At 55.8% G+C, this 41,551-nt stretch carries 38 protein-coding genes; 14 read left to right on the forward strand and 24 right to left on the reverse strand.

What is annotated here, in order from left to right; genetic code table 11:
- The first annotated feature begins 120 nt into the window (after nt 1–120).
- On the forward strand, nt 121–1,485 hold the full coding sequence (locus tag ACR0BI_RS21355) for a HAMP domain-containing sensor histidine kinase (protein ID WP_170766195.1): 1,365 nt from the start codon (nt 121–123) through the stop codon (nt 1,483–1,485).
- 184 nt (nt 1,486–1,669) lie between these two features.
- Here ACR0BI_RS21355 and ACR0BI_RS21360 read toward each other — a convergent pair whose 3' ends face one another.
- From ACR0BI_RS21360 to ACR0BI_RS21380, 5 genes are all read right to left on the reverse strand, one after another.
- Complete coding sequence (locus ACR0BI_RS21360; RefSeq protein ID WP_170766193.1) at nt 1,670–2,341, reverse strand: response regulator transcription factor; 672 nt, start codon at nt 2,339–2,341, stop codon at nt 1,670–1,672.
- Nucleotides 2,342–2,437: 96 nt separating this feature from the next.
- Nucleotides 2,438–4,021 carry a sensor histidine kinase gene (locus ACR0BI_RS21365; RefSeq protein ID WP_480563002.1) on the reverse strand — a complete coding sequence of 528 codons (1,584 nt, stop codon included), beginning with the start codon at nt 4,019–4,021 and terminating at the stop codon, nt 2,438–2,440.
- Nucleotide 4,022: 1 nt separating this feature from the next.
- Nucleotides 4,023–5,552 carry an ABC transporter ATP-binding protein gene (locus ACR0BI_RS21370; protein WP_170766189.1) on the reverse strand — a complete coding sequence of 510 codons (1,530 nt, stop codon included), beginning with the start codon at nt 5,550–5,552 and terminating at the stop codon, nt 4,023–4,025.
- The gene (locus tag ACR0BI_RS21375) at nt 5,549–6,613 is read right to left on the reverse strand and encodes a DUF1611 domain-containing protein (RefSeq protein WP_170766188.1); all 1,065 of its coding nucleotides are present in this window, start codon (nt 6,611–6,613) and stop codon (nt 5,549–5,551) included. The genes ACR0BI_RS21370 and ACR0BI_RS21375 overlap by 4 nt, the downstream gene beginning before the upstream one ends.
- Before the next feature lie 219 nt (nt 6,614–6,832).
- Nucleotides 6,833–7,243, reverse strand: coding sequence for an EF-hand domain-containing protein (locus tag ACR0BI_RS21380; RefSeq protein WP_237212756.1), 411 nt, complete (start codon nt 7,241–7,243; stop codon nt 6,833–6,835).
- 771 nt (nt 7,244–8,014) lie between these two features.
- Between ACR0BI_RS21380 and ACR0BI_RS21385 the strand changes: the two genes are divergently transcribed.
- Both ACR0BI_RS21385 and ACR0BI_RS21390 read left to right on the forward strand, forming a co-directional pair.
- On the forward strand, nt 8,015–8,332 hold the full coding sequence (locus tag ACR0BI_RS21385; protein ID WP_480562926.1) for an NIPSNAP family protein: 318 nt from the start codon (nt 8,015–8,017) through the stop codon (nt 8,330–8,332).
- 418 nt (nt 8,333–8,750) lie between these two features.
- Nucleotides 8,751–9,737: a LysR substrate-binding domain-containing protein gene (locus ACR0BI_RS21390; RefSeq protein WP_353010864.1), complete on the forward strand. Its 987-nt coding sequence runs from the start codon at nt 8,751–8,753 to the stop codon at nt 9,735–9,737.
- Between the two features lie 8 nt (nt 9,738–9,745).
- On the opposite strand, the gene ACR0BI_RS21395 is transcribed toward ACR0BI_RS21390, so the two are convergent.
- Nucleotides 9,746–10,642: a LysR family transcriptional regulator gene (locus ACR0BI_RS21395; RefSeq protein WP_480562927.1), complete on the reverse strand. Its 897-nt coding sequence runs from the start codon at nt 10,640–10,642 to the stop codon at nt 9,746–9,748.
- 184 nt (nt 10,643–10,826) lie between these two features.
- On the opposite strand from ACR0BI_RS21395, the gene ACR0BI_RS21400 reads away from it, so the two are divergent.
- The 3 genes from ACR0BI_RS21400 (at nt 10,827) to ACR0BI_RS21410 (ending at nt 15,105) form a co-directional block, all read left to right on the forward strand.
- On the forward strand, nt 10,827–12,224 hold the full coding sequence (locus ACR0BI_RS21400) for an aspartate ammonia-lyase (protein ID WP_480562928.1): 1,398 nt from the start codon (nt 10,827–10,829) through the stop codon (nt 12,222–12,224).
- A complete protein-coding gene (gene cuyB / locus ACR0BI_RS21405) occupies nt 12,221–13,654 on the forward strand; it encodes a cysteate racemase (protein WP_480562929.1) in 1,434 nt (477 codons plus the stop codon). The genes ACR0BI_RS21400 and cuyB overlap by 4 nt, the downstream gene beginning before the upstream one ends.
- Nucleotides 13,655–13,806: 152 nt before the next feature.
- Nucleotides 13,807–15,105, forward strand: coding sequence for a dicarboxylate/amino acid:cation symporter (locus ACR0BI_RS21410; protein ID WP_353010870.1), 1,299 nt, complete (start codon nt 13,807–13,809; stop codon nt 15,103–15,105).
- Nucleotides 15,106–15,597: 492 nt separating this feature from the next.
- Here the strand turns inward: ACR0BI_RS21410 and ACR0BI_RS21415 are convergent, their stop codons facing one another.
- The 14 genes from ACR0BI_RS21415 to ACR0BI_RS21480 all read right to left on the reverse strand — a co-directional run bounded on the left by ACR0BI_RS21415 (nt 15,598) and on the right by ACR0BI_RS21480 (nt 26,866).
- Nucleotides 15,598–16,578, reverse strand: a complete 981-nt coding sequence (locus ACR0BI_RS21415) for an ATPase, T2SS/T4P/T4SS family (protein ID WP_480562930.1) — start codon at nt 16,576–16,578, stop codon at nt 15,598–15,600.
- Nucleotides 16,575–17,999 (reverse strand): TraB/TrbI/VirB10 family type IV secretion system protein, encoded by a 1,425-nt coding sequence (locus ACR0BI_RS21420; protein ID WP_480562931.1) that lies wholly within the window; start codon nt 17,997–17,999, stop codon nt 16,575–16,577. The genes ACR0BI_RS21415 and ACR0BI_RS21420 overlap by 4 nt, the downstream gene beginning before the upstream one ends.
- 2 nt (nt 18,000–18,001) lie before the next feature.
- Entirely contained in the window at nt 18,002–18,724 is a 723-nt protein-coding gene (locus ACR0BI_RS21425) for a TrbG/VirB9 family P-type conjugative transfer protein (protein WP_480562932.1), read from the reverse strand.
- Nucleotides 18,725–18,729: 5 nt separating this feature from the next.
- Nucleotides 18,730–19,410, reverse strand: coding sequence for a VirB8 family type IV secretion system protein (locus tag ACR0BI_RS21430; RefSeq protein WP_480562933.1), 681 nt, complete (start codon nt 19,408–19,410; stop codon nt 18,730–18,732).
- A gap of 17 nt (nt 19,411–19,427) precedes the next feature.
- Nucleotides 19,428–20,441 carry a TrbL/VirB6 family protein gene (locus tag ACR0BI_RS21435; protein ID WP_480562934.1) on the reverse strand — a complete coding sequence of 338 codons (1,014 nt, stop codon included), beginning with the start codon at nt 20,439–20,441 and terminating at the stop codon, nt 19,428–19,430.
- On the reverse strand, nt 20,441–20,866 hold the full coding sequence (locus ACR0BI_RS21440; protein WP_480562935.1) for a hypothetical protein: 426 nt from the start codon (nt 20,864–20,866) through the stop codon (nt 20,441–20,443). The genes ACR0BI_RS21435 and ACR0BI_RS21440 overlap by 1 nt, the downstream gene beginning before the upstream one ends.
- Nucleotides 20,867–20,874: 8 nt before the next feature.
- Nucleotides 20,875–21,642, reverse strand: coding sequence for a type IV secretion system protein (locus ACR0BI_RS21445; RefSeq protein WP_480562936.1), 768 nt, complete (start codon nt 21,640–21,642; stop codon nt 20,875–20,877).
- Complete coding sequence (locus ACR0BI_RS21450) at nt 21,639–22,751, reverse strand: lytic transglycosylase domain-containing protein (RefSeq protein ID WP_480562937.1); 1,113 nt, start codon at nt 22,749–22,751, stop codon at nt 21,639–21,641. Before ACR0BI_RS21450 ends, ACR0BI_RS21445 begins: the two co-directional genes overlap by 4 nt.
- Complete coding sequence (locus ACR0BI_RS21455) at nt 22,748–22,957, reverse strand: hypothetical protein (RefSeq protein WP_480562938.1); 210 nt, start codon at nt 22,955–22,957, stop codon at nt 22,748–22,750. The genes ACR0BI_RS21450 and ACR0BI_RS21455 overlap by 4 nt, the downstream gene beginning before the upstream one ends.
- On the reverse strand, nt 22,954–25,383 hold the full coding sequence (locus ACR0BI_RS21460) for a VirB4 family type IV secretion/conjugal transfer ATPase (protein WP_480562939.1): 2,430 nt from the start codon (nt 25,381–25,383) through the stop codon (nt 22,954–22,956). Before ACR0BI_RS21460 ends, ACR0BI_RS21455 begins: the two co-directional genes overlap by 4 nt.
- Nucleotides 25,322–25,600, reverse strand: a complete 279-nt coding sequence (locus tag ACR0BI_RS21465) for a VirB3 family type IV secretion system protein (RefSeq protein WP_480562940.1) — start codon at nt 25,598–25,600, stop codon at nt 25,322–25,324. Before ACR0BI_RS21465 ends, ACR0BI_RS21460 begins: the two co-directional genes overlap by 62 nt.
- Before the next feature lie 15 nt (nt 25,601–25,615).
- Nucleotides 25,616–25,897: a TrbC/VirB2 family protein gene (locus ACR0BI_RS21470; protein WP_480562941.1), complete on the reverse strand. Its 282-nt coding sequence runs from the start codon at nt 25,895–25,897 to the stop codon at nt 25,616–25,618.
- A 17-nt stretch (nt 25,898–25,914) separates the two neighbouring features.
- Nucleotides 25,915–26,472: a lytic transglycosylase domain-containing protein gene (locus tag ACR0BI_RS21475; RefSeq protein ID WP_480562942.1), complete on the reverse strand. Its 558-nt coding sequence runs from the start codon at nt 26,470–26,472 to the stop codon at nt 25,915–25,917.
- A gap of 79 nt (nt 26,473–26,551) precedes the next feature.
- Nucleotides 26,552–26,866, reverse strand: coding sequence for a hypothetical protein (locus ACR0BI_RS21480; RefSeq protein WP_480562943.1), 315 nt, complete (start codon nt 26,864–26,866; stop codon nt 26,552–26,554).
- A gap of 132 nt (nt 26,867–26,998) precedes the next feature.
- Here ACR0BI_RS21480 and ACR0BI_RS21485 point away from each other — a divergent pair, with 132 nt between their 5' ends.
- A complete protein-coding gene (locus ACR0BI_RS21485) occupies nt 26,999–27,577 on the forward strand; it encodes a hypothetical protein (RefSeq protein ID WP_480562944.1) in 579 nt (192 codons plus the stop codon).
- 255 nt (nt 27,578–27,832) lie between these two features.
- Here the strand turns inward: ACR0BI_RS21485 and ACR0BI_RS21490 are convergent, their stop codons facing one another.
- From ACR0BI_RS21490 to ACR0BI_RS21505, 4 genes are all read right to left on the reverse strand, one after another.
- Nucleotides 27,833–28,552: a TetR/AcrR family transcriptional regulator gene (locus ACR0BI_RS21490; protein ID WP_480562945.1), complete on the reverse strand. Its 720-nt coding sequence runs from the start codon at nt 28,550–28,552 to the stop codon at nt 27,833–27,835.
- Nucleotides 28,553–28,595: 43 nt separating this feature from the next.
- Nucleotides 28,596–30,146, reverse strand: coding sequence for a TRAP transporter large permease (locus ACR0BI_RS21495; protein WP_480562946.1), 1,551 nt, complete (start codon nt 30,144–30,146; stop codon nt 28,596–28,598).
- Nucleotides 30,139–30,660, reverse strand: coding sequence for a TRAP transporter small permease subunit (locus ACR0BI_RS21500; RefSeq protein WP_480562947.1), 522 nt, complete (start codon nt 30,658–30,660; stop codon nt 30,139–30,141). Before ACR0BI_RS21500 ends, ACR0BI_RS21495 begins: the two co-directional genes overlap by 8 nt.
- Before the next feature lie 155 nt (nt 30,661–30,815).
- On the reverse strand, nt 30,816–31,898 hold the full coding sequence (locus ACR0BI_RS21505; protein WP_480562948.1) for a TRAP transporter substrate-binding protein: 1,083 nt from the start codon (nt 31,896–31,898) through the stop codon (nt 30,816–30,818).
- A 580-nt stretch (nt 31,899–32,478) separates the two neighbouring features.
- Here ACR0BI_RS21505 and ACR0BI_RS21510 point away from each other — a divergent pair.
- The 7 genes from ACR0BI_RS21510 to ACR0BI_RS21540 all read left to right on the forward strand — a co-directional run.
- Nucleotides 32,479–33,858, forward strand: a complete 1,380-nt coding sequence (locus tag ACR0BI_RS21510; RefSeq protein WP_480562949.1) for an aldehyde dehydrogenase family protein — start codon at nt 32,479–32,481, stop codon at nt 33,856–33,858.
- Nucleotides 33,859–33,907: 49 nt separating this feature from the next.
- A complete protein-coding gene (locus ACR0BI_RS21515; RefSeq protein WP_480562950.1) occupies nt 33,908–35,542 on the forward strand; it encodes an acetolactate synthase large subunit in 1,635 nt (544 codons plus the stop codon).
- Nucleotides 35,543–35,650: 108 nt separating this feature from the next.
- The gene (locus tag ACR0BI_RS21520) at nt 35,651–36,040 is read left to right on the forward strand and encodes a VOC family protein (RefSeq protein ID WP_480562951.1); all 390 of its coding nucleotides are present in this window, start codon (nt 35,651–35,653) and stop codon (nt 36,038–36,040) included.
- On the forward strand, nt 36,041–36,712 hold the full coding sequence (locus ACR0BI_RS21525; protein WP_480562952.1) for an SDR family oxidoreductase: 672 nt from the start codon (nt 36,041–36,043) through the stop codon (nt 36,710–36,712).
- A gap of 33 nt (nt 36,713–36,745) precedes the next feature.
- Entirely contained in the window at nt 36,746–37,714 is a 969-nt protein-coding gene (locus ACR0BI_RS21530) for a DMT family transporter (RefSeq protein WP_480562953.1), read from the forward strand.
- Nucleotides 37,715–37,838: 124 nt separating this feature from the next.
- Nucleotides 37,839–39,089 carry an LVIVD repeat-containing protein gene (locus ACR0BI_RS21535; RefSeq protein ID WP_480562954.1) on the forward strand — a complete coding sequence of 417 codons (1,251 nt, stop codon included), beginning with the start codon at nt 37,839–37,841 and terminating at the stop codon, nt 39,087–39,089.
- A gap of 1 nt (nt 39,090) precedes the next feature.
- On the forward strand, nt 39,091–41,551 hold a 2,461-nt coding region (locus tag ACR0BI_RS21540; RefSeq protein ID WP_480888644.1), incomplete at its 3' end, for an FAD-binding and (Fe-S)-binding domain-containing protein.

Raw genomic sequence — 41,551 nt, forward strand, 5'->3', positions numbered from 1 at the left:
TTCCCCATACTTTTATTCCAATATTAGGTACAACCGTCGGATCACGCGCTTGGCTGGCCAGAATAGGTTTGTTTTTTCGAATCTGGATGTGGTCTTCACTATCACCGGATGAAGAGACTAATGAAACGCTCAAACATAGTATCTGGGGCAGCGTTTACCACAGCGTTATATGCAGCAGTGGTGATACTGCTTTCCGTTACAGCATTGGCATTTTTGACATTCGAAAGAATTCGTGGCGACCTGCAGCGGGAAATGGACTCGTTGTTAATCGACGAAATGCGTTTCATTCAGGAAATTCTGGACGACAACGACAACGATTCCGATGTCGTACAAGCGATCGATGATGCGACCCTCTGGTTGCCGTTCGACACCAGTTTGATCGGCCTGTTCGATAGCCAAGGGACGCGTCTGGCTGGAAATATCGATAATTACCCCTCCTTTCGAGGTTGGGGAGAAATCGAAGATGATGGCATAAATCTGGGCGGTGAAAAACGTATCCATCGGGTAAATGTGCAAACCTACCGTGGCTTTGTAATCGTGGTTGGTCGCGATCTTGCATTTGTGAAAAGCACACTTCGTTCGTTGGCATGGTCCTTGGTCGCAATCGGATTTGGAGCAACGTTGTGCACTTTATTAGTTGGGTACGTCTCCAGCATAAGAACATATCGCAAACTCGATCAAATGGCGAAGACGCTGAACAAAGTCTCAAAGGGTGAAGTAAGAGCGAGGCTTTCAGTCGGCAAAAACAACGATCAGATAGACCGGGTTGCGCGGCTGATGAACGGCCATCTCGACAACCTGACAGCATTGATGTCGACGACTCGATCAGCCGCTGCCGCCATTGCGCATGATCTGAAAAACCCGCTCACTCATGCTTATATCGCACTTCAGGAAGCGAAGGATTCCCTACAATCAGATGGTCAATCTTTAGAGCCGATTGACAAAATTCAATCTGAACTTGATCGTCTCAAATGGACCTTCGAAACAGTTTTACGGATCAACCGTATCGAAGAAGGTAACAGTCCCAAAGCTTTCAGCTATCTGAATTTGAACAGACTGGGTCGAGAAGCAGTTGAGAACATGATACCACTTGCGGAAGTTAAGGGCCAAAGTCTCAGTTTTGTGGAGAACCAATCAGGACGTACACTAATCGAAGGCGATGAAGGTATGCTGAAACAGCTTTGTGCAAACCTTTTGCAGAACTCAATCGATCACTGCCCGCAACATTCCAATGTTCGCCTGACCGTTGAACAAGATGAAAACTCCATTACGCTCTCGGTTGTTGACGATGGCCCCGGCGTTCCCGAAAACACACTGGGTAAGCTTTTTGTTCCGTTTTATAAGCTTGAAAGCGAGCGAAACAGTGTTGGCAATGGTTTGGGTTTAGCACTGGTGAAGGCAATTGCAGACCATCATTCAGCGCTCTTGACGGCTACAAATAATTCACCTGGGTTGGCAGTTTCTATTCAATTTGAAATTGCGTAGCGGCTTATCAAATATTGTTTGGCGTGCTGCGTTCTCTTGCACAGAATGGGCAAGAGAATTCTGTGGGAGTCTTCTTTTCAAGTCCTGAGATCGCTCAAGAACCGGAGCAAGGGTATTCGACCTTCCACAAATCGTAGGGCTCTTCACTGGAGGTACCTCTCCGACGGATCCACAAACGAAGTATTCAGCTCATACGATAGCCGACATTTCTGAGTGTCACGATCCGCTGACCTTCTGCACCGATTTTACGTCTGAGGCGCCCGACATATACATCGACAACATTGGTCAATGGATCTTCATTCATGCCCCAAACCGAATTCAAAATCCGCTCTCTGGATAAAACGCGCCCAACATTGGTTAAAAACAAAAGGAGAAGATCGCGCTCTTTTTTTGACAACTGGATTTCTTGACCATCAACAGCAACCTGAAGGGATTGCCTGTCAAATGTAAGTGCTCCGCAAGTAATCACAGTGTTGCTGAGGTCATCTGCATAGCTGTTGGCGCGGCGGTGCAACGCTTCTATCCGAGCGATGAGTTCGTCGAAATCAAAGGGTTTAGGAAGATAGTCGTCTGCACCAATCTTCAATCCTTCTACCCGTTCCTCAGAACTATCCAAGGCGGTCAACATCAGGATAGGGATCTTTGACTTTCGGGCACGTAGCTTGCGACACACATCTTGTCCCTGAATTCCCGGTAGCATCAGATCCAACAAGATAATATCATAATTGCCGGAGGCTACGTGCTCCAAGGCATCTTCCCCGCTTGGCGCATGATCAACGGACCAACCTTCAGCAGACAATCCGCGGCGTATGAAGTCAGCTACGCGGGTTTCGTCCTCGACAAGTAGAATATTCATAGCGTGCCTCAGTTTTCTTTCTGTCTGAAACCGTGTATTTGCAAAGCTGCGTGAGGTATTACCGGTATTGCAATTTGTTTCTGAAGCAGACAGGCATTAGCCCGTTTCTCGTTGAACATCGGATTGTACAATTTTCATTCGGGGTGCTTTGGGCAACGTTATAATGATTTGCAGCCCGCCCTCCTGGCGATCTTGAAGGTCAACAGTCCCTCCATGGGCTTCAACAATCGACTTAACGACCGGAAGCCCGAGGCCGCTTCCCTCGATACCCTGCCCCGAGGCGTTTGAGCCCCGAAAAAACCGATCGAACGCCTGGGACTTTTCCGCTGCACTCAGTCCGGGACCGTCGTCTTCGATTGTAATCGAGCAAGACGCGAGCCCTGCTTCCAATGTTGCGCTGATTGTTGGGCCTCCGTATCGTCGTGCATTTTGCAGCAACGCGAGTACTGACTGGCGAAGCCGAACCTCATCCACCGAAGCCATCACCATACCTTCCGGGCTTTCGACCTGAACCGGATCAGGAAACATCGCCACGGCATCCCGCACCACCTTTCGTAGGTCCGTTTCCTTGCGATCCAGCCTAAGTTGACCCGCCTCGAACCGAGCGACCGTTAGCATGTCATCAACGATTTGATTGGTGTGCTTTGCGGAATCGCGAATACGGGCGAGTGAATCGGAAGTATCCTCTGACAGCGTGTCTGATGTCCTTAAAGTAACGTCGGCCTCTCCAAGGATAATTGCCAGTGGTGTCCGTAACTCATGACTAATATCGGCCATCAATCGTTTGCGGTTCTCTTCACCCCTCTCAAGCTTGTCGATTAGTTGTTGAAGTTCGAATGTTCTAGCGGCGACCGTATCTTCAAGTTGCCTTTTTTGCTCGGCGCGACTTGCTTCGCGGGCAGCCAAGCCTTCCGCCATGCTATTCAGAACAGTGCCTAATTCTCTGAATTCACGGCTACCACCAAGATCTACGGGCTTCGAATAGTCGGCCCTGCGCAGGCGCCCAACGCCGTCTGCAAGCAACGTAAGTGGTTTTCTGATTTGGCGGTTGAACGACACAAGGGCCACCAGTAACACACCTATGGCGGCAAGAACGATCACGTAAACCAATCGCTCATTCCATTTTCGAAAGGTTGCTGCTTCGGCCAAGACTTCTTCAACCTCCTCTACTTCTTCATCAAGCGCAGCCTGAATTTTTTGATCAAGTTCATCGTCAATATCCCCGTCCAGCAGAGCGGCCAGTCGCTCGATCCGCACAAATGTCTCAATCGGGCTACCTACCTCTGAAAGGTTTGCGATAGCTGCGTTGACGGCTTCTATGTCGTCTTCGATCTCATCAAGAAGCTCCAGTTCCTCGAACTCCTCTTCGCCCACCATCTGGATTTCCCGGGCAATGGTTTTTCGGATTGCATCCAAAGTCTGGGCGATTTTCTCCTGCAGCTCTACTTCGCTTACCCCATCATCCCGATCGCCAATTAGGAGTGCGTCACCGTGTTGCTTGAACAGGCGGTACAGATCCGCCTCAAGCCTCAGATGCAGGCCATATGACTCTTGAGCCAGTGAAATCCGGGCATCCCACCATCGGGTTTTTTCAAGGCTGTACAGGGTAAGGCCCGCAAGCCCACCCAAAAAGCCGACCAGAACAGCAGCATAGATTCCAAACAGAGTAGACGAATGCATATCAACAGACCTTTGATTTTTGCTTCAAACTAAGCGGAGTGGCGTCTTCGGCCAATACAATGGTGGCTGACGAAAACTCTTGCAGAGACTCAAGCAACTCGACCCTGTGATGCAGGCAAGACGTCCACCTGATAGACGCGATGACGATGACGTCAGCTTTGCCAAGAACAGCGCGCACGAGATCCAATTGCAGGGTCTGAAGTGGCAACAAACCTTTACCGTTCTCCGCCAAGCATTGATCAAGGCCACGAGGCGCCGCGAGGAGATCGGACAGGCCAAAAATCCGCATGACCGTTGCTATCTTCAGGTCGCTCGGGCGCCTCCGACAGCTCAGCGTTGCAGATCGGCGCAAACTTCCCTGAAGTCCAACATGGTTATCTCCGATAAAGGCGATTTTCGGAGCAACTACTCGCCCACCATAACGGACATCGACGCCATCGTTTGCGTCGAGCCCGGCAATGATACGCGCGAGGCTGTTTGCATGTTTGTCTGTTAGTTTGGAAACTGATCCGGGCGAGGCCACAAATGAGATAGGCACCCGGTCGAGTTCTCCGGTCACCTTGATGGAAACCGGACCGTTTTGATTTGTTGCAGATCTGGTCACCACTGGTTCCGAAAGCAGTCTTTCGGCTTTTTCACGGGCGACCCTCCACGCGCAATACTGGTCCCACGCCCCGGCCAGATTTTGCAACGGCAGGGCAATCAACGCCAATACCGACAGGCAAGCTGCAACTGTCGACGGTGCAATGGCGTGCCGACTGGCTTGCCAGAGCATCAGCAGACCGGTTAACGCGACACCCAGTTGCAAGACTGCCTGAAGGCTGGTTGTTCTACCGCGACGAGCCAGCGCATCACTGCGCAGTGATGCGCCCTGTCTATCAAGCTTACGCAATTCACGGTCGGTCCGACCCATCAGGTCCAGTTCGGGCGCGATAGAAATGCGTTCAATCATGGAAATGGCGATGTTGGCGCGATTTCGACGAAGTTTTTGATGGCGCCGGGCAAGATGCCAGGCTAGCAACCCCATCGCGACCAGTGCAACACTCAGCGAGGCGACACCATTGATCGCAAGCATAGGGTTGAGGAAATACAGAATGGAAGCCGCGCCAGGTATCACAATCATTGCAGACCAAGCATCCGGTAATCCGCGACCAAACCAAAGTCGCGCTGCAGACAGGTCACCAACAAACCTAAGGGACAATGCGCCAACGCGGCGTTTTTCATGTCGGGACTTTGGAAGTTGCGCGATCTTCCGATACAGCGTCCGGCGCAATGAAATTGCGTAACTCTGGCCAAGCGCTTCTGCGCGATATCGTGATAAGAGCATACATGCCGCCGCAACGGTACCGGAGATCGCCAGTTGCAAGACAGTATTCGTTGCGAGTGCATCTCCTGCGTGAAGCGCCGCAAAAGCATCCCGTGTGGCAAACGCTGCGAAAGCCAGCGCAATAGCCTGCATGATGCCACAGGACACCACGAGGACCGCATCAATGATGCGGTCCCTTGTGGCCAAACTAGGGAGGGGGGTCATGCGGCCACATCTTCTGGTTCGCGCCGCATCAGCGGCGTAACATATTGGGCGATTATCGCTGGCGACCAAAGATCTTCGCGCGATAAAATCGGGCGGCCGGTTACCTCTGCTGCTTCGGCGGCGGCCAATGGGGAACAACTGACCATCCCGGATACCGCAAATGGGCTGAGACCCACTTTGTTCAGAACGGTTACACCGCCCAATGCACTCAGCGCGTCCGGCGCAGCGAATAAAATGCCGTCCAATCGATCCCGAATGCGTGAGGACTGTAAGATAGCCCGCGTTTCCTGTTGAAACACACCATCGGCAATCTCAACAACTACAACTTCGGCACCACGAGACGCTGCAGTTGCGACCAGTGTATCAAATCCGGATTCGATCGCTGCAAGTGGCATCCGATAAGTGGTGGCCATACCAACATCCGTGAAATCGAGGGCCGGCGCACCGCCATCTTCGAAACTGTTGAAGTCACCGAAGGCTCCGGTTCCGGTGGCTTTTACACCGGCGACGGCAACTCCAGAACGCATAAGCCCATGGCCAAGGCTTGATGCGGCTGTAGTTTTTCCTGAGTTCATCGACGCACCAAACACGCCAATAACGGTTACTTGGTCATTGGCTGGCAGCGACGGCAGCGCATAGTCTGCTACGTTGATCACCTGACCCTTTGCATCGGTCAAAAGGCCGATGGGCTTCAATCGTGTTGGTTCGTCCATGCGGACATGGGCGGCGTCTACGCGACCTGCGACGCCGCCACCAGCGACAAGATCGATAAGATCATCATCAATCACCGCGCTGGCAAGAAACTGGTCTGGTGCGTACCGGTCGCCCAGAGCCAGAACAACGTAATCGCCCGGGTAGCTGACTGAGGCGCGACGTTCCGCCAATTGGATTTTCTTGTGATGACCGATCTCGGCGATCTCACAGAGGATAAGATCCCCTGCTTTTGCAGTATTCAACTGCGTGGAAAGCCCATGTACATCGGACCGATCAACTCTGCGGGTTGTAAATGCCCATTTTGCGACTTCGCAGGCAACAGGCGAGACTTGTGGAAACTGTGTCATGCTTTGCTCCGTGACTGGCTGTTCAGTGAAATCGTTTTGCCAGAGTGATGTGAGAACAATTGCAATGTGGAATGAAGGGATGGCATGCGTTCGAATGAACAACAAATGAACACTTTTTCAGGGATCCACGTTTCTGCCTCAAAGCATTCTTATGCTAGTTCGATCTCCTGTGTGCTCTTGTGAGCAGCCACTTAGAGAGTGCAAACGAACGGTCTTCGGTCAGTCATCATCCCCGCCGTCGTCACCACCTCCACCGTCATCCCCGCCATCATCGTTGCGATCGTCGCCCCGGTCATCGTCTCTGTCATCGTCTCTATCCCGTTCTCCAGACCCTCCGTTGTTGGCTCCGCGATCATCTTGCCCTTCCTTTTGATCTCCACGACCGCTGCGGTCATCAGAGCTACCTATCTTGTTTTTTGTGCCCCTGCGTAACTCATTGATCGTGATGCGGTTGTCTCGGTTGCGGTCAATGTCCTCAAGAAGTCTGCGCGCACCAACTTCTCCAAATGCGGCGGTCAGCTCATTCAAGCTCAGGACACCGTCAGAATTCGTGTCAACAGACCGAAAACTGGCAGTTTGCGCAGCTGCTTTGTTGAACTGGCTGTCGCCAATCAAAAAGGTGAAAGCCATTAAAATGACGCAGGTCGTGTAGCGGAAAATCCCCAACTTGCGGTGTGCTGACTTACTTCCAGTCTTTGTCACAGACGGTCCCCTGCTCGTCGGTTGTTTATGTGAACCAACGTTACTTAATTCCAGTAGGACAATATGGCTCGCAGAGATGAATAGGGCATATAGGTAATATGAACGTTGGATGAACGGTGTTTTCCATGCGAAAAGAAGGCTTGGTTTTGTTGATTGGAAACCTCTCGGTATCAAATCAAGAGATCAGAGCCGCAGGAACAGAAAATGCAGTTTTTTCAGTTTACTACCGGCAAAATTCGGAGGGCAGTTGCTGCGCAATTGCCGCCTTTGGTCCTTACGAAATAACCTTCTTGGCCTCTAAACCTAGGTATGTTCGATCAATCGGTTCTCGAAGCCAAAAACGTGGGTTCGTTTCAAGCAATTCAAAAGGTCTTCGGTAAACTTGCAATTTTCATAACTCAATCAGAGGTATTCTCCACGAAATAAGTCCACTGCTTCTTTCACATTGAAGGTCTGATCTTATCCGGCAGCCATACTATTTTGCACGAACCGCGAATGCCTGCTTCCTGCCAGAGAAGTATTTCGCCGCGGTCGCAAAGCGCACAAAGCGGTCATTCGAGCGGACAATACCACCGGCAGGTTTGTCCCGCATTGCCGCCCTAGGCGACTATCCTATGATCCCCATGCCGTGAACGGAAGAGAGCACACCGAGAGACGTCAAGCGGCTTCTCTCGCATGAGGCAAGCAAAGGAGACGATTATGCCGCTATACGAACGTCGTACTTATCAGGTGCGTATTGGCCAAATGCCCGAACTCACCGCGCTCTATCGTGAGAAAGCTTGGCCCGTCGTCGAGGCGGCCGGTCTCGCAAAACACTGCGTGGGCTATTTCATCACTGACACCGGAGCGCTGCATCAGTTGGTGCACATTTGGAGGTTCGAGGATGACGCTGAGCGCCGCAATTTCTGGGAGAAGCTCCTAGGCATCGACGCTTTCCCCTTAGTCGAGATACGGTCGCTTCTAGTCAGTCAGGAGAACCAGCTTATGCGCGGCGCGGCTTGGGGCCCGGTGGCTTGACGTGTTGGGCAAACGGTAACCCTGCCCGCCGAGCCAATATTTGGGCGAGTTGAACCCAACCGAAAGTCCCAAATAGCCGCTCCGAGCCCACAGCAGAAGCCTTTGAATTTCGCTGCCAGCGCTCGTAGCAAGATAATTGCCGCAGGCACGAGTGTGGCACTGCTGCAAGGCGACGGGAACAGCTGCCATTTAGCCGAAGTGTTCAAAATCTGCTGTGAGTGGAAGCACTGTGGTTTTTTCCAAAAGAGCTAATAGCTCGGCGCTGCAATACGGAGAGCAACGCTACTGTTGGCGTGCGGCAAAGTGGAATTCTTAGCTCAATTGGTACCGGCCTTTGCGCAATACACGTCTTTGGTCAAGGTCCATACGGAAGGACGCCAAAACGCATTCGGTATTCTTCGCAACACGATTGCAATGTTTGCAACTCATCCTTCCCTTGCCAACGGTTACAATTACTTGTGATCTATGGAGCAGACCTATGGAAGTTGATTGGCTGGAAGATTTTCTCGCCTTAGCCACGGCGGGTGTTTTCGCAAAGGCCGCCCATAGCCGCAGAGTCAGCCAATCTGCATTTACAAGACGTATCAAAAATCTGGAACACTGGGTTGGCGCTCCGCTTTTTGACCGCAGTGTTCACCCGGTCGTACTGACATCAGCAGGAGAGTCATTTCGTTCGACGGCGTGTCAAACACTCAACGCGTTGCAACAGGCTCGGGCAGAGCTGACTCAGCTTTCAGGCGTTGCCGGAGAAGTGCTGAAGTTTTCGGTTCTGCACACGATCTCTATATCATTTGTTCCTTCTTGGATCAGGAGAATATCCAAGTCCATCGGCCCGGTCAGGACCAATTTCGTCGTCGATAATTTTTCAGACTGTGTTGAGACACTGACCGCAGGCAACGTTGACTTCATGCTGAGCTATGACCATGCCTCAATGGCGGTACTTACCGAGAATTCGTGGTACCCATCCATCACGGTCTCTGATGATTGTCTGGTTGCTGTCTCCCGCGCCGATACAGACGGCACAGCGCTATTTCACTTTGACCAGAAGGGTCGTCTGCCCTTTTTGTCCTACCCCTCGGAGAGTTTTCTCGGCCGTTTAAGCCGAGACGTGATTGAACGGGCCGATTTGGCTGACAGGCTGGACACGCAAAGCGAAAACTCGGTTGCCGAGGCGCAAAAGGCGGCATGCCTTGAGGGGCTAGGCGTTGCCTGGCTTCCCGAGATGGCCATCAAATCCCAGCTTGACGATGGAACTCTTGTGAGGATCAGCCATCCCGATGCAGAGCATCAGATGCCGATCAAGCTGTTTCGTAACATGCAAACAAGCCGCCCTGCTGTCGAGCGCTTTTGGACATTGGCCAAAAACTCAAGTGTCGATTTTGAGATCGCAGAAGTAGCACTATGAGATCGGAGCTACTGTGGCTTTTGGCTGAGCCTCCAGAACCGTTCCAGTTGCGGTCTGGACCGTTCGATTGAACGATAGAGTTTGACGTATATCTCAACTTCGAAACCTGGCATGCTCACCTTCGTCAGTTTGCCTTCAGCCAGTTCGCGTTGCACGGATACTTCTGGGAGAAACGTAACGCCGTGCCCTTCGAAACACGCCGATTTGAGCGCCTCCGCAACAGAGTTTTCATAGGTCGGAGACAGGGTATCCTGTAAGTTGCCCCGATTCAGGCAGACTTGTGATATGCGCCCTAGGAAAGTGTCGGGTGGGTAAGACAGGTAAGGTACTTCGCCCGGTTCATCCAGGCTGAACACAGGTTCGTTTCTGGAATTCACAGCGCTGACAGCGATAATTTTATCCTTGGCAATTGTCGTTGAGGGGTATCGGGCTTCATCCGATATCGTCGGTACAGAAGGATGTGAATAACACAGCATGAAGTCTGCGCTGCCATTGAGTATAGCCTCGGCGCAACCAGAGAAATTCTCGGCAACCAGCCGTGTTTTTACAGGGCCAAGGTAGCCTGTCATCTTGCCCAGCCAAGCCGGAAAGAATGAGATCGCCAGTGTATGCAGGGCCACAAAGTCCAGTGTATCGGCTTCGCGGCGCGACAGGCTGCGGATGTCATCCTTTGTCAGGGTCAGTGCACTTACCGTATCAATTGCGGTCTGTCGGAACGCCTTGCCCGCAGCGGTGAGTTCTACCGGGTGAACGCTTCTGTCAAACAATGGGGTACCAGCCCAGTGCTCTAGGTTCTTGATGCGCCGGGTGAAGGCGGATTGACTGATGTTGCGGGCATCAGCCGCCCTTGCAAAGACACCGGCGGTCGCAAGGGCCAGAAAATCCTCAAGCCAATCAATCTCCATGTCAGGTTCTTTCTGGTGGCATGGTCATAAGACCATATACTGTTGCAAGTTATGCAATGATGATGCGCCAATAGCGTTGGCGCTGCAACAGTTGAAATCTTAGCTTGCGGAGCAACCCCAATCCACATCGGGGATGTGACCGCTCTTTTTCGGGCACATAAGATTTCAAGCGAAAGGCCGTTGGATGACCACAACTCGAACCGAAACGGACAGCCTGGGTGCAATCAGTATTCCGCAGGCTGCTGCATGGGGGTGTCAGACCCAGCGCGCATTGGAGAACTTCCCGATCACGGGGGTTGCGATCAGTCATTATCCCGAACTGATCACAGGGCTGGCGGCGGTCAAAAAGGCCTGCGCGCTTGCCAACAAGCAGCTTGGAGAGCTTGCCGACCAAAAAGCTGATGCCATCGTCGCGGTTTGTGATGAAATCCTGGAGGGTCAGCATCACGAACACTTCGTTGTCGACGTTATGCAAGGAGGCGCAGGCACATCCACTAATATGAATGCCAACGAAGTTATTGCGAATCTTGCCCTACAGAAATTAGGGCTGGAAATTGGTGAATACCGCCACCTTCATCCAAACGATGATGTAAACCGCTCTCAGTCCACAAATGACGTCTACCCGACTGCGATCCGGCTGGCAGCTCTCGCCCGGATCAGCCCGCTCATTGAAGCGATGCATTCTCTTAGTAAATCTCTGATGGCAAAAGCTGCGGAGTTTGACCACATCATGAAGGTCGGACGGACCCAGCTGCAAGATGCTGTTCCAATGTCTCTAGGGGCCGAATTCCGGGGATTTGCGACGACAATAAACGAAGATGTGGATCGCTTAAGCGACTTGTCGCGCCTGCTGACCGAGGTAAACTTGGGCGGTACAGCGATTGGAACGCGTATTAACGCGCCAGTTAAATTTGGTGAAACAGCCGTCGCCCATCTGCGGGATATTTCGGGTGAGCCCCTGTCACTCGCTGCAGATCTTATTGAAGCGTCCTCTGACCTTGGAGCATTTGTTATGTTCTCAGGCACACTCAAGAGAGTCAGCATCAAACTGTCCAAGGTCTGCAACGACCTGCGCCTGATGTCGTCTGGCCCGCGTGCCGGAATTGGTGAGATTATTCTACCGGCGGTGCAGGCCGGGTCGTCGATCATGCCTGGCAAAGTGAACCCCGTGATCCCGGAAGTCGTAAATCAGGTTTGCTATCAGGCGATCGGAAATGACCTCACCGTTACAATGGCCGCCGAGGCGGGGCAGTTTCAGCTGAACGCCATGGAGCCCGTCATAATCCACAAGGTTCTGGAAACGATGGGATCTTTAACGAACGCAATGAACGTCCTTTCAACCCGGTGCGTGGATGGCATCGTTGCAGATGAAGAGCGTTGCCAGGCCCTGCTGGAAAACAGCCTTGTACACGTCACTGCACTGGCGCCGATCATTGGATATGAGGCGGCAACAAAACTTGCAAAACATGCTCAGGCGAACGGTCTGAGCCTGCAAGCAGCAGCTGAGCCAGTGCTACCTAGCGAACAGGCTGTGATCGCGCTGTCGCATCTGAACTTTGGCGAAGCGAGTATTGTCGAGTGAAACAAGCCGGAACTCTACGCCTTGGTATCGTCGGTGGGCTTGGTGCGCTGTCGGGGGCTGATTTGCTTTATCGGATCGTGGAATCGACCCCGGTCAAATCGGAAGGTGACCATCGCGAGCTGATTTTCGAACAGAAACCGATGCGCGAGCCCGTTGCGCCAATGGAAAGCGCCTATAATCCCACGCATCGAAAGCTGTATGTGTTTGACACCCTAGCTAAAATGGAACGCGAGGGATGTCACGCAGCGTTGCTGCCGTGCTTTATCACCCATTGCTTTCTACAGGAATTGGAGGATGAGCTTGAAATCAGGCTGATCAGCATGACCGATGCCATCAAAGAGGCGATTGATGGATTACCTTCTGCACCATCAAGGATTGGAGTGCTGACAACGCCTTTCGTCCGAAAAAGCGGGCTATTCGAAGCGCTGTTTGGCGACCTCGTTTCGGTCATTTACCCGTCCGCTGAATTGGAAATGAGTGTTATGAAGGCGATCTATGGTGTAGGCGGCTTCAAGTCAGGAAACAGGGGGCCAGAGATTATTTCTCCGATTGATCAGGCCCTTGACGGCCTGTCAAAGCAGGGGGCGGAAGTTTTTGTTCCGGGCATGACGGAGTTGCCGCTGCTGTTGGATCAACTCACGATCCCTGAAGGAATGGCCGCTGTCGATACGGCTGCTGCGTATGCACGGCACGCATTGGACGCAACCAAGGTCGACCGGCACCACAAGTTCAAAGTGGGAATCGTCGGCGGCGTCGGGCCGGCTGCAACTGTAGATTTTATGAGTAAGCTTGTGGGGGCAACCGAAGCGTCGCGAGATCAGGACCACATCAAAGTTCTGGTCGAACAAAACCCGCAAATCCCTGATCGTACCGAGAACCTGGTCAGCAATGGTACAGATCCCACAGTGGCTCTCTATTCCACCTGTAAAAAGCTGGAACGGGGCGGCGCTGATATGATCGCCATCCCTTGCAACACTGCCCATGCCTATGTGGATCGCATTCAGCGGCACTTGGATATTCCGATTGTCAGCATTCTTTCCACAACAGCAGACTACATTACCGAACAATCGCCAGAAACACGCCGCGTGGGCATCCTGGCAACAAACGGAACCATCCACAGCTGCCTGTATCAGCAAGCGCTCTCAAACGCTGGCCTGCAGTCGATTTTGCCAGACGAAACCCATCAGGCTTTGGTCATGGACTCCATCTATGGGCCGCAGGGAGTGAAAGCCGGATACACTGACGGGCTTTGTGTCGAGCAGATTGCGCAGGCATTCGGGCATCTGGTCGAAAATGGGGCAGAAGCAATCATTCTGGGATGCACAGAGCTTCCTTTGATTGTCGATGCCAGTGACCCGAGACTGGCCGCATTACCAGTCGATCCTACTGATGTGCTCGCCCGCAAATGCGCGCAATTAGCGAGTACGTAAATTCAAGCGCTTTTGACGGTTTGGAAATGGCGTTGCAAAATTTGCAACGCCATTTCTCCATTTGGGACCTAAGGTCGATCACTAGGCTGTTAAAGAAAACATGATTGCTCGCAGTTCGACATACCGACTGCCCAGTGGAAAGGGAGGTAATCATGGAAACCGCAAATCAAAAAACAGGGTTTCTCGCGCCCTGGAGAAACCTGCTTCTGTGGAAGCAAATCGTTATCGCCCTTGTTCTTGGGGTCATCGTCGGTGTCATTTTAAACACAACCGGCAACGAACAGTTTGCAACAACAATCAAGTACATCGGGACATTGTTCCTTTCGCTGATCAAAATGCTGATCGTACCGTTGATCTTTGTGTCGCTGGTTTGCGGTATGACCTCGGTCAGCGACATGGCGCGCATGGGCAGGATCGGCCTTAAATCGGTCGTCTTCTATCTCTGCACAACTGCGTTCGCGATTGCCATCGGGCTTGTTCTCGGGACACTTTTCCAGCCTGGTGTAGGCATCGACCTAGGCGCCGCCGCTGCGATGGAAGCAAAAACTGCACCACCATTCATTGATCAGCTTATCGCGATCGTGCCCAAAAACCCAATTGCGGCAGCGGCTGATGGTAAAGTGCTGCAGATCATTTTCTTCGCCATCATGTTCGGCCTGTCTATCAACCTTGTTGGGGACGCGGGAAAACCGATCCGGGATTTCTTTGAAGCCCTGAATTCAGTCATCCTCAAGCTGACGGAAATCGTCATATCGTTTGCACCCTACGGTGTTTTCGCCCTGATGGCTTGGGTTGCAGGCACCTACGGTCTGGATCTTCTTCTTCCTTTGGGTACGATCATTGCGGCACTGTACATTGGCTGCATTCTACACGCATTGTTCGTCTATGGTGGTCTGGTTACATTCCTTGGCCGTCTGAACCCGGTACGCTTCTTCCAGGGCATCGTTGAACCTCAGATCGTGGCCTTTACCAGCACGTCTTCCTCGGGAACGCTGCCGGTCACCATGACCGCAGTTCAGAAAAACCTGGGTGTAAATCGTTCGGTTGCCAGCTTCACGCTTCCTCTTGGTGCGACCATCAACATGGACGGCACGGCGATGTATCAAGGTGTTGCTGCACTCTTTGTCGCGCAGGCGTTCGGCGTTGACTTGGGCATGTCAGAATACATCACGATCATCCTGACATCGACTCTTGCCTCGATCGGAACCGCCGGCGTTCCCGGCGCTGGCCTTGTCATGCTGTCGCTGGTTCTGACATCGGTTGGGCTGCCGCTGGAAGGCGTTGCAATCGTTGCGGGTATCGACCGTATCCTCGACATGGCGCGTACATCGCTCAATGTTACAGGGGACGCGGCGTGCACCGTTCTAATCGCCAAGTCCGAAGATCAACTGGACCTCGAAGCATATAATACGCCGCATGTCTTGGCGGCACCTGATCTTTCTAAAGCATAGATCGCAAATCTCCCCCAACTTCAGTCACCCCAAATAGGGGTGGCTGTTTTTTTATTGTTGATTAGCTGCTTCATGTAAGCTTCGTTTCAATAGCTTGGATTGAGAAGCACGGTTCTAATACCTAAACCAGACAAGCCTTACCTTTGAATTGCGTTGGCGACGGTGCAAGTTGCGCCTCAGTAATACGCGCTCTGCAACTTCAAGAGATTTCTGTTCCAACAATAGCCGCTTGAGCGAGATGGCGGTTTTGTCTGTTCCAGTGTTATCGGATCAAGCAACGGCGCATGTACGGTCAGAGTTCAGGCGAGATCGACGCCTACTAATGGCTGGTTTGGCGACTGCGCCGCGTCACAACGAAATACCTGCTGCGCGTGCGAACAGATGCCGCAACAGCAAAGACTCAAAAACCAAGGTCGAGTTTGTCCCGCTGGGCGGTCATTCCTGCATGCTGCGGCTAATGACGGCACTTGCCCACACTGTCGAAAGTCGTCATCAGCTGGGCAGATAAAACTCCGTAATCCCCCGCTTCCCCTCGGCCCGCCCAAGCTGGACGATCACATCGATGGACTTGCGGATGTATTCGCGCACCTCGGCAAATGTCAGCGGCGTCCCAGCCTGTAGAACCATTATTGCCAGCCGGTCGATGGCGAGTTCGGCGGTCTCGGCATGGATCGTGGAGACCGACCCGCCATGTCCGGTGTTGATCGCCTCGAGATAGGTCAGGGCCTCGGCGCCACGTAGCTCTCCGACGATGATCCGGTCGGGGCGCATGCGGAGGGAGGCCTGCAGGAGGGCATTAGCGCTGCGTTGCGATCCCGCCCCGCGGTCGGCTAGGAGGGCAACGGTGTTCGGCTGGCCGGGGAAGAGTTCGAAGGCGTCCTCGATGGTGATCAGCCGCTCTTGTTCGCTGACATGAGTCAGGAGGTGTCGGGCGAATGTGGTCTTGCCGGTCGAGGTGCCACCGCTGATCAGGACGTTGAGGCGTGTCTCGACCAGGGTCTGTAGGGCAGCTTCAAGGTTTTCTTCTGCGAGACTGGCGATGTTTTTCATCTTCTCGGCGCGGAGCGCATCGAGCGAGACGGCTTTGCCGAAAAGATAGGCCGGAGCGTAGTCTCGAACGCTACCCGCGGCGAAGAGGCGGATGGTGATCGAGGCACCGCGATCGATGGCGGGTGGTACGGCGACTTGGACCCGGAGCGGGCGGCCCGCATATTCCACTTTGCCGGAGACGAGGGGGTTCTTTTCAGAGACACGGGCCCTGGCGTCGCCGACGATAGTCTGGGCCATGTTGAGCGCGGTGGTCCGGTCGACGGACTGGCTCTCATGGCGCATGGTGGCGTCGCCCGCGACTTCGAGCCAGACCTTGCCGTCCGGGTTGATCGCGATCTCGACCACGTCGTCGCGCCGCAAGAGGTCGCGGAACGGATCGAGATAGCGCTCGAGATAGGAGGTTGGTGATGCCGCCTCGGTCAATAGATCACCACATCCCGGTCTACGAGCACGGTGACCGACGCCCCCTGATCGACATAGATCGTCGGCGCGATCGAGACTTGGTCGGCAATAACCGATCCGACGGCATCCTGAAGGTCGCTGCTGACATCGCCCAGAACAATGCTAGTGGTTTCGTTATTGGCGCTCTCTGCCGCCACGGCCGGTGCCGCCCCGATCACGGAAATCAGTGCCGCGCCGCCGAAGCGCTCGACGAACTTGGTATCGACGAGACCGGTGAGGCCCGAACGACCGAGCTGGTCCCCGCCCACGGCGGCGATGTCCATCGAGGTGCCGTCCGGGGTCAGGACACGGGTCCAGAGGATCAGGATGCGCTTCTGGTGCATCTCTACGCCTGAGCGATATTGGCCAAAAAGGCGAGAGCCCCGGGGGATCAGGATACGGTCCCCGGAAAACGCCGGGACCGGCTCGGAGACGACCGCGACCACGGAACCCGGCAGATCGCTGTTGATGGCGGTCTGGAGCGCGGCCTGGATGACGGAGCCTTGGGTCAGCGTGCGTTCGGGATGGGTGAGGCGCGCGGCCTCCTGGACCTCGAGTGGCCGCGCGCTCTGCAGGAATTGCTCATTGCCCGAGAGGGCTGTCACCCCGGTTCCAGCGGCCGCGGGATCAGCGACCGCCGCGCCACTTTGGCCACCCCGCGGACCATCGGCATAGACCACTGCGGGAGATTTGATCTGCGCGGTCAGAAGCTCTTCGGCGACCCGCTCGGCCTCACGCTGGCGCTGTTCCTCTTCCTGTCTGCGACGTTCTTCGAGAAGACGCTGGTCAGCAATCAACCCTTCGCGGTCCAGTTCGGCCTCGAGCCCCTCGCGCTGCGCCCGTTCGGCATCGAGCATAGCCTGCAGCCCTTCGATGCGGGTCTCGGTCTGGCGCTGCAGGTTGGCCAGCTCAGTTTCCTTTTCGGTCAGGGTCGCTTCGAGTGCGCCCTTCTGTTCGTCGAAGGCTTCGCGAAGGTCCGCAACGGCAGATTGGATTTCCGAATTCCGGGCGGCCTGGCTGGCGGCAAGGGCCTCGCGGAGCTTGGCGATCTCAGCCAAAACCTCGGCGCTTGGCTCCGGGGCCGGGGCAGCGGGCACGTCGAGCGCTTCCTCAACGGCGATCAGCGCGTCATTAACCCTTTGCTCGGTTTCGTCCGGGGGGAATTCCAGCCGCCCCCCGGTGCCGGCGCGACGGTCCTGGAAGGTTTCAACATCGGAGGTCTCTAGCGCGCTGTCATCCTCCTGCGCTCCGGTCGCCAGGAAATACGCCACGCCGGCCCCGCCGAGGGCAAGGGCGGCAGCGAGGGCGCCGACCCCGAAGCTGTTGCTGCGGCGTTTGGATTTGCCGCGGTGGCTGAACTGGTCGAGGCGGTCCTGCAGATCGGGAGGGGTTTGATCGGCCATGGTCAGTTGCTCACGTAAATCGCGCTTTCATCGCGCCAAGCGCAGATCGCCTCGTCGCCGATGCGTAGCGTCCAGTAGGTGTTCACCCCGAGCACCCGGACGGTATTGCCTTGCTGGGTCCAGTTGACCGTGCGCTCGCGGCCCTGGTCATCGGCCTTGAAAAGGGCGGGCTGGCGGCCGTTCTCCGGGAAAACGAAATAGGTATAGCGCCCGTCGTCATAGATACGGCTGGGGCGGAAATCCCCTTCGCCCGAAACGCGGTAGTTGTAGTTGCGCGGAGCAATGAAGTCCTTTGGCCGGGAGGCCGCCGATGCGCGGCGTTCCTCATCGGGGTAGCGGAAGCGGACCTCGAAGAACATGCCGGTTCGGTTTGGGATCGAGCCCTCGCGCAGATGGAAAGAATAGGTGCGGCGATTGGTGATCACCGTCATGTTGGTAGAGGCATTTGCCACATGCGGTTTGATCGTCAGCACATTGCCGAGCTCGCGGATCGGGTCGACCTGGAAGCTTTCGGTGTCGCCGACAATGACTGCCTCGAAGCGTTCCTCCGCTCCAAAATGAATCGTCGTCGAATGCCTCAGATCGGTCTCGATCCGGTAGACTTGGTTTTCGTTGTAGACGGCGGTGCGGATCCGGATGTCGAGCGGGCCGCCTTGCGGCGTGGCCTCGGCAAAGGCGGCAACAGGAAGGGCAAGCGCCAGGAGGAGCGCGGGCAGGGATTTCATGGGGATCAGTTCTCCAGGGTCTCGGCGTCGACGCGGTAGGAGGTCACCACGAAGCCCAAGGGGTTGGCCCAGACGTCCTGAAGGCGCTGGCGGGTTTCGGGTTGGAAGTCGTAGCCGACAGTGGCGACATAGGACCGGGTCACGGTGCGGGTATCGCGCGGGCGGCGGAGCGTGCGGGTGAAACGGACCTGGGCCACGCCGCGCTTGATCTGGTTCACCGATTTGATCACCACCTCGATCTTGGCATCGCGCCCATAGACGGTGATCGGGTAGTCCTCGTTCGTGGAGGACCAGAGATCACGCAGCGTGCGGGCGGCATCGCCATCCGAGCGGTCCAGCACCGAGTTGATACGCTGCTCGCCATCGGTCAGGTCATAGGTCTCGCGATCGTCGACATAGGCCACAAGATTGGCCTGAATGATGGCGTCACTTTCGGACAGCGTCAGCGCCTGCACGGCGGCGACCCGGTCCATCTCGCCGGTCTCCTTGTCGACCACGACCACGAAGGTCTCGGTCGATTTGAGCGGAAAGAGGCTCGCGCCCGCAATTATGCCGGCAACACCGACCAAAACGCCTGCGGCTGCGACAAACCATGCAAAGCGCTCGCGCCGCCGTGGCCCGTAGATGAAATCCGCTTGGAAAGCGTCGCGGTCAGGCGCGGGAGAACTGGTCACAAGCTTCTTCAAAGTTGTCGTCTTTCAAATCAGGGTTTGCGGAATGCCTTGGCAGCGCTGAGGAGCGCGCCGGGGCTTTGCCGGATCATCTCGCCGGTTTTCACCGCGCCTGCATTGGCCATCTGGTTCAGCTCCTGCGGGGATTTTCCGGTGACGAGGCGCGAAGTGGTGCCGGTGCCATACTCCCGCGTGTTCACGAAGCCCTGGCGCGCGAGACCCGTGAGGCCTACGGCGTTGGACGCAATGCCCACAACACCGGTGAGGTTGGAGGCGATGTAGGGCACCGAGGCCATGATCCCGGCGCTGAGGATCAGGATCACGAGGAAGGGCAAGATGAGGCTGACGGTTTCGACATCGCCGGGATCGGAGGAAGCGTCGCCAATGGATTCTGCAATGGCAACAATGATGCCCGCAGCCCCCGCGGCGGCGACGGGCATGAGCGCATAACCGATGGTCGCGCGGGTCCAGGCCTCGAAAAGCGACTGGGTCGGTTTGAAGAGCGAAGTCACGATCATGAAGGGGGCGATCACGATCATCAGCGCGAAGACGATGCGGGCGAAGGCGATGATCCCGGCGGTGACGGCGGCGAAAACGGCGGAGAGGACGAAAAAGATCGCGCCCAGCACCGCGCCGAAGACCCAGCCGGCGCGGTCGCCGATCGTGTCGCCATAGGCGGTGATGCGCGCGACCATGTTGTCGAGACTCTCATAAACTCCGGCCTCGTCGCCGGTGTCTGTCAGGTCGAGAATGGACGCGCCGACGCTATCGGGAACTTCCGTGACGATCCTGTAGATGACTTGGAAGTTGTCCCAGCTTTGGGCGAAGATCGAAATCAGCAAAAGTTTGATTCCGAAGGCGAACGCGCTGCCATATGTCATCGGTCTAAGCTGCATGACAACATTTGTCCCGAGTAGGATTAGGAGCAGCACACTGCCCGCGCTGATCACATTACCCACAGCCGCAGCCGCGTCGATAAACCCGTCTTGCGCGACGGTATCGACGGCAGTGTCTACTTGGGAAAGGATGTCGCGAATGATGCCCATTACTCTACGCAGGCCTTGTCTCGTTCTGCCAGCATTTCGTCGGCCAGGAGGCGAAGCTCCGAAACATCGAAGGGACGGCGGGTGTCGTCAGACACCACGAAATCACCAGACCGCTCGACGACTTCCTGCCATGTGATTTGGTTCAAGTAGCATTCGCACGATTGTGTCTTCTGCCATTTCTCGGCCGCCATTATTCTCAAGATCGAGCGATAGCCGTTTCGGACATAAGCTGTTGGTCCGAGATCGATCGGAGGTCTCGGCGCGCGGCAAGCTTCGCCTTGATCAGGAGTGATGGCCATCGAACTGAATGGCGTGTCACCGGACGGGTTCATGCTCGGGGTCTGGGCCAGCGCGGCAAAGGGTAGGGAGCCTACAACAAGCGCAGCGAGACCAAGTGACCGAAACGAACGACGGCTGTGGGTCATGGACTTCCTCATGGATCCACCGCCATCGAGCGGAACTTGCGCTCATCCGCGAGGGTCGCGGCATCGACAACGCCGAGTTGCCCTGCACTGACGCCTTGCGCCGCTTCAAGCCGCCAGATCTGGGTCAGGATGATGCCAAGCTCAGCGGTGACACGGGTGTTGAGATCGACCGCAGCCTTGAGGCCGTCCTGATCGTCGATGAGCCCGACCATGGTCTCGAGCCGTTCGAGGCTTTGACCCGCCTCTTCGTGGCTTTCTTGCGCGGCGACCGAGAGCATGGCACTGGCTCCGGCCGAGGTGGCGATACGGTTGTCTGCGGGCTGATCGGAGCCAGAGAGTGTGCTCAGGCGCTCCGAAGTGAACCCGCTGCCCGAAAGGACCCGCTCGACCGAGGCCGACAGCTCGGCTCCGGGATTGAAGCCGCTCAGAAAGTCACCGCTGGCCAGCGATTGCGCGGTGTTGAGGGGCGCGACCAGCTTGCCGCGGAGCGCGCGGAACTCTTCGACCGTGGCAAAAAGCTCACCCAACCCGCTGCCTTCAATGAGCGAGGTCAGTTGCGCCTCGAGGTTCGTGAGCTGCGACAGCTGGGTCTCAAGCTCCAGCCGCATGGTGGCCAGCTGCTGCATCTGGACGCTCAGGTCCTCGGCCATGTGTTCGAGCTGCGCCACAAGCTGGCCAAGTTGCGAGCCATCAAAGGTCGGCACGCCCTGAGCGGTGGCGGGGCAGCCGTATCCGAGCGAGAGGACAGCGGCGGAAACCAGAAAAAATCGTCTCATTCGGGAACTCCCATCTGCATGAAGTCGCGCTCGGCCAGCCGGTCAGCGACAAGGTGCTGAGCATAAGCCGCTTCGCGCTGCTGGTTTGAGACCATCAGCCGGACGCGGAGATTGAGGATGCGACCGATCTCGGCCTTGGCGTAGGTGTTGACCTCCCAGGCCGCCTTGACATTGGGTTGTGCATCGATCTGGAGGATGATCGTGCGGAGGCGATTGATCACCTGTTCGGTGGTCGCCGAACTGTCAGCGGCGTAATAGACGCCCGCCTCGGAGATGCTGGCGTATTCGGCGAGCGCAAAGTCCGAAGGTGAGAGCGTGCCGAGCGCGTCGGCGCCACCCACTACGGCGAGGTATTCGTTGTAGAACTTCGAGATGTTGCGCACGTAGCCTTGTGTCTCGGCAAAGGGCGGCACGCCACCATATTCGATCACCCGGCCCGGCCCTGCATTATAGGCCGCGAGTGCATGGGGGATATTGCCGAAGCGGTTGAGCTGCGTTGTGATATAGCGCGCGCCGCCGCGCAGGTTGTCCTTCGGATCGTAGCGGTCGACGCCGAGATCGGAGGCAGTGCCCGGCATGAGCTGTGTGAGACCATAGGCCCCGACCGGGCTTTCGGCGGCGACGTTGTACCGGCTCTCCTGTTTGATCAGGGCCTGGAAAAGGCACCGCCACTGGGTGGCCGAGAGACCCGCACGGGCCACACCGGGTGCACCTGCGAACTCGCCCGCAACCTCGACGATCATCATCTCGACCGTCTCGCGGCCCTCGCCGAAAAGACGGCTGTTCATCGGGCTCGGATCGGTATTGGGATAGACCGCCGCCACCCCAAAATCTGCATTGCCCTCGAGCGCGCGGATATCGAAGCTGGGACCGGTGATGGCCGCAGTCATCTCCTCGAGGACGCGCAGCTGGTCGGCCTGCACATCGGCCAGCGTTGACTCGGCGCGGTTCTTGTTCTGCTGGACGCCCAGATCCTCGGCCAGCGCCGTTACGCGTGCGATGGCGCGGCCAATGGCGGAATTATCTTGCGTCGGCACGCCTTGAGACTGCGCGGGCAGGGCACCGAGGCCGAGGTAGAATCCGGCGGATATGATCGCGGCGCGGGTCATTCAGGACGGGGCAGGGGTTCGAATGTGCAGTCGGGCTTGGCTGCCTGCTGAACTGGAGCGCCCATGGTCGAGAAGGAGAGGGCGGACCGCGTCACCTGCGGCTCGCCATTGCGTCCGAAGCAGGGCGAGGTTTTCTCGGTGTACTTCTCGCAAGCGGCAAGAAGGCCTGCGGCGGCGCAAAGCGCCAAGAGGGGTTTCGAACTCATATCACATGTCTCCAGAAATCAGGATTGGAGCGCCAATCGGCGGGCACGCATGACTCGCCGGTGGCGCCGCCGCCAAGGATGGGAAGTAGGTTGCCAAGTGCGGAGAGGTCCGCATCGACGAAGACGCTGTCGCCCGCCGAGCGGACGAGCGCGATGCGCTGGCCTATTGTGGGCTGCACAAGAAGTGCCGCCTCCTTGGCGTTCACGCGCAGGAAGTCGTAATCCGAGATCGTGGCGCGGTCGTTCGGGAAGAGGATTTGGGTGGGTACCGTCTCAACGATGGTCTTGCCGACGCGGCTGTCGCGCAACTGCCCCGGATACTGCGTCATCATGATCACAACGCAGTTCATCTTGCGCAGCGTCACCAGCCAGTTCTCAAGCCGCGCCCCGAAATACGGATCATCCAAGAGCTTCCAGGCCTCGTCGAGCACGATGATCGTCGGGCGGCGATCCTCGACTACACGTTCGATCTGGCGGAAGATGTAGGAGAGCACGGCCATGCGTTCGGTCGTCATGTCGAGGATTTCGGTCATATCAAACCCGGTGATGTCACCCGCGAGCTTGAGACCCGCGCCGCGTTCGGGTTCGTCGAACACCCAGCCATAGCGCCCGCCCGGTGCCCATTCGGCGACTCGGGATTGCAGCTCGCCATCGTCATCAAGCGACTGGAACAAGGTCTCGAAGCTGGCGAAGCGCTGCAAGGCCGCGCCCGCATCGGCGTTCTGGCCGACCGCACTCTGGATGTGGCGGGATTGCTCGCCAGAGAGCGTGCCATTGCGTGTGAGTAGCGTCGCAAGCCAGTCCGAGAGCCAGGCGCGACCGCGCTCGTCGGTCTCGGTGGCGAGTGGGTTGAGGCCCGTCGGCACGCCCGCGCGGATTTCGTTGTAGCGCCCGCCAAGCGCGCGCACGGCCATTTCGAGGCCGCGATCCTTGTCGAAGAAGAAAAGCCGAGCGCCGACCCGCTGCGCCTGCGCCGCGAGGAAAGCGGTGGTCAGTGTCTTGCCGGTTCCGGTCCGTCCCAACACAAGGGTATGGCCGACCGTGGGTTCCTTGCCCGGGCTACCTGCCTCGTGGAAATTGAAGCGATAGCCCGAGGTGCCGACCGTTGGCAGGACCGAGATGGTCTGGCCCCAGGGCGACCCATCCGGACCGCGCCCTTCAACGCTGCCATGCAGGGCGGCGAAGTCGGCGAAGTTGATCGAGGAGATTGGCGTCTTGCGCGCCCGGTATCCGAAATTGCCGGGCGATTGTGCAAAATACGTCGCCTTAAGCGCCATGTTCTCGCGCACGATCACCGACATGATTTCCTGACCCACGCGCTTGATCTGGGCGGCGGCGCGTTCGAGCGTGTCGCGGTCCGGGGCATAGACGGCGATGGAAAGGTGATGGTCTCCGAATGCGATGCGGCCTGCTTCCTGGTCGTCAGCCGCCTGTCCAAGCTGTTCACGCAGGGAGACGGCGGCATCGTCGGAGGCATGCATCTGGCGGATAATTCGCTGGATGCGTTCGGCCATGATGTTGTTCGGGATCGGGCTGAAGGAGTTCGTCAGCACGATGTCGAGCGGTATATCGAGCGCGTCGAGAAGCGTGACATCGGTGAGGGCCGGATAGGTCTTCATCGAGAAGAGCGCACCGTATTTGACCTGACCGGTCACGGCGTCGGTCAGGGTGACCACGTCGCCATCAAAGGTCGCGCGGCAATCGCCCAAAGTGTGCGAGAGGGGCAGGGCGCTTTGCCCGAAGGCTACGGGAGAGAAGCTGCCCGCGTTCAACGTGTTGAGATAGCCCAACCATTCGCCGCCTGACTTCGTGAGCCTCACGGGGTTGGCCGACGCAAGCGCAACCTCGAAGAAGCCCATGACCTCGTTCAACTCCTGCATGCGTGTCGCGCGGTCCTTGACCCAGGCCTTGCGGGCGAGGGCGCGCAGGAGCGGAATGCGCGCGGAGATGTCGGGCCGCCGGATGACGCTGAGATAGAGCTGGCGCTTGGCCGGGCGCAGGTCCTTGACATGGGCTTGCCAGCGCGCGTCGATCGCGGCGGCGAAGTTGTCCCCCTCGAAGGGGCGCATCCCGAGATCCTGCGGCACGGAGATGCGGTGGATGTAGAAGCCGAAGGCATTGCCGGTCTGAGCGACGATGGCGGCGACCGCGCGTTTCAGTGCATCGAGCCGGGCGTCTTCGCTGGTCATCGGGTTGAGGCCGTCGAGGCGCAGGGTCGCCATGAGGTCGCCCTCGCGGAGTACCATGACATCGTCAGCCGCAAGGGCGAAATACGGCAGGTGCTCCGCGAGGTAGCTCTCCCGCGCGAACTCCTCGCCGCCCGCTTGGAGCAGAGCAGTTCCGTGAGTGGATAGGCTGCCCGCATCAAGCGCCAAAGCTGTCGCCTCCGTGCAGGTTTCGGTTCTTCGTCGGGCGGACCGCTCCATAGGAGACACGTAGTACCTCGAAGAAATGCGGCTCGCGGTCCGCGACAAACCAGAGGATCGGATAGGCGACGAGGCCGACCAGGAAGAACAACATCGACTTGGTCCAGATGAACGGCAGAACGACCCCGGTCGCCAGCACGACGAGGTATCCGACAGGGAGGCCCAGATACTTGGGCGGACGGGCGAGGCCCAGAAAGAGGGGGGATTGTTCTGCCAACTCTATTCTCCAGCCTTAGGAGAAGCCATCGACGATGGTGCCGGCCGAGAATATCAGCACGATCCCGATGATGACCGAGGCGAACCAGCCCCAGTTCAGCCGCCCCATCATACACATGAAACCCGTCCCGATGACCGCGAGCGTGGCGACCGCGATCCCGATTGGACCGGTCAGAGCCGCCTCGACAGTTTCCAGCATGGTCTGGATGGGCGACAAGTCTTGCGCGAGAGTGGGCGTTGCGAAAGCCGCCAGGGTTGTGGCGACAGGCAGGAGGCGGCTGAGGCGATGTCTGAGCATGCAGGAGTTCCCTTATTTTACTGAAGATCTATGAGGACCGGCGCGCGGCTTGGTACGCGGTTCACGACGCGGGTGTTCGGCGCGGAACCGGGCGCACCCGCCAGCCGCGACCGGATCCGGTGTATGCGCGCGACGTAGTCGCGGGTCTCTGTGAAAGGAGGGATGCCGGAATATTCGACTACGCGGTGCGGACCGGCATTGTAGGCTGCGAGCGCCAGGTCGATATCCATGAACGTGGTGAGCTGCGCGAGCAGATACCGCGCCGCGCCGTCGAGATTTTGGGAGGGGTTGCGCGGATCAACTCCGAGGGCACGAGCGGTATCCGGCATCAACTGGCCCAAGCCATAGGCGCCCTTGGGGCTGACGGCAGTTGGATTGTAACTGCTTTCGGCCTCGACCAGGGCGCGGAACAGAACTTGCCAGTCGGCTTCATCGAGGCCGACTCGGGCCAGGACGCGATTCTGCTGATGGTGGACGGCAGTCGTCTGGATCAGGGAGATAATGTCGTTGCGATCGAGTGGTGACGTGGAATCTAGAGATGCCAGGACAACCCCGGCCTCAGCTCCATCCTCCAATCCTGCCCAGGCAGGTCTCGTGCCGTGGAAGGTCCAGCCGGAAGTCCGAGCTGTGCCATCGCGGGTGAAGGCGATTACGTCAGCAGTGCTCCTCGAGGGTGAGCTCATAGTCAGGACCAAAGCGTAGATCGCGCCCGTCACCAAACTCGAGATGATGTTTAAAGAGCCCAGGCCATATGTTGAAATACCGCGGCTCTGGCCCGTGTGGGGTAATCCGGGTCGAGACCAGAACGGCTTCCGGCTCGCCCTCGCGCAGGTAAATGCACTGGTAGCGCGGCTTGCCATCGTCCGTGAACCCCACGAGTTCATACCGGCAGTGGAACGCGATGCCCTTTTCGGACAGGTCTTTGACACCATCGATGGTGATCAGGATCTGATTGCGCGCTATCGGCATGTTCGGACTCTCCCCACGAGAGCCCTTCTACTTCACGACACTAAGGCCATAAAGTCATATGGAGTCAATATGATATATTGCATAAAAAAACATATTGCAGGATAGTCGCCGCAACTTTTGCGGGAGAGTGACATGAAACGACAGGTGATGGCGGCGGCGGTGGGGGTGATTGCGTTGTTCGGAGCCCCGGAGAAGTCGCAGGCCTATGACATCGACTGCGCCATCATGCTCTGCATGGCGGGCGGGTTTCCCCCGAGTGCGGTTTGTTCGCGCGCCTATCGCACCATGATCCGCCGCATCACGCCCTGGCCAAGCCTACCACCCTTCGGAGTTTGCACCTTTGCTCATGTACCGGTCGAGTTGGGCGGACCTGGCGGAGAGGGTGAACTCGACACCAATCTGCCAGAATACGAATGGCTGAACCGCACCCATGTGATTTGGTTCACCGGGCGATCCTACGAGCCGCGCGACGAGCCCCGACAGTGGGACTGGTCGATCCGCTCCTGCGACCGCGAAAACCGGACCTGTCGTTACATCCAGCGGGTTTACGGATCCCACACGCCCTGGCCCATGACATTCGTCTCGGAAAGCGGTCAGGAGATTGCCTACCCGACCAGCGGTGGCCTATGGCACTTCTATTCCCGCAGCATCATGGTTGAATACGGCGATTACGAGGGCAACATGGGCCATTCGGAGTGGTTCTCCTACTGATCCGATTGCTTGGTCGTCTCTAGGGAGAACGGCCTTGCCTCTACTGACCGAAATTCAATTCCATTTGGATCGACGTGCCATCGGCGACTCACGGAGCCATCGTTCCAGCGGTAATCGGTAAAGATGTGAACCTCTGTTTGACCTTTCACAAGGTAGCCTTCCTGGAAAGGCCAGCCTGATTGTTTCTTTACCACTAGCTTCGCGCCACCGTTGCCATGTTCATTTTGGCTATCGCCACTTATTGATGCACTGCTTTCAACAGGCTGGCTTCGCTCCGTCTGTAGGCTGACCTAGTTCAATTAAGAATGTTTCGAACCCCACAAGAAAGCTGCGTGTGCGACTGCGAACAAGCGTTTCAATGTCCACCTGTGTTGGCATTCTGTAGACCCACTGCCGTACACCCAGGTAAAAAATGCTCGAATGGAAACCCCAGATTAACTCCAGCGCAAGTTCACGGTCTTCAGGTTTCGAAAGTGCCTTTTGGCCCATGCTGACGAGTTGCTCATCAAGCAAAGGCTCAAAAATTCGTCGACGCAACATTGAAATATATCGCTGAGAAATGATCGGGTCTTCGAAGGCGGTTAGCAGAAAAATGCGCACCCAATCTTTTTGAAGCACCACCTTTGAGTAGTCCAATAGGTACCGTTCCAGTCTTTCCTGGACGCTAAGTTGGCGGTCTCTCAGGATCTCGTCCCATTCCGGGTTCCAGCGTCCGACATAGACCCTCTCATATATCTTCTCGATAATCTCTTCTTTGGTCGCAAAGTACCGGTATAGCAGACTTTGACTGACGTTGAGGTGTCGAGCCAGTTCGCGGGTGGAGAATGCAAATCCATGATCCGCCACAAATTCGATAGCACCTGTGAGGATCAGGTGTTCTCTGTCCTGCGGGGAAAGGCGCGTGCGCTTTTTTTTGGCCGGTGCTTGCGTGTCAGGGTTTTGCATCTTTACTTCACGGTCTGGTGGTTCAGGCATTGCAGAAAAGTGCCCTGCCCAGGGCTTGGGCAGGGCGTTGGGCTTACCTTAGTGCATAGGGCAGCCAGGTGGAAATGCTTGGTATGAATGCCACAATGATCAAAACCAATATCTGCAAGCCGATAAATGGCATGACACCAAGATAGATGTTGCGTGTTGAGATGTCCGGTGGTGCAGCCGATCGGAAGTAAAACAACGCAAATCCAAATGGCGGGGTTAGGAACGATGTTTGCAAGTTTAGTGAGATCAGAATGGCAAGCCAGATCGGATCAATCCCTGACATCAGCAAAACGGGTGCGATCGTTGGTACAATGACAAAGATGATCTCGATGAAGTCGAGGATGAAGCCCAAAAGGAACATGACCGCCAGAACAACCGCCAGGGCGGCGTAGGGGCCACCGGGGACGTTTGAGATCAGATGTTGCACCGCCTCATCGCCGCCAAATCCACGGAAGACAAGCGACAGCATGGCTGCTCCGATCAGTATCATGAACACCATCGAACTCAGTCGAACGGTTTCGACGGCCGTGCTGGAAATCGCACCCGTCTTGTAGACGCGCAACAGAGCAACAAGGAAGTATCCAACGAAAATCAGAACTGGGATGGCAACACTTATGCGCTCTACCAAAATCGGCACCTCGACATTGCCGAAAACCAGTTGCTTCAGAACGACAGCCGCAGCCAGGAAAAGCAGCGCGATGTTGGCGTGTTTTCGGTGTTCTGATCCAAACCCGGCTAGCAAAATGGCGCCCGCAGCTCCAATCGAGGCGGATTCGGTTGGAGTAGCAACCCCGCCAAGAATTGAACCGAGCACACCGAGGATGAGTGCCAGTGGGGGAACCAGTCTGACAAGCAGAGATTTCATCGAAATCTTCATCTCTTCAGCTTCTGTTTCCGGCGGCGGCGGGCAAGTGTCCGGTCTGAAGATTGTCAACAAGACCTGGTAGGTGAGGAACACGACAACCATCAACAAACCGGGAACAATCGCACCGGCAAACAGGTCCGAGATCGACACGGTGTCAGGTGAGAAATTTCCCTGGGCCAGTTGGGCTTTCTGGTAAGCCGAGGAAATCGTGTCTGCCAGCAGGACCAGCACCAGAGAAGGTGGGATAATCTGACCAAGCGTTCCGGCCGCGCAGATTGATCCGGCAGCCAGGCGCGGCGAGTAGCCCCATTTCAACATCACCGGCAAGGATAACAGTGCCATGGTTGTCACCGTCGCCCCTACGATGCCGGTCGACGCCGCAAGAAGCGCACCTACCAGTGTGATCGCAAAGCCGAGACCGCCACGACGCTTGCCAAATAGCCGGCCGATGCCGTCTAAGAGTTCGGACGCAATGCCACTTCGTTCCAGCATTGCTCCCATGAACACGAAAAGCGGTACCGCAAGCAGTACATCGTTGGTCATTGCTGCGTAAATACGCTGTGGGATGGCGGCCAGGAATGAAGCATCGAAATGCTGGAAGAGGATTCCAACCCCCGCCAAAAGCAGCGATACGCCCCCTAGAACGAAGGCCACCGGAAAACCGGACATCAGGCAGATGAGCAGGCCCGCAAACAGGGCGATCAAATAGAATGTGTGAATGTCATCCATCGTGTGACCCCTTTGGTAGAACGCACCGTTTCAGGATCGAGAGGGCCTGCAGTATGAGGAGTAGCAAGGCGACGGGAATAATTGTTTTGAACAGAAAAACGCCAGGCAATCCCGATGCTTCCCGTGATCCTTCCAATGCGGACCAGCTGTTGAGGACGTAATCCTTGGACGCCCAAAGCATGAAGATACAAAGCGGTAAGAGGAAAAACAGAATACCCAGGGAGTCAATGACGCGCCTGCGCCTTGCGGAAAACGTGTGGTACAGCATATCGACACGTACATGTCGATCGGAGGCCAGCGCGTCAGCCATGGCTAGCATGAACATTGTCCCGAAGAGGTAAAGGATCGCCTCCTGGGCCATCACAGATCCCGCATCAAAGAGGTATCGTGCGACAACGACTGCAAATTGGAGCAAGACCATTGCAACGGCCAGCCATTTACTGATGGTGCCTGTCCAGGCAATGACCTGTCCTAGCGCTCCCGATCGCGCCATATGTGTTGTTGATTGTTCCATATCATTTTTCCCGGTCTCCGCCGTATATCGGAGAGCCATTTGTTGGAGGATCGAGCTGCAAAGCAGGGTGATCCGATCCGGGCGTAAGAGGTCTGAATCCCGGATCGGATCAGCTGACCACAAGGGTGGACAGGGGTCAGCTATCACTGGGCTTTTCAGCCCTGTTTTAGACGCGCGTTTGCGTAGTCACCAATTTCGCCCCACTGGCGTTGATTATCCCGGAAGCCGATCCAGCTTTCGTGAACTTTGGTGGCCATCGGGCTCTTTGCCGCGCTTTCTGCAAGAACTTCCGGGGCAATGCGCTGCATCTCTTCGACAATCTCCGAGGGCCATTCGTGCAGCTGTACGTCATGATCGTTCACGAGCGTGTTCAACGCGTCCAGATTTCGAGCGTTATATTCAGCAAGCGAGGTCACGTACTCCGCATCCGCGGCGTCCTGCATGATGGCCCGTTCGGTGTTGCTGAGGCCTGCCCAAACATCTGCATTCACATGGGATGACAGCGTATGCCCCATCTCATGGAAGCCGGGATAGTAGTAGTGTTTTGCGGCACGGTGAAAGCCGAAGGCTAGGTCGTTCCACGGTGCAATCCACTCAAGCCCGTCGATTGTGCCGGATTGTAGTGCTGTGAACAACTCCCCGCCAGGGATGTTTACCGGAGTTGCACCAAGCCGGGACAGCATCTGCCCGCCTAGTCCGGGATACCGGACTCGAAGGCCCTGAAGATCGGCCGCACTTTCAATCGGGTTCTTAAACCATCCACCCATTTGAGCGCCGGTGTTCAAGTTGGCGAGCGGTTTAACGCCATGTGCTGCACCCAACTCGTCCCAAAGTTCCTGTCCACCTCCGAATTTCAGCCATGTGAAGTGTTCGTCGGCCGTTAATCCGAATGGAACCACCGCAAAGTAAACAAAGGCGGGGTCTTTTCCGAACCAATAGTAGGGCGTGTCATGCGTAAGATCGCCTGCCCCGGAAGCAACCGCGTCCAATACTTCGAAGGGGGCTACAACTTCGCCAGCGCCAAAAACCTTGATGCGAAGTTTGCCATCGCTTGCATCGGCGACGCGCTGCGCAAATCGCTCGGCGCTGGTGCCTAGGCCCGGGAAATTTTTTGGCCAGCAGGTGAGCATCTTTAGCTCCGTCCCGCCTTGGGCAATGGCGGGGGCGGCAAGCGCGGATGCGCCGGTGGCAATGGTTGCAGTTCGAAAGAACTTTCGGCGTGTCAGGTTCGAGTTCATCACGATTCCTCCCTTTGAATGTAATAATCAAATGATCAATAAGAGTAACTATTATGTCCGTCAACAAGTTTTCGCTTGTGTATAGTAAGCAAAAATGGTGTATCACTAAAGATCAGTTGAACAATAGGAGAAGAAAATGACTTCTGACCCCTGCTTGGAGAACTTTTCGAGTTGGTCTCCGGACAAGAAGCGTGAGATCGTCGACAACTGGACCAATCGGCAGGTTGGATCGCGTGTTGTCTCAGAGACGGACGCGCTACGGATTTGGCATTTAGAACTCCAGCCTGGTGAACGGGCACCCTTTCATCGCCACGAAGAAAGCTACTTTTGGACAGTGACTGGGAATGGGAAGTCGCGGTCGCACTATCACGACGGAAAAATCCGTGACACGGATTATAGGGCAGGCGACACACGACACTTCGAACTTCGCGACGGGGATTTTTTTGTTCACGACTTGGAGAACATTGGAGAGACGCCGCTCGTTTTCGTGACTGTCGAGTTCAAAAAATGAACGTTGGCCCGGATAGCGTTTTCAAACGGTGCCGGGCTATCTCAATCCTCTAAGAAAGCGCATTCGGAAATGATTCATACCGTCCACAACGCATATACAGGCGAAACGATTGCCGGAGTTGAGTTGAATACCTGGCAAGATGCGGACAGGGCGCTTGATCGAGCGCACTTGATCCATCGGTCGTGTACCGAAGGCCTGCCCGCATGGCGGCGGATAGAAATTTTGGAGCGATTGGCAGCAAGGATTCTCGAATGCCGCGAAGAGCTAGCTCTGCAAATCGCCGTTGAGGGCGGCAAGCCATTGAAGGATGCCTTGGTTGAAGTCGATCGCGCGGCACAAAGCACGAAGTTTGCATCAACGGTATTGGCAGAGAGTGGCGGAAGGGAAATTCCAATGGACCTCGCTCCTGCAGGTCAAGGACGGATGGCCTTTACCAGGCAGATTCCCATTGGACCGGTTGTTGCGGTCAGTGCGTTCAACCACCCTCTGAACTTGATTGCTCATCAGGTGGCACCTGCGGTTGCCGCCAACTGCCCTGTCGTAATCAAGCCTTCCATGCAAACCCCGATGTCCTGCCTGAGCTACGTGAGGATGCTGCACGAAGCCGGGTTGCCGGAGGAACGCTGCACAGTGGTGCTGGCCAGCCGCGATGTTGCAGAACGTCTGGTTACAGATTCCCGTGTTGCGTTTTTTAGTTTCATTGGATCTGCAAACGTCGGCTGGTCACTGCGCAGCAAACTCGCCCCGGGCGCTCGGTGTGCGCTGGAGCATGGCGGCGTAGCGCCGGTTGTGATCGCGGAGGATGCGGATATCGATGTCGCAGTGCAGAGTGTTGCCAAGGGTGGATTCTATCATGCCGGGCAGGTTTGCGTTTCTGTACAGAGGGTATTTGCTGTCGGGAAAGCGGCGAGTGCGTTTGTCGAAGAACTGGTCAAGAACACCTCAGAGTTGATCACAGGTGATCCGGCAAAGCCGGACACGGATGTCGGTCCATTGATCTCGATTGGAGAAGTCGATCGTGTAGCTGAATGGGTTGATGGCGCGGTTTCTGGAGGCGCGGACCTTCGGTGTGGTGGCAACCGTATTTCTGAAAGGGTCTATGCGCCAACTGTTCTGCTTGACCCCTCCGAGGACAGTCAGATCGCAAACAATGAGGTATTCGGCCCGGTTGTTGCCGTGTTCCCTTGTGCGACCATCGACGAAGCCGTTTCCAGAGCAAATGATGTGAACGCGTCCTTTCAGGCAGCTGTTTTTAGCAAAAGCCTGGACATCGCTCTTTCTGTTGCTGGTAAGTTGAATGGCTCGGCGGTGATGATCAACGATCACACGGCCTTTCGTGTTGATTGGATGCCTTTCGCAGGCTTGGGAACTTCGGGTTTGGGGGTTGGAGGGATCAAAGGTACCTACCACGAAATGACCGCCGAAAAGATGACTGTGATCCGCCAGTAGCTCCTAGGGTCGCCATCCGGAACAACACGAAAAAAATGCTGAGGTAGACATGAAAGCCGCTGAACTGCTTGTGAAATGTTTGGAAAACGAAGGTGTCGAGTACATTTTCGGAGTTCCTGGAGAAGAAAACATCGACGTGATGGATGCGCTTGTTGATAGCCCAATTGAGTTCGTCACGACACGCCATGAACAAGGGGCGGCATTCATCGCAGATGTGTATGGTCGTTTGACCGGACGCGCGGGGGTATGCCTTTCGACGCTTGGGCCTGGTGCCACGAATCTCGTTACAGGTATTGCTGACGCAAACATGGATTGCGCACCGGTAGTCGCCATTGCAGGGCAGGGATCTACAGCGCGTATGCACAAGGAGAGTCACCAGATTCTGGACCTTGTGAACCTGTTTGAGCCGATCACCAAATACGCGACTCAAGTTCCATTACCCGAGGTTATTCCTGAAGTCGTGAGAAAGGCATTCAAGATCGCCCAGACTGAAAAACCGGGCTGTGCATTTATCGACCTGCCTGAAAACATCGCTGGTGCCAACCTGCCCTCGGTGACCCCTCTTCGTGTGCAACAACCGGTCGATCCCATTGCACCGTCTGGAAAATGTGCCGAAGTAGCTCAATTGGTGGATGCTGCAAAATCAGTGATGATCATTGCTGGCAATGGCGTCATTCGGGAAAAGGCATCCTCTGCTTTGGTAGCCTTCGCAGAGGCAATCAATGCCCCTGTTGCAACAACGTTTATGGCTAAGGGGGCAATCCCATTCAGCCATCCATTGTGCCTTGGTGCTATTGGGTTGCAGGCAAAAGACTACGTTAGCTACGGCGTCGACGCTGCTGACTTGGTGATCTGTGTGGGTGTGGATATGGTCGAGTATCATCCTCGCCTTTGGAATCCTGAGTGCACCAAGAAAATTATCCACATTGATCGAAGCCCGGCTGAAGTTGATGAGCACTACATTTTGGAAGCAGGCATTGTTGGTACAATCCGGGATACTCTTGCCAGGATTTCTGCAAAGGTGAAGGCAAAGCCCGATTTCCAGATTCATTCACTCCGAAAGAGCATTTCGGCCGAGGTGTCAGAGTTCCAGAATGACGGCAGTTTCCCCGTCAAACCTCAGAAAATTGTTTGGGATCTTCGGCAGGCACTCGATGTGGACGACATCGTCATTTCTGATGTGGGGGCACACAAGATGTGGATGGCGCGCATGTATCAGGCGGAACGCCCAAATACTTGCATCATTTCGAACGGCTTTGCGTCAATGGGCATCGCGCTACCGGGCGCCATCGCCGCCAAACTGGCTTTCCCTTTTCGTCATGCGGTTGCAGTGTGTGGGGACGCTGGTTTCATGATGAACAATCAGGAAATCGAAACCGCAGTCCGGCTGGGCCTTGATCTTGTCGTTTTGATTTTTAATGACAGCAAATATGGGCTGATCGAGTGGCATCAGCATCGGCATTTCGGGCGCTCGACAGGGATTGAGTTTGGCAATCCGGACTTTGTCAAATTTGCAGAGAGCTTTGGGGCCAAGGGATACCGCATAGATCGAAGTGAAGATTTGTTGCCAGTCCTCAACGAAGCCTTGCAAGACGGCACTGTGTCGATCATTGATTGCCCGGTGGATTATTCAGAAAACATGAAGCTCACTGAAAAGCTTCAGAAACTGGAGTCACCTTTGTAGGTGAAGCTCTTGGTGATTGTTTAAGCAACTCAAACTCTCATTTCTGCTTTGACTCACTAATCCACTGTCCCTTTTTACCCCATTTTAACTGAAATGGCGGGGGCTGACATGCAGCTTGATCACATCACAATTCGCACTTCCAACTTGCAAGAGGCGCGGGCGTTCTTTCTTGAGGTCTTTCCGGATTTGGAGGAACGCCCACGACCCAAGGCGATCCAAAGGATACCGGGTCATTGGCTCTATGTAGAGGATGAACCTCTTGTTCATCTGATCGGCTCTTACGGCGCACATATGGATCGAGGAGGGGAGGCATGGGATCATATCGGCATCCGCCTGAAGGGATACGAAACATTTCGGGCCCGGCTTGATCGTTTGAACATTCCATATGCACCGATGGAACTTCCTGAGTTGAGAGAGCGCAGGCTGTTTTTCAGAACTCCGGGCGGGCCTGTCATCGAAGCAGTATTTCGTGAACCCCAAGACAAGAAGGAGCATTAGATGGGCTTTGATGAATCCACGAGAACCATCGTGATTGGCGGCACTTCCGGGATTGGCCGTGCGGTGGCGGAGTTGTTGAGCGAGCGGCCGGGAGAGGTTGTTGTTTCCAGCCGGGCAAACGGGCTTGATATGTCAGATGCAGACCAGGTGAACAGGTTCTTTGAAGGGCAGGGAGCCTTTGATCATTTGGTAGTTACTGCAGGGTCGCAGGCACCAGGTGGAAAATTTGTTGAATTGGATCTGACCACTGCCAAGTCGGCTTTCGATACAAAATTCTGGGGAACCGTGAATGCGGTTCATGCAGCAGCGTCGCATGTTCGTCCCGGAGGAACAATCACTCTGACATCTGGCTTCCTGGCACGGCGTACCGTGCCGGGGACGTTTGTCAAGACGGCGATGAATGCCGCCCTTGAAGCCACGGCAAAAATCCTGGCACGCGAACTGGCACCACTGCGTGTCAACGTTGTTAGTCCTGGGCTGACGGAAACGGAAGCATATGCGGGAATGGATGCAGAAGCGCGTCGTCAGATGTTTCAAAACGCGGCGTCCAATTTGCCGGCCGGAAGGGTTGCTCAACCCCGCGATCTTGCCTCTGGCTATCTGTTTGCCATTGATACGCCCTCGGTCACGGGCACTGTGATTGATATCGAAGGTGGTGCTCTCGTTGCCTAGAACTTACCGCAGTTTGATCGAAAATCGTCGGGCATGCTGGGAAAGAAGCCTGACTATGCAATGACCCAGAAATCTGATGTTAGAGCCACGCGTACACCTGGTCGGCGCAAAAAGCGCCTACCGGCTTTTTTGTGCGGGCCGTATCTGCCTCTGTGGCTTTCTATCGTCATATTGGGAATCAACTGGCCTATAATGAAATTGGCTTTGCACCATGTGACGCCGTTTTGGATGGTTGCGCTGCGCTATTGTCTAAGCGTGCCGGTTATTTGGGTTATCGTGGTGGTCGAAAGACATCGACTGCCAAGGTTTGAGCGACAGGATATTCGCGTTATTCTTGGCGTCGCACTGCTCCAGTTTGTAGCTCAGATGGGGTTGGTAACGCTGGCCCTGCAATGGGTACCCGCAAGTACCGCAAGTATTCTCATTTACACCACGCCTGTGTGGTTGGTGCTGATTGATCGAATTTTCTTTCGACAACAGATTTCGCCACGTCGACTATGGTCAACGCTGACCTCTGCGACTGGCTGTGTTCTGGTCTTGTTTGGGGCTGGTCAAGTTGGAGAAGTCGGACCGCTGTTTTTGATCTTGCTTGCCGCGCTGTTCTGGTCTTCTTCGATGAAGCTTATCGCGACGCATAGTTGGGTGGGCGATGTTCGGGACGCGCTGTTCTGGCAATTTATGATTGCAGGGATGGTCTCGCTTCCAATTGCCGTCTGGGTGGAAGGGGGGCTGAATTTGCAATCCGTCTCACTTGCTGGATTGGCACTTCTTTCCTTTGTCGGTCCGGTGGCCACGGGGCTTGGGTTCGGGTTGATGGTGGCAGTAGGTCGAACGCTTCCTGTCTCGCAAATTGCATTGTTCAGTACGCTATCGCCGGTTATCGGCTTTGTGAGTTCCGCAATCTTGTTGGGTGATCCATTGAACCTGATGATAGTGGTGGGTGCGGGAACACTACTTCTGGCGCTCGTTTGGGGCGCCTTGTCGAGCAAACCATCTGCTTAATTCCGAATTGGCCGAAAATCTACAAAATCTGACCTGAGCGCGAATGCAGGCCAGGTCTTCCTTCCGCAAAATATTGGCAACTCGGGGTGCGACCCCGCTTTCAGGAATAATCTGAGGATGTGCGATGACCCTGCTGGATCTGCCAAAACCCGACTATGCAAACAATTTGAAACTGATAGGTCATTCGGATCAGGGCGGCCGCCCTGACGGGGTGCAGTTGATGATCAACAAGGGGTTTGCGTTCACGGGTCATATGTTCTCAAAGGGGTTCAGCGTGATTGATGTGCGTGACCCCCGCAATCCAAAGCCTGTGACATATGTGCCTGCACCGGCCAACACATGGAACATCCACCTTCAGACCCATGAAGACCTACTGCTCGTAATCAATGCGAAGGACATGTTTGCCTCTGCGGAGTTCCAGGACGAAACCGAGTATTACAAAGGGGCATTGGGAAAGAAGGTTGGAACAGCTCAGCAGACACGGCAGCGCGACTGGACTGCAGGTATGACGGTTTATGATATCTCCAACCCGGCCGAGCCACGGAAGATTTCATTTATGCCGGTCGAAGGCGGAGGCATCCATCGAATCTGGTATACAGGCGGGCGTTGGGCCTATGCGTCTGTTTTGCTGGATGGGTTCACGGACTACATCTTCATGACAATCGACATGGTCGACCCTGCCAACCCAAAAGAGGCAGGGCGGTATTGGCTACCGGGCATGAACCTGGCTGCAGGTGAGGAGCACAATGGCGAGCGACGGGGTGGATTGCACCATGCAATTATTCATGGTGATACGGCCTATGGGGCGTGGCGCGACGAGGGCATGGTGGTCATTGATGTGGCGGACCGAAGCAATCCCGAATTGATCGTTCACAAAAACTGGTCTCCGCCGTTTGGGGGCGGCACGCACAACTGCCTGCCCCTGCCAGATCGGGACTTGCTGGTTGTTGTGGACGAAGCAGTGCTCGACAACTGCGAAGACGGGATCAAGCATATCTGGATGTTTGACAACCGTGTACCTTCAAGCCCGGTCAGCATCTCGACGTTCCCGGTCCCGTCCGAGGTGGAGTATTGCAAGAAAGACGGGCACTTCGGGCCGCATAACATCTATGAAAACCGACCCGATGGCTTGGTGAGTGACCAATTGATCTTTTCCACCATGCAGAACGCCGGTATCCGGGTAACCGACATCTCGGACGCCTATCGCCCCAAAGAAGTGGCGGCTTTTGTCCCGCCCAAGCCCAATAGGCTGATTGATCATCGTCCGGGCCGTCCATTGGTGATTCAGAATTGTGACGTCTATGTCGACAAGCAGGGGTTGGTGTACGCCAATGACTACAATGGCGGGTTGTTCATTCTGGAGTATCAGGGCTGAGATGAAAGACCTTCCCCCAGGAATAGCCACTGTATCGGAAGCGATTCACGCATATCTTTCTGCGCTAAAAGACGCAGGATTTGTCGGAGAGGTCACGTCCGATCTGGCGGATCGTGTTGCCTGCTCTACCGACAATTCGATTTACCAGATTATGCCCCAAGCGGTTGTCTATCCGTTTGATGGGGATGATCTGGAATGTGCAATTCAGGTTGCGCAGCGTTCGGCGTTTTCATCGGTTGTGTTCTATCCTCGGGGCGGCGGGACATCGACAAACGGCCAGTCACTGGGCGACGGAGTCGTTGTTGATACATCACGTCATATGCGACGCATTCATGACTATGATCCCAAAACCGGACTGGTGCGAGTAGAACCCGGTCTCGTGCGTGATAAGCTTATAGAGTTTCTAGACCCTCATGGGCGGTTCTTTGCGCCGCATGTCTCAACCACCAGCCGGGCCACGATCGGTGGCATGGTGGCAAACGACAGCTCGGGTAAGGGCTCGGTGATCTATGGAAAAACCTCGGATCACATACACTCAATCGAGATTGTTCTCCCCGATGGGGACGTGGTGGAGTTTGGCACAGAAGGAACAGTAGGCACCACCAATGCAAATGGTAAGGCCGATACAATCTGCCAGGACGTTGAGCAGATACTCGCACCGCATTTCGACGAGATAGAACGGCTGTTCCCCGAGATGAAACGTGGCTTTACCGGATACAACCTGAAAGAGTCGCGAGTTGGGGATGGGGTGCTCAACTTGCCAAAACTCTTGGCCGGGTCGGAGGGGACCCTGGGGTTTATCAAATCCGTCACGCTGAAATCCGAACCGATCCCTGCCAATACGGCGCTTGCGGTGTTGGTGTATGACAGCCATGACACCGGTCTACGGGCCGTTCCAGATTTGCTGGAAGCCCGCCCTCACGCCATCGAATTCATAGACGACAAAATTCTTGGTGCAGCTCTTCGGTCACCGTTTGCAAAAGATGTTCGGCAGGTTCTGGGAATAGCGAATGAAGGCGGTGCTTTTGCCGCGCATTTCGTCGAGATGTCAGATGAGGATGAACAGGAACTTGAACGAAGACTGATCAGCCTTGAAGAACACCTGAATAGTCGCATCGACTCCTCCCTGCGCCCCGTCGGCCTTAAGATCCTCAGATCAGCCGACAGTATCGCACGTGTCTGGGAGATCCGTCGTGCTTGTCAGGGTCTGCTGGCGGGATTTGACAAAAACAAGCGTGCGGTGGCGTTTATCGAAGACTGCGCGGTGCCGCCTGAAAACCTGGCCGATTTTGTCGCTGAACTGGAAGAGATTCTGGACGCCCGCAACATTCCATTGGGGATGTACGGGCATGCTGACGTGGGGTGTGTTCATATTCGTCCGCTCATGAACCTGACCGCGGAAGATGAGCGCCGCCAGATCCGTCAGATATCAGATGCGGTGTTCGCTCTTACACGAAAATATGGTGGGCTGTTGTGGGGAGAGCACGGCAAAGGACTGCGTGGCGAGTATTCCGAGCGGGTGATTGGCGCAAACCTTGTTCATGTCATGCGCCAGATAAAAACGGTGTTCGATCCGCGGAATCGAATGAACCCAGGAAAAATTGCTCGACCGATAGATGACCAAAACCCAATTCTGTCCCTGGATGAGGTGCCGATGCGTGGCGCCTTTGACGCGCAGATCGGACCTGATCTGGCTGAGCAGTTTTCCAACATCCTGAGGTGCGACGGCAACGGAGCCTGCTTTAACCAAGATGAACATCAGCCATTCTGTCCTTCTTACAAGATCACAGGGGATCGGCGGTTTTCTCCAAAAGGACGGGCGGGCATGCTGCGGGAATGGGCCCGTGCCCGATCGCTAGGCGATGATGACGGGGCGCGGGAAATTTCCGTCGAATTGAACGAAGTCCTTGAAACCTGCCTGGCATGCAAGGCCTGCGCTGGTGCCAGTTGCCCGGCCAAAGTGGATATTCCTCAGATGAAGTCCCAGTTCCTGAATTGGTATCATGAGGAACATAAGCGGCCCGCTACGGATATGCTCGTGGCCAATCTCGAGCGGATGGCGCCTATGCTGGACCGTATCGGTGGCCTTGTGAACCTGGTACAGTCGACCGCTCTTGTCAGATGGGGTATGACACGTGGATTTGGGCTGGTTGACTTACCAAAACTTCGCCACCGTCGCGGTTATCTTGATCAGTTGCAAAAACTGAATGTTCGAACAATGTCTGCGCCAGCCCTGCTTGAGATACCGCTCGCGGAGCGGACCCAAGTTGTGGTGATTGTGCAGGATTGTTTTACAAGCTTCTATGACGCCAATGTCTTGCTGGCCCAAATCGAACTGGTGCAACGGATTGGCTTTACCCCGATCCTGTTGGACTATCTTGTGGGTGGCAAGCCTCTGCATGTCCGAGGGATGCTGGAGCGGTTCAGGCAGATGGCGCAACAGGCCGCACACGATCTCGCAG

It is taken from the genome of Ruegeria sp. E5 (assembly GCF_056534105.1).

What these genes read in the sequence shown, in the direction of transcription:
- ACR0BI_RS21370 (WP_170766189.1), bottom strand. Translation starts at nt 5,552, where the DNA reads ATGACCCCCCTCCCTAGTTTGGCCACAAGGGACCGCATCATTGATGCG.
- ACR0BI_RS21410 (WP_353010870.1), top strand. Translation starts at nt 13,807, where the DNA reads ATGGAAACCGCAAATCAAAAAACAGGGTTTCTCGCGCCCTGGAGAAAC.
- ACR0BI_RS21365 (WP_480563002.1), bottom strand. Translation starts at nt 4,021, where the DNA reads ATGCATTCGTCTACTCTGTTTGGAATCTATGCTGCTGTTCTGGTCGGC.
- ACR0BI_RS21470 (WP_480562941.1), bottom strand. Translation starts at nt 25,897, where the DNA reads ATGCTCAGACATCGCCTCAGCCGCCTCCTGCCTGTCGCCACAACCCTG.
- ACR0BI_RS21450 (WP_480562937.1), bottom strand. Translation starts at nt 22,751, where the DNA reads ATGACCCGCGCCGCGATCATATCCGCCGGATTCTACCTCGGCCTCGGT.
- ACR0BI_RS21380 (WP_237212756.1), bottom strand. Translation starts at nt 7,243, where the DNA reads ATGGCTTTCACCTTTTTGATTGGCGACAGCCAGTTCAACAAAGCAGCT.
- ACR0BI_RS21515 (WP_480562950.1), top strand. Translation starts at nt 33,908, where the DNA reads ATGAAAGCCGCTGAACTGCTTGTGAAATGTTTGGAAAACGAAGGTGTC.
- ACR0BI_RS21420 (WP_480562931.1), bottom strand. Translation starts at nt 17,999, where the DNA reads ATGGCCGATCAAACCCCTCCCGATCTGCAGGACCGCCTCGACCAGTTC.
- ACR0BI_RS21440 (WP_480562935.1), bottom strand. Translation starts at nt 20,866, where the DNA reads ATGACCCACAGCCGTCGTTCGTTTCGGTCACTTGGTCTCGCTGCGCTT.
- ACR0BI_RS21535 (WP_480562954.1), top strand. Translation starts at nt 37,839, where the DNA reads ATGACCCTGCTGGATCTGCCAAAACCCGACTATGCAAACAATTTGAAA.
- ACR0BI_RS21400 (WP_480562928.1), top strand. Translation starts at nt 10,827, where the DNA reads ATGACCACAACTCGAACCGAAACGGACAGCCTGGGTGCAATCAGTATT.
- ACR0BI_RS21375 (WP_170766188.1), bottom strand. Translation starts at nt 6,613, where the DNA reads ATGACACAGTTTCCACAAGTCTCGCCTGTTGCCTGCGAAGTCGCAAAA.
- ACR0BI_RS21525 (WP_480562952.1), top strand. Translation starts at nt 36,041, where the DNA reads ATGGGCTTTGATGAATCCACGAGAACCATCGTGATTGGCGGCACTTCC.
- ACR0BI_RS21355 (WP_170766195.1), top strand. Translation starts at nt 121, where the DNA reads ATGAAACGCTCAAACATAGTATCTGGGGCAGCGTTTACCACAGCGTTA.
- ACR0BI_RS21485 (WP_480562944.1), top strand. Translation starts at nt 26,999, where the DNA reads ATGAAACGACAGGTGATGGCGGCGGCGGTGGGGGTGATTGCGTTGTTC.
- ACR0BI_RS21360 (WP_170766193.1), bottom strand. Translation starts at nt 2,341, where the DNA reads ATGAATATTCTACTTGTCGAGGACGAAACCCGCGTAGCTGACTTCATA.
- ACR0BI_RS21385 (WP_480562926.1), top strand. Translation starts at nt 8,015, where the DNA reads ATGCCGCTATACGAACGTCGTACTTATCAGGTGCGTATTGGCCAAATG.
- ACR0BI_RS21510 (WP_480562949.1), top strand. Translation starts at nt 32,479, where the DNA reads ATGATTCATACCGTCCACAACGCATATACAGGCGAAACGATTGCCGGA.
- ACR0BI_RS21505 (WP_480562948.1), bottom strand. Translation starts at nt 31,898, where the DNA reads ATGAACTCGAACCTGACACGCCGAAAGTTCTTTCGAACTGCAACCATT.
- ACR0BI_RS21445 (WP_480562936.1), bottom strand. Translation starts at nt 21,642, where the DNA reads ATGAGACGATTTTTTCTGGTTTCCGCCGCTGTCCTCTCGCTCGGATAC.
- ACR0BI_RS21490 (WP_480562945.1), bottom strand. Translation starts at nt 28,552, where the DNA reads ATGCCTGAACCACCAGACCGTGAAGTAAAGATGCAAAACCCTGACACG.
- ACR0BI_RS21530 (WP_480562953.1), top strand. Translation starts at nt 36,746, where the DNA reads ATGCTGGGAAAGAAGCCTGACTATGCAATGACCCAGAAATCTGATGTT.
- ACR0BI_RS21425 (WP_480562932.1), bottom strand. Translation starts at nt 18,724, where the DNA reads ATGAAATCCCTGCCCGCGCTCCTCCTGGCGCTTGCCCTTCCTGTTGCC.
- ACR0BI_RS21460 (WP_480562939.1), bottom strand. Translation starts at nt 25,383, where the DNA reads ATGGAGCGGTCCGCCCGACGAAGAACCGAAACCTGCACGGAGGCGACA.
- ACR0BI_RS21520 (WP_480562951.1), top strand. Translation starts at nt 35,651, where the DNA reads ATGCAGCTTGATCACATCACAATTCGCACTTCCAACTTGCAAGAGGCG.
- ACR0BI_RS21455 (WP_480562938.1), bottom strand. Translation starts at nt 22,957, where the DNA reads ATGAGTTCGAAACCCCTCTTGGCGCTTTGCGCCGCCGCAGGCCTTCTT.
- ACR0BI_RS21495 (WP_480562946.1), bottom strand. Translation starts at nt 30,146, where the DNA reads ATGGATGACATTCACACATTCTATTTGATCGCCCTGTTTGCGGGCCTG.
- ACR0BI_RS21395 (WP_480562927.1), bottom strand. Translation starts at nt 10,642, where the DNA reads ATGGAGATTGATTGGCTTGAGGATTTTCTGGCCCTTGCGACCGCCGGT.
- ACR0BI_RS21500 (WP_480562947.1), bottom strand. Translation starts at nt 30,660, where the DNA reads ATGGAACAATCAACAACACATATGGCGCGATCGGGAGCGCTAGGACAG.
- ACR0BI_RS21480 (WP_480562943.1), bottom strand. Translation starts at nt 26,866, where the DNA reads ATGCCGATAGCGCGCAATCAGATCCTGATCACCATCGATGGTGTCAAA.
- ACR0BI_RS21435 (WP_480562934.1), bottom strand. Translation starts at nt 20,441, where the DNA reads ATGGGCATCATTCGCGACATCCTTTCCCAAGTAGACACTGCCGTCGAT.